Source organism: Bradyrhizobium sp. WD16, from assembly GCF_024181725.1.
In the GTDB taxonomy this organism is placed as follows: Bacteria; Pseudomonadota; Alphaproteobacteria; order Rhizobiales; family Xanthobacteraceae; genus Bradyrhizobium_A.
Map to the genome: position 1 here is coordinate 2,225,391 of NZ_CP028908.1, position 56,090 is coordinate 2,281,480.

The 56,090-nt window shown below is 65.2% G+C and carries 53 protein-coding genes and 1 other RNA gene (1 of these 54 only partly in view); 46 read left to right on the forward strand and 8 right to left on the reverse strand.

Annotation, left to right across the window (positions count from 1 at the left end):
* Window positions 1–15 precede the first annotated feature (15 nt).
* The 5 genes from DB459_RS10295 (at window position 16) to DB459_RS10315 (ending at window position 2,789) form a co-directional block, all read left to right on the forward strand.
* Window positions 16–345, forward strand: a complete 330-nt coding sequence (locus DB459_RS10295; protein ID WP_253712753.1) for a DUF4164 domain-containing protein — start codon at window positions 16–18, stop codon at window positions 343–345.
* On the forward strand, window positions 342–725 hold the full coding sequence (locus tag DB459_RS10300) for a cell division protein ZapA (RefSeq protein WP_253712754.1): 384 nt from the start codon (window positions 342–344) through the stop codon (window positions 723–725). Before DB459_RS10295 ends, DB459_RS10300 begins: the two co-directional genes overlap by 4 nt.
* 207 nt (window positions 726–932) lie before the next feature.
* Window positions 933–1,093: non-coding RNA, 6S RNA (gene ssrS / locus DB459_RS10305), on the forward strand.
* A 291-nt stretch (window positions 1,094–1,384) separates the two neighbouring features.
* Window positions 1,385–1,990: a 5-formyltetrahydrofolate cyclo-ligase gene (locus tag DB459_RS10310; RefSeq protein WP_253712755.1), complete on the forward strand. Its 606-nt coding sequence runs from the start codon at window positions 1,385–1,387 to the stop codon at window positions 1,988–1,990.
* Window positions 1,968–2,789 (forward strand): TIGR00282 family metallophosphoesterase, encoded by an 822-nt coding sequence (locus DB459_RS10315; protein WP_253712756.1) that lies wholly within the window; start codon window positions 1,968–1,970, stop codon window positions 2,787–2,789. Before DB459_RS10310 ends, DB459_RS10315 begins: the two co-directional genes overlap by 23 nt.
* Window positions 2,790–3,063: 274 nt before the next feature.
* Here the strand turns inward: DB459_RS10315 and DB459_RS10320 are convergent, their stop codons facing one another.
* Window positions 3,064–4,764, reverse strand: a complete 1,701-nt coding sequence (locus DB459_RS10320; RefSeq protein ID WP_253713509.1) for a methyl-accepting chemotaxis protein — start codon at window positions 4,762–4,764, stop codon at window positions 3,064–3,066.
* Between the two features lie 300 nt (window positions 4,765–5,064).
* Between DB459_RS10320 and DB459_RS10325 the strand changes: the two genes are divergently transcribed.
* From DB459_RS10325 to DB459_RS10370, 10 genes are all read left to right on the forward strand, one after another.
* Window positions 5,065–5,811 (forward strand): YebC/PmpR family DNA-binding transcriptional regulator, encoded by a 747-nt coding sequence (locus DB459_RS10325; protein ID WP_253712757.1) that lies wholly within the window; start codon window positions 5,065–5,067, stop codon window positions 5,809–5,811.
* A gap of 420 nt (window positions 5,812–6,231) precedes the next feature.
* Window positions 6,232–7,605 (forward strand): magnesium transporter, encoded by a 1,374-nt coding sequence (gene mgtE / locus DB459_RS10330; RefSeq protein ID WP_253712758.1) that lies wholly within the window; start codon window positions 6,232–6,234, stop codon window positions 7,603–7,605.
* Between the two features lie 37 nt (window positions 7,606–7,642).
* Complete coding sequence (ruvC, locus tag DB459_RS10335) at window positions 7,643–8,152, forward strand: crossover junction endodeoxyribonuclease RuvC (RefSeq protein WP_253712759.1); 510 nt, start codon at window positions 7,643–7,645, stop codon at window positions 8,150–8,152.
* Complete coding sequence (gene ruvA, locus DB459_RS10340) at window positions 8,149–8,766, forward strand: Holliday junction branch migration protein RuvA (protein WP_253712760.1); 618 nt, start codon at window positions 8,149–8,151, stop codon at window positions 8,764–8,766. The genes ruvC and ruvA overlap by 4 nt, the downstream gene beginning before the upstream one ends.
* A 36-nt stretch (window positions 8,767–8,802) precedes the next feature.
* Window positions 8,803–9,222 carry a cytidine deaminase gene (locus tag DB459_RS10345; protein ID WP_253712761.1) on the forward strand — a complete coding sequence of 140 codons (420 nt, stop codon included), beginning with the start codon at window positions 8,803–8,805 and terminating at the stop codon, window positions 9,220–9,222.
* Complete coding sequence (ruvB, locus tag DB459_RS10350) at window positions 9,219–10,262, forward strand: Holliday junction branch migration DNA helicase RuvB (protein ID WP_253712762.1); 1,044 nt, start codon at window positions 9,219–9,221, stop codon at window positions 10,260–10,262. Before DB459_RS10345 ends, ruvB begins: the two co-directional genes overlap by 4 nt.
* Entirely contained in the window at window positions 10,259–10,675 is a 417-nt protein-coding gene (locus DB459_RS10355; RefSeq protein WP_253712763.1) for an NUDIX domain-containing protein, read from the forward strand. The genes ruvB and DB459_RS10355 overlap by 4 nt, the downstream gene beginning before the upstream one ends.
* Window positions 10,668–11,144 carry a tol-pal system-associated acyl-CoA thioesterase gene (gene ybgC / locus DB459_RS10360; RefSeq protein WP_253712764.1) on the forward strand — a complete coding sequence of 159 codons (477 nt, stop codon included), beginning with the start codon at window positions 10,668–10,670 and terminating at the stop codon, window positions 11,142–11,144. The genes DB459_RS10355 and ybgC overlap by 8 nt, the downstream gene beginning before the upstream one ends.
* A gap of 249 nt (window positions 11,145–11,393) precedes the next feature.
* Window positions 11,394–11,861 carry a nuclear transport factor 2 family protein gene (locus tag DB459_RS10365; protein ID WP_253712765.1) on the forward strand — a complete coding sequence of 156 codons (468 nt, stop codon included), beginning with the start codon at window positions 11,394–11,396 and terminating at the stop codon, window positions 11,859–11,861.
* Window positions 11,858–12,412, forward strand: coding sequence for a TetR/AcrR family transcriptional regulator (locus DB459_RS10370; RefSeq protein ID WP_253712766.1), 555 nt, complete (start codon window positions 11,858–11,860; stop codon window positions 12,410–12,412). The genes DB459_RS10365 and DB459_RS10370 overlap by 4 nt, the downstream gene beginning before the upstream one ends.
* Before the next feature lie 56 nt (window positions 12,413–12,468).
* Here the strand turns inward: DB459_RS10370 and DB459_RS10375 are convergent, their stop codons facing one another.
* Entirely contained in the window at window positions 12,469–13,110 is a 642-nt protein-coding gene (locus DB459_RS10375; protein WP_253712767.1) for a glutathione binding-like protein, read from the reverse strand.
* A 98-nt stretch (window positions 13,111–13,208) separates the two neighbouring features.
* On the opposite strand from DB459_RS10375, the gene DB459_RS10380 reads away from it, so the two are divergent.
* From DB459_RS10380 to ftsH, 16 genes are all read left to right on the forward strand, one after another.
* Window positions 13,209–13,889 (forward strand): TetR/AcrR family transcriptional regulator, encoded by a 681-nt coding sequence (locus tag DB459_RS10380; protein WP_253712768.1) that lies wholly within the window; start codon window positions 13,209–13,211, stop codon window positions 13,887–13,889.
* A 33-nt stretch (window positions 13,890–13,922) separates the two neighbouring features.
* The gene (locus tag DB459_RS10385) at window positions 13,923–14,585 is read left to right on the forward strand and encodes a TetR/AcrR family transcriptional regulator (RefSeq protein WP_253712769.1); all 663 of its coding nucleotides are present in this window, start codon (window positions 13,923–13,925) and stop codon (window positions 14,583–14,585) included.
* 146 nt (window positions 14,586–14,731) lie between these two features.
* Window positions 14,732–15,226 carry a DUF2852 domain-containing protein gene (locus tag DB459_RS10390; RefSeq protein ID WP_253712770.1) on the forward strand — a complete coding sequence of 165 codons (495 nt, stop codon included), beginning with the start codon at window positions 14,732–14,734 and terminating at the stop codon, window positions 15,224–15,226.
* A gap of 181 nt (window positions 15,227–15,407) precedes the next feature.
* Window positions 15,408–16,670 (forward strand): alpha/beta fold hydrolase, encoded by a 1,263-nt coding sequence (locus tag DB459_RS10395; protein ID WP_371926913.1) that lies wholly within the window; start codon window positions 15,408–15,410, stop codon window positions 16,668–16,670.
* A 118-nt stretch (window positions 16,671–16,788) separates the two neighbouring features.
* Complete coding sequence (locus DB459_RS10400) at window positions 16,789–17,805, forward strand: Na+-dependent transporter (protein WP_253712772.1); 1,017 nt, start codon at window positions 16,789–16,791, stop codon at window positions 17,803–17,805.
* Window positions 17,806–17,994: 189 nt separating this feature from the next.
* Entirely contained in the window at window positions 17,995–18,708 is a 714-nt protein-coding gene (gene tolQ / locus DB459_RS10405; protein WP_253712773.1) for a protein TolQ, read from the forward strand.
* A 46-nt stretch (window positions 18,709–18,754) separates the two neighbouring features.
* Window positions 18,755–19,228, forward strand: coding sequence for a biopolymer transporter ExbD (locus tag DB459_RS10410; RefSeq protein ID WP_371926914.1), 474 nt, complete (start codon window positions 18,755–18,757; stop codon window positions 19,226–19,228).
* A gap of 42 nt (window positions 19,229–19,270) precedes the next feature.
* Window positions 19,271–20,272: a protein TolA gene (locus DB459_RS10415; RefSeq protein WP_253713510.1), complete on the forward strand. Its 1,002-nt coding sequence runs from the start codon at window positions 19,271–19,273 to the stop codon at window positions 20,270–20,272.
* A 39-nt stretch (window positions 20,273–20,311) separates the two neighbouring features.
* On the forward strand, window positions 20,312–21,670 hold the full coding sequence (gene tolB, locus DB459_RS10420) for a Tol-Pal system beta propeller repeat protein TolB (RefSeq protein WP_371926915.1): 1,359 nt from the start codon (window positions 20,312–20,314) through the stop codon (window positions 21,668–21,670).
* A 176-nt stretch (window positions 21,671–21,846) separates the two neighbouring features.
* The gene (locus tag DB459_RS10425) at window positions 21,847–24,189 is read left to right on the forward strand and encodes a bifunctional diguanylate cyclase/phosphodiesterase (protein WP_253712775.1); all 2,343 of its coding nucleotides are present in this window, start codon (window positions 21,847–21,849) and stop codon (window positions 24,187–24,189) included.
* Window positions 24,190–24,375: 186 nt separating this feature from the next.
* Entirely contained in the window at window positions 24,376–25,071 is a 696-nt protein-coding gene (locus DB459_RS10430) for a hypothetical protein (RefSeq protein WP_371926916.1), read from the forward strand.
* Window positions 25,072–25,170: 99 nt separating this feature from the next.
* Entirely contained in the window at window positions 25,171–26,496 is a 1,326-nt protein-coding gene (locus DB459_RS10435) for a dicarboxylate/amino acid:cation symporter (protein WP_253712776.1), read from the forward strand.
* A gap of 234 nt (window positions 26,497–26,730) precedes the next feature.
* Complete coding sequence (pal, locus tag DB459_RS10440; protein ID WP_253712777.1) at window positions 26,731–27,225, forward strand: peptidoglycan-associated lipoprotein Pal; 495 nt, start codon at window positions 26,731–26,733, stop codon at window positions 27,223–27,225.
* Between the two features lie 201 nt (window positions 27,226–27,426).
* Entirely contained in the window at window positions 27,427–28,371 is a 945-nt protein-coding gene (gene ybgF, locus DB459_RS10445) for a tol-pal system protein YbgF (RefSeq protein WP_253712778.1), read from the forward strand.
* Window positions 28,372–28,554: 183 nt separating this feature from the next.
* Window positions 28,555–29,631: a tRNA lysidine(34) synthetase TilS gene (gene tilS, locus DB459_RS10450; protein ID WP_253712779.1), complete on the forward strand. Its 1,077-nt coding sequence runs from the start codon at window positions 28,555–28,557 to the stop codon at window positions 29,629–29,631.
* Between the two features lie 424 nt (window positions 29,632–30,055).
* Window positions 30,056–31,978, forward strand: a complete 1,923-nt coding sequence (ftsH, locus tag DB459_RS10455) for an ATP-dependent zinc metalloprotease FtsH (protein ID WP_253712780.1) — start codon at window positions 30,056–30,058, stop codon at window positions 31,976–31,978.
* A gap of 90 nt (window positions 31,979–32,068) precedes the next feature.
* On the opposite strand, the gene DB459_RS10460 is transcribed toward ftsH, so the two are convergent.
* Window positions 32,069–32,755: a GntR family transcriptional regulator gene (locus tag DB459_RS10460; protein ID WP_253712781.1), complete on the reverse strand. Its 687-nt coding sequence runs from the start codon at window positions 32,753–32,755 to the stop codon at window positions 32,069–32,071.
* Window positions 32,756–32,910: 155 nt separating this feature from the next.
* On the opposite strand from DB459_RS10460, the gene DB459_RS10465 reads away from it, so the two are divergent.
* On the forward strand, window positions 32,911–34,110 hold the full coding sequence (locus tag DB459_RS10465; RefSeq protein WP_253712782.1) for an ABC transporter substrate-binding protein: 1,200 nt from the start codon (window positions 32,911–32,913) through the stop codon (window positions 34,108–34,110).
* Window positions 34,111–34,383: 273 nt separating this feature from the next.
* On the opposite strand, the gene DB459_RS10470 is transcribed toward DB459_RS10465, so the two are convergent.
* Both DB459_RS10470 and DB459_RS10475 read right to left on the reverse strand, forming a co-directional pair.
* Window positions 34,384–35,799 carry a hypothetical protein gene (locus DB459_RS10470; protein ID WP_253712783.1) on the reverse strand — a complete coding sequence of 472 codons (1,416 nt, stop codon included), beginning with the start codon at window positions 35,797–35,799 and terminating at the stop codon, window positions 34,384–34,386.
* Window positions 35,796–36,791: an NAD-dependent epimerase/dehydratase family protein gene (locus DB459_RS10475; protein ID WP_371926917.1), complete on the reverse strand. Its 996-nt coding sequence runs from the start codon at window positions 36,789–36,791 to the stop codon at window positions 35,796–35,798. The genes DB459_RS10470 and DB459_RS10475 overlap by 4 nt, the downstream gene beginning before the upstream one ends.
* Window positions 36,792–37,007: 216 nt before the next feature.
* On the opposite strand from DB459_RS10475, the gene DB459_RS10480 reads away from it, so the two are divergent.
* From DB459_RS10480 to DB459_RS10505, 6 genes are all read left to right on the forward strand, one after another.
* Window positions 37,008–38,225, forward strand: coding sequence for a glycosyltransferase family 87 protein (locus DB459_RS10480; RefSeq protein WP_253712785.1), 1,218 nt, complete (start codon window positions 37,008–37,010; stop codon window positions 38,223–38,225).
* Between the two features lie 2 nt (window positions 38,226–38,227).
* Window positions 38,228–39,442 carry a glycosyltransferase family 87 protein gene (locus DB459_RS10485; protein WP_253712786.1) on the forward strand — a complete coding sequence of 405 codons (1,215 nt, stop codon included), beginning with the start codon at window positions 38,228–38,230 and terminating at the stop codon, window positions 39,440–39,442.
* A gap of 100 nt (window positions 39,443–39,542) precedes the next feature.
* Window positions 39,543–40,271 (forward strand): AzlC family ABC transporter permease, encoded by a 729-nt coding sequence (locus DB459_RS10490; RefSeq protein WP_253712787.1) that lies wholly within the window; start codon window positions 39,543–39,545, stop codon window positions 40,269–40,271.
* The gene (locus DB459_RS10495; protein WP_253712788.1) at window positions 40,264–40,581 is read left to right on the forward strand and encodes an AzlD family protein; all 318 of its coding nucleotides are present in this window, start codon (window positions 40,264–40,266) and stop codon (window positions 40,579–40,581) included. The genes DB459_RS10490 and DB459_RS10495 overlap by 8 nt, the downstream gene beginning before the upstream one ends.
* 90 nt (window positions 40,582–40,671) lie before the next feature.
* Window positions 40,672–41,370 carry a TetR/AcrR family transcriptional regulator gene (locus DB459_RS10500; protein ID WP_253712789.1) on the forward strand — a complete coding sequence of 233 codons (699 nt, stop codon included), beginning with the start codon at window positions 40,672–40,674 and terminating at the stop codon, window positions 41,368–41,370.
* A gap of 63 nt (window positions 41,371–41,433) precedes the next feature.
* Window positions 41,434–41,745: a hypothetical protein gene (locus tag DB459_RS10505; RefSeq protein WP_253712790.1), complete on the forward strand. Its 312-nt coding sequence runs from the start codon at window positions 41,434–41,436 to the stop codon at window positions 41,743–41,745.
* On the opposite strand, the gene DB459_RS10510 is transcribed toward DB459_RS10505, so the two are convergent.
* Window positions 41,746–42,135, reverse strand: coding sequence for a cytochrome c family protein (locus DB459_RS10510; RefSeq protein WP_253712791.1), 390 nt, complete (start codon window positions 42,133–42,135; stop codon window positions 41,746–41,748). It abuts the gene before it with no gap.
* Window positions 42,136–42,326: 191 nt separating this feature from the next.
* Between DB459_RS10510 and DB459_RS10515 the strand changes: the two genes are divergently transcribed.
* The 6 genes from DB459_RS10515 (at window position 42,327) to DB459_RS10540 (ending at window position 50,249) form a co-directional block, all read left to right on the forward strand.
* Window positions 42,327–43,820, forward strand: coding sequence for an FAD-linked oxidase C-terminal domain-containing protein (locus DB459_RS10515; protein WP_253712792.1), 1,494 nt, complete (start codon window positions 42,327–42,329; stop codon window positions 43,818–43,820).
* Between the two features lie 11 nt (window positions 43,821–43,831).
* Window positions 43,832–45,076 carry an FAD-binding protein gene (locus DB459_RS10520; RefSeq protein WP_253712793.1) on the forward strand — a complete coding sequence of 415 codons (1,245 nt, stop codon included), beginning with the start codon at window positions 43,832–43,834 and terminating at the stop codon, window positions 45,074–45,076.
* Window positions 45,073–46,455 carry a glycolate oxidase subunit GlcF gene (glcF, locus tag DB459_RS10525; protein ID WP_253712794.1) on the forward strand — a complete coding sequence of 461 codons (1,383 nt, stop codon included), beginning with the start codon at window positions 45,073–45,075 and terminating at the stop codon, window positions 46,453–46,455. The genes DB459_RS10520 and glcF overlap by 4 nt, the downstream gene beginning before the upstream one ends.
* A gap of 406 nt (window positions 46,456–46,861) precedes the next feature.
* The gene (locus DB459_RS10530) at window positions 46,862–47,239 is read left to right on the forward strand and encodes a histone (RefSeq protein ID WP_253712795.1); all 378 of its coding nucleotides are present in this window, start codon (window positions 46,862–46,864) and stop codon (window positions 47,237–47,239) included.
* A 512-nt stretch (window positions 47,240–47,751) separates the two neighbouring features.
* Window positions 47,752–48,732 carry a TorF family putative porin gene (locus DB459_RS10535; RefSeq protein WP_253712796.1) on the forward strand — a complete coding sequence of 327 codons (981 nt, stop codon included), beginning with the start codon at window positions 47,752–47,754 and terminating at the stop codon, window positions 48,730–48,732.
* A 188-nt stretch (window positions 48,733–48,920) separates the two neighbouring features.
* A complete protein-coding gene (locus DB459_RS10540; protein ID WP_253712797.1) occupies window positions 48,921–50,249 on the forward strand; it encodes a chloride channel protein in 1,329 nt (442 codons plus the stop codon).
* Window positions 50,250–50,277: 28 nt separating this feature from the next.
* On the opposite strand, the gene DB459_RS10545 is transcribed toward DB459_RS10540, so the two are convergent.
* Complete coding sequence (locus DB459_RS10545) at window positions 50,278–52,017, reverse strand: ABC transporter ATP-binding protein/permease (protein ID WP_253712798.1); 1,740 nt, start codon at window positions 52,015–52,017, stop codon at window positions 50,278–50,280.
* 289 nt (window positions 52,018–52,306) lie between these two features.
* Between DB459_RS10545 and DB459_RS10550 the strand changes: the two genes are divergently transcribed.
* Window positions 52,307–53,971: an L-lactate permease gene (locus DB459_RS10550; RefSeq protein WP_253712799.1), complete on the forward strand. Its 1,665-nt coding sequence runs from the start codon at window positions 52,307–52,309 to the stop codon at window positions 53,969–53,971.
* Between the two features lie 151 nt (window positions 53,972–54,122).
* Complete coding sequence (locus DB459_RS10555; RefSeq protein ID WP_253712800.1) at window positions 54,123–54,500, forward strand: META domain-containing protein; 378 nt, start codon at window positions 54,123–54,125, stop codon at window positions 54,498–54,500.
* Between the two features lie 245 nt (window positions 54,501–54,745).
* Here DB459_RS10555 and DB459_RS10560 read toward each other — a convergent pair whose 3' ends face one another.
* Window positions 54,746–56,090, reverse strand: the 3' portion of a protein-coding gene (locus DB459_RS10560; protein ID WP_253712801.1) for a hypothetical protein. Its footprint extends 56 nt past the window's final position; 1,345 of the gene's 1,401 nt are visible here — the last part of the coding sequence; its start codon lies off the right edge, out of view — the gene reads right to left on this strand; it ends in the stop codon at window positions 54,746–54,748.

The following is a 56,090-nucleotide window of genomic DNA, read 5'->3' on the forward strand; positions in this document are numbered from 1 at the left end:
GCGCAAAGGCCTTTGATGATCGAACGCTCCTCTCTCGGTGTGATGGCCGGCGAGCCGGTGCATGGCGCGCCAAGTGAAGTCGAGGCGGCGACGCGTCGTCTCGCCGCGGCCCTCGACGCGTTGGACGCGGCGGTGGAGCGCAGGCGTGACGCCGATCGCGACGAGGACGAGCTCGCATCGCGCATCCACGCGCTCGGGACCGACCGCTCGCGGCTTGCCAACGAACTCGACGGCGCTCTGGTGCGGGCCCGCGAACTCGAGCGGATCAATCGTGAGGTGTCGCAGCGGCTCGACGGTGCGATCGAAACCATTCGCGCCGTGCTCGACAGCGGAGAGGCGACATGAGCCATGTCAATGTCACCATCAATGGCCGTCAATACCGTATGGCCTGCGAAGAGGGGCAGGAGCGGCAGCTGCTGCAGCTCGCCGAGAGCCTGGAAAGCCGGATCACCGCGCTGCGCGGCAAGTTCGGCGAGATCGGCGACGCCCGCCTGACCGTGATGTCAGCGCTGATGATCGCCGATGAGCTGCTCGACGCCAATCAGCGAATCGTGCGGCTTGAAGAGCAACTCACCGCGCTTCAGGACGCGCGCTATGCTGCGGCCGAACGCGTCAAGGCAACGCAGTCGGCGATCTCGGCGGCACTCAATTCGGCGGCCGAGCGCCTCGAGAAAATGACCCAGACACTCAATCGCACGGTCGGCAACGGCATCGCCATGGGCTGATGTGCCATGGGTTGATGTCGTGAGTGGAGCATCATCGGTGACGTCTGGCGCGAGGCGCACGTTGCTCGTTTGCAGCACGGTAAGGCAAGGGGCGCGTGGCCAGTTTCGGTCTGGCCTGTCGGCGATGATGCGGTCATGCCATGGGCGGGGCGATTTCATCGTTCGGGCGGGCTGGCAAGACGGTCGGTTCGTCGCTACATTGACAAGGCGAAGCTGCGTCTCTCGTCAGGAGCCATATATCCCCGGGGCCTTATCGATCCTTCAGGGAGCTGTCCCTGGCCGGGCCCGTGGGCCCGGTCATATGGCGCCCACCTACTTTCGTAGGGAACTCCGGGATCGAGCGCTTCAACGGTTACCGCGGCTTCGCACTTCTTTCTGACGGCTTGTTCGTCGCTCCCAAGACTTCACTCCCAAGTCTCGTCTCCCAAGTCTCGTCTCCCAAGTCTCGTCTCCCAAGTCTCGTCTCCCAAGTCTCGTCTCCCAAGTCTCGTCTCCCAAGTCTCGTCTCCCAAGTCTCGGCTTCTAAGTCTCGTCTCGCAGGTCTCGTCTCCGACGCCCTGATGGCGCCTTGTCCCCTGCGGCGTGATCGGCCAGCGCGCCTTGCGTCTCCAGGCGCCCGGGCCTCGATGTTTCTCCCCTGTATGCGATAAGCTTCCCCGATGACCGTTGCCGACGCCAAGTCATTTCTCCGCAAGGTCGCGCTGGCGCGTCGTGACAGCCTGAGTGCGGCCGAGCGCGCGGCTGCGGCGCAGGCGATCGCTGCGCGCGGCCTGCCCGTTGCGCTCGACGTCGGAACGATCGTCGCCGGCTACGCCGCGATCCGCAGCGAAATCGATCCGGCGCCGCTCATGCAGCTGCTGGCCGCGCGCGGCGCGTGCCTCGCCTTGCCCGCGGTTGTTGCGTCCGACGCATCGCTTGTCTTTCGCGCCTGGTCGGTGGGAGCGCCGAGCTTCCTCGGCCGGTTCGGGATCGCCGAGCCCGCCGCCGATGCGCCTCTCCTCGTGCCTCAGATCATCCTCCTTCCGCTCGCCGCGTTCGATCGCGGCGGCCACCGGATCGGCTACGGCGCCGGATATTACGATCGCACGCTCGCGGGCCTGCACACGCAGGGGCTGAGGCCGATCACTATCGGCATCGCCGCCGCGGTCCAGGAAATCGGCCGGGTTCCTGCATTGCCGCACGATGCGTCGCTCGACTATATTGCGACCGAACGTGAATTGATCGAAACCAGGAGCACACAAGTTGCGGATTCTCTTTATCGGTGACGTGGTCGGCAAGGCTGGACGCACCGCAGTCACCGAACGTCTCCCGGGGCTGATCCGCGACTGGAGTCTCGACCTTGTCGTCCTCAACGGCGAAAATGCCGCCGGCGGTTTCGGCATCACCGAGGCGATCTACAACGACTTCATCGATGCCGGCGTCGATGCGGTGACGCTCGGCAATCACGCCTGGAATCAGAAAGAGGCGCTGGTCTTCATCGAGCGGGCGCCGCGCCTTGTCCGGCCGCTGAATTTCCCGCGCAGCACACCGGGCCGCGGTGCGGCCCTCGTGGAGACCCGCGGCGGCGCGCGGGTTCTCGTCATCAACGCCATGGGCCGCGTTTTCATGGAGCCCCTCAACGATCCTTTCGCCGCCATCGACCGCGAACTCGAGGCCTGCCCGCTTGGCGAGATGGCGGATGCCGTGGTGGTCGATTTCCACGCCGAGGCCTCCAGCGAGAAGCAGGCCGCTGGCCATTTCTGCGATGGGCGCGCCAGCCTTGTCGTCGGCACCCACACCCATGTGCCGACCGGCGATCACCGCATTCTCCCCGGCGGCACCGCCTATATGACCGACGCCGGCATGACCGGCGATTATGATTCCGTCATCGGCATGCAGAAGGAGGAGCCGCTGCAGCGCTTTCTCACCGGCATTCCGACCTCGCGCTTCGAGCCGGCGAACGGCGAGGCGACGCTGAGCGGCGTCGCCGTGGAGACCGACAATGCCACGGGCCTCGCGCAGCGCGTCGCCCCGGTGCGGCTCGGCGGTCGTCTCGAGCCGGCGCTGCCGGGGTTCTGGGGCTAGTGTCCTGTTTCCAACGTTCGTATCCCATTGCAGCAGGCGCTCATACGAACGTTGGAAACAAGGGGACACTAGCATCATTATGATTCTCGTGTGGTTTTGGATCTGACGCTCGTTCGAAGAACTCGCTGCAATACTGAAACGAGCGTCAGATCCACCACACTAGCAATGATCATGATTCTAGTGCGGTTTTGGATCGGACGCTCGGGCCGGTCTTCGGCACCGCTTCGGCCCCCTGGCCGCCAGCGCCGGTGCTGCTCCTCGCGACGTGGTCGCCTTACAGCTTGTAGGCCGTGCGGAAGGCGCCCCAGTGCTTGCCGCGAACCCTGATCGGCACGTCGATCTCGCGCATCCTGATCCGGACGCCATCGCCCATGTCGCGGGGATAGCCCTGCACCAGATAGGCGCGGGTGTTGTGCGCGGCGGCGAGGCCGGCGGGGTCACTGAAGATGCGCCTGTTGCGGCAATTGGCGGTGTTCCAGGCCGCGTCGTCCGGTCGCTGCGGATGGGAGTAGATCGCGTTGTGTACCGGCAGATAGCCGTTGCGATCCACCGCGGCGCAGAAGGTCATCGACGGATCCATCTTCAACACCGGCTCCTGGATCGCGGGCAGGGCGCGATCGAGCCAGTCGAGATAGCGGGTGCGGAACTGCGGCGGGTTGGAGCCGGCGATCGGCACGTAGTCAGCGTCAAACAGGTCGTCGACCGTGAGCCTGCCGGCGGCGAGTGCGTCTTCGAGAAGCCGCGCGATCTTCTTGCCGGCCTCCATCGCCCGCGCGATGCATTCGGTATTTGCATCGTGCAGCAGGAACAGTTTGTCTTCGATGCGCTCCTTGACGGCGGCGTCGGCGGCGACGAGGCGCATCTCGCTGCCAAGGTCGCCATGGCTGATCGCTGCGAGACGGCAGGCGCCAATGCCGTCCATCGTCGCCTGTAGCGGTTCTGACAGCGGCAGGGCGGCTACGCCCGTGCCCGACACCAGCACCGTCTCGCGCGACAATTCATAGACGTTGGCGGTGAGCTCGCCGCGGTGGCCCCGGATAGTCACGGCGAGGTTGCAAGGCAGGCGCTCGTCCTTGCGAGCCGTGCGTTCCTCGTTCTGCAGCAGCACCGCACAGCGCGCCTTGAGCTTGTCCACCAGTGCGGTGACGCCGGCGCCGGCCGCCGCCATGTCGCGGCCATGCAGTTCGGCCTCCTTGGTGGCGGCATCGATGTCGTTGGCGCCATCCCCGACCGAGGCGATGAATTGCGAGGTGGCGGTGGCGCTCCGGGCGAGGTCACCCGTGGTCGCGCCCTGGGTCGCAACCGCGCTGTTGACGTTCTCGAACACGGGGCGAATGGCGCCGATCGCCGCGGAGATGCGATGCACCGCGTCGATCGAGGCGGCCGCATCGCTCTGCAAGGCGTCGATCTTCTGCTTGATTTCCTCGGTGGCGTCACGGGTCGCGACGGAGAGCGCCTTGACCTCCGAAGCGACCACGGCGAAGCCGCGGCCGGCCTCGCCGGCACGGGCGGCTTCGATGGTCGAGTTGAGGGCGAGCAGCGTCGTCTGGCGCGCGATGCTGGCGATCATGTCGACGACGTTGCCGATCGCCGCTGACGACTGGCGCAGTCGCTCGACGCTGGCGCTGGCCTCCTCGGCTGCGGCGCCGGCTTGATCGGCGAGTTTGCCGGCGTCGGCGACATGGGCGCCGATACCGTTCGTCGACTGGCTGAAATGTGCGGTGGCTGTGGCGAAGGTCTCGGCGGTGGTGCCGGCATCACGGCTGCGGGCGGTCAGGGCGTCGGCCCGGCCGCGGATTTCACTCAAGGTCTTCGAGGTGGCGTGGGCGCCACCGGCGACCGATGTCGCCGCGCGCTCGAGCTGGCGCACCAGGGCCTGCAACTCGACATCAAGCAGGTCGAGGATCTGGGCGGCAGCGTCCGCTTGTGGGGCGTCGGCGAGAAGGGTCGCAGCAGCCGGCGCGTCGCCGCGCATCGGACACGGCGCAGCTTCGGCTGCAGCTGGTCCGCCCGCTTCGGCCGGCCTCTTCCAGATGGCCGTCAGTGCCGCCCGCAGACCCATGGCTCCTCCGCCCCGTGATTTGCCGCGGATTATTCCATCGCGGCGTAACCCCGACGTTAATTTCCGCGAGACGGAGATGATGACGCACTCGCGGACGTAATATAATACCATCAACCGGAGCAACCCTTTGATCCGGCGGCTTTCGAGATTATAACCCGCGCCGCGAATCCACCGCCGAATCCCCCGTAGATCAGTTTCCCGAAGAGAACCCGCATGGCCGGACATTCCCAATTCAAGAACATCATGCACCGCAAGGGCCGGCAGGACGCGCAGAAGTCCAAGCTGTTCGGCAAGCTGGCCCGCGAAATCACCGTGGCGGCGAAGCTCGGCACTCCCGATCCGGCGATGAACCCGCGCCTGCGTGCTGCGGTGCTGGCGGCCCGCGCCGAGAATATGCCCAAGGACAATATCGAGCGCGCCATCAAGAAGGCGACCGGCGGCGATGCCGAGAACTATGACGAGATCCGCTACGAGGGCTATGGTCCGGGCGGCGTCGCCGTCATCGTCGAAGCCCTGACCGACAACCGCAATCGCGCAGCCTCCGACATCCGCTCCTTCTTCACCAAATCGGGCGGCAACCTCGCCGAAACCGGCGCCGTGTCCTTCATGTTCGATCGCGTCGGCATCGTTGAATACGACGCGTCCGTTGCCTCCGCCGATGCAGTGCTCGAAGCGGCGATCGACGCCGGCGCCGACGATGTCGTGTCGAGCGAGAGCGGTCATGAAATTTATGCCGCGCCGGACAGCTTTCAGCAGGTCGCCAAGGCGCTCGAGGCCAAGTTCGGCGAACCGCACAAGGCGGCGCTGACCTGGAAGCCGCAGAACACCGTGGCTGTCGATGACGAAGCCGGCGAGAAGCTCCTCAGACTGATCGACGCGCTGAACGAGCACGATGACGTCCAGAACGTCTATTCCAATTTCGAAGTGTCCGACGCGCTCATGGCCAAGATGGCGGGCTAGTGAGGCTTACGTCTCGCAATTGCCTACAGGGCTCGCCGCAAAGGGCATAGGCAATTGCGATACGCCGCACTAGTGAAGCGCGCCCGATCTCCTCTTTGGGGTTGACGGGCGCAGGCCGAGGGATCATGTCAACAACTGGCGACCGGCTTCGGCCGGCCCGCCGCCCCGCGCGGATCTCCGCCATCGACGATCGGGCATCGCCTGCGCCAAGCGGGAGATGGGCCATCGGGCGGCGCTCAGCGCATCATGCAGCCACTACGCCCGCGCGAGCCGGGAGACACCGGGTCGGGCGGCGTGAATGGAAACCTCCAACCATGCCCAGCGACAGTCCAAGTCGTTTGCCGACAGCGGTCAGAGGGATCTGAGCAGCAATTGCCGCTCGCCGCCCCTGCCGCTGCCGGCAGACCCGGAAGGTGAGCGATGACCGACACTCAAGACCTTGCCGAAGCCGGCTTCGATGCTGCCGCGCTGGCGGAGCGGCTGGCCCACAACGACGTCGCCGATAGTGTCGACGTCCTCAACAAGCTGGCGCCCGAGGACGCCGCGGCCGTGCTGGGGCGGCTGCCCGCCGAAACCGCCGTCGAAATCCTCGACAAGCCCGAACTCGATTTCGGCGCCCAGATCATCGAGGCGCTGTCGCGTCCGACCGCGGCGGCCCTGCTGACGGGCATGTCCGCCGACATGGCGGCGGACATCGTCGAACTGCTCGACGAGGACGTGCGTGCTGAGCTGATGGCTCGCCTCGACGAGCTGACGCGCGCTACGATCGCCTCGCTGCTCCAATACCCGGAGAATACCGCGGGCGCGATGATGACGACGGAGTTCGTCAGCGTGCCGGCGAGTTGGACGGTCGGTCAGACGCTGACCCACATCCGCCAGGTCGAGCGTACACGTGAGACGGTCTATGCCATCTATGTGCTCGACCCGGTGACCCGGCGCCTCGTCGGCGCGGTGACGCTGCGCCGGCTGATCTCCGGCGAACCGTCGGCGAACATCCTGTCCCTGGCGCCGAGCCGCGCCCCGATCACCACCTCGCCGCTGACCGATCGCGAAGAGGTGGCGCGGCTGATCACCAAATACGACCTGTTGGCAGTGCCCGTGGTGGACAAGGCCGGGCATCTGCGCGGCATCGTCACGGTCGACGACATCATCGACGCGATCATCGAGGAAAACACCGAAGACGTGCAGAAATTCGGCGGCATGGCGGCGATCGAGGAGCCGTACCTGCAGATCCGCCTGCCCGACATGATCCGCAAGCGCGGCGTCTGGCTCTGTTTGCTGTTCTTGAGCGAGATGCTGACGGCGAGTGCCATGCAGTATTTCGAGGGAGAGTTGCAGAAGGCCCTGGTGCTCACTCTCTTTATCCCGCTGATCATGAGCTCGGGCGGCAACTCCGGCTCGCAGGCGACCTCGCTGCTGATTCGCTCGCTGGCCTTGCAGGACGTCCGCCTGTCCGACTGGTGGCGCGTTGCCTTGCGCGAACTGCCCACCGGGGTGATTCTCGGCGGCGGGCTCGGCGTCATCGGCATGGTCCGCATCATTCTCTGGCAGAAGCTCGGCTTCTACGACTACGGCGAGCATTGGGGCCTGGTGGCGCTCACGGTGGCGGCGGCGCTGGTCGGCATCGTTACTTTCGGCTCAGTGGCCGGCTCGATGCTGCCGTTCGCCCTGCAGCGGCTCGGGCTCGACCCCGCCAGCGCCTCCGCCCCCTTCGTCGCCACATTGGTCGACGTCACCGGTCTGATGATCTATTTCAGCGTCGCGCTCCTGATCCTGCGCGGCACGCTGCTGTGAGCGCCCGTTGCGGCCGGTTTTAGGCTAACATGGCGCCATGACATCGCGTGCGATTCGGATTCTCGGCATCGACCCCGGCCTGCGCCGCACCGGCTGGGGCGTGATCGACAGCGACGGCAACCGCCTGATCTATGTCGGCTGCGGCTCGATCGAGGCGAAGGAGACGCTGCCGCTCTCCGACCGGCTCTGTGTCATTCACGACGGCCTTGCCAAGGTGCTCGACGAATTTGCGCCGGTCGAAGCGGCCGTCGAGCAAACCTTCGTCAACAAGGACGGCGCGGCGACCCTGAAGCTCGGCCAGGCGAGGGGCGTTGCCATGCTGGTACCGGCGCGCTTCGGCCTGACGGTGGCCGAATATGCGCCCAATCAAGTGAAGAAGACCGTGGTCGGCGCCGGCCACGCCGACAAGAACCAGATCCGCGTCATGCTCGGAATTCTCCTGCCGAAGGCCGCGCCCAAAAGCGCCGATGCCGCCGATGCGCTCGCCATCGCGATCACCCATGCCCACCATCGCCAGAGCGTGGTGCTGAGGATCGCGGCGTCATGATCGGCAAGCTGCGCGGCGTGATCGATTCCTATGGCGAGGACTACGTGATCCTCGATGTCGGTGGCGTCGGCTATCAGGTGCATTGCGCCGCGCGCACCCTGCAGGCGCTGCCCACGCCGGGCGAGGCCGCAGTGCTGTCGATCGAGACCCACGTGCGGGAGGATCAGATCCGGCTGTTCGGTTTCCGCTCCGATACCGAGCGGGAGTGGTTCCGCCTGCTGCAGACCGTGCAGGGGGTTGGCGCCAAGGTGGCCTTGGCGGTCCTGAGCACGCTGCCGCCGGCCGATCTTGCCAACGCCATTGCCTTGCGGGATCGCGCGGCGGTGGCTCGCACACCCGGGGTGGGCCCCAAGGTCGCCGAACGGATCGTGACGGAACTCAAGGACAAGGCACCGGCTTTTGCCGCCGTCGATCCCGCGGTGATCCAGCTCTCCGGCGCCATCGAGGAGCGGCGGGCACCGCAGCCGGTCAGCGATGCCATTTCCGCGCTGGTCAATCTCGGCTATGGGCAGCCCCAGGCGGCCGCCGCGGTCGCCAGTGCGGTGCGCGGCGCCGGCGAGGGTGCTGAAACCGCCCAGCTGATCAGGCTGGGGTTGAAGGAACTGTCGAAGTAAGTTCGAGGCTTAGTCGTTGAGGACCAGTCACCCGCCATGCTGACCGACCAGGAGAAGGAGCTGATCACCGCCGCCACCGAGGTGATCAGCCGGCGCTACCGCAACGACTGGCAGGAGGTCGGCGCCGCCCTGCGCACCCGTGATGGGCGCATCGTTACCGGGGTCAATATCGACGCCTATATCGGCCGCATCGCGGTCTGCGCCGAGGCCATCGCCATCGGCCGGGCCATTACCGAGACTGGCGATCACGGCATCGACACCATCGTCGCGGTGCGCCATCCCAAGCCCGACGAGCCCGGCCGCATCGCCGTGGTATCGCCCTGTGGCATTTGTCGTGAATTGATCCACGACTATGATGCCAAGGCGCGGGTGATCGTGCCCGATCAGGGCCGCGAGCCCAAGGTCGTCACGATCGGCGAATTGCTGCCGAACAAGTACAAGCGGGGCAGCGAGTGAGCGGCGAGAGACGCCTCGTCACACCGGAACGGCGCGCCGATGACATCGGCGACACTTCGCTGCGGCCGCAGTCGCTGACCGATTTCGTTGGCCAGCAGCAGGCCCGGGCCAATCTGCAGATCTTCATCGATGCCGCCCGCAAGCGCGGTGAGGCGCTCGATCACGTGCTGTTCGTCGGCCCGCCGGGACTCGGCAAGACGACGCTCGCCCAGATCGTCGCCCGCGAGCTTGGCGTCGGTTTCCGCGCCACCTCGGGCCCGGTGATCGCCAAGGCCGGCGATCTTGCCGCTCTGCTCACCAATCTCGAGGAGCGTGACGTTCTGTTCATTGACGAGATCCATCGCCTCAATCCGGCGGTGGAGGAGGTGCTCTATCCGGCGATGGAGGACTTTCAGCTCGATCTGATCATCGGCGAGGGGCCCGCGGCCCGCTCGGTCAAGATTGATCTGGCGAAATTCACGCTGGTTGGCGCCACCACCCGGGCCGGTCTTCTGACCAATCCGTTGCGCGACCGGTTCGGCATTCCGGTGCGGCTGAATTTCTACACCGAGGAAGAACTCGAGAAGATCGTCAGCCGCGGCGCGCGGGTGCTCGGCATCGGCATGACCGAGGACGGCGCCAACGAGATCGCGCGGCGCGCCCGCGGCACGCCGCGCATCGCCGGCCGCCTGTTGCGGCGGGTGCGTGATTTCGCTTCCGTCGCCAGCGCCGCCGCCATCGACCGTGCCCTCGCCGACAAGGCGCTGCGGGCGCTCGAAGTCGATGCCGCCGGGCTCGATGCCATGGACCGCCGTTATCTCTCGACCATCGCGCTCAATTACGGCGGTGGCCCGGTCGGGGTCGAGACCCTCGCCGCGGCGCTGTCGGAGCCGCGCGATGCCATCGAGGACATCATCGAGCCGTTTCTCCTGCAATGCGGTCTGATCCAGCGCACGCCGCGCGGCCGCCTGCTTACCTCGCACGCCTTCCGCCATCTCGGCCTTGCCGAACCCAACCGCGATCCGGCCCAGTTCGGGCTGTTCGGGGGCGCCGACGAATGACCGCCCCGCAGACGATTTCCATCGTCGCGGCGATGATCCGCGACGAGACGAAGCGGGTGCTGCTGGTGCGCAAGCGCGGCACCACGGCCTTCATGCAGCCGGGCGGCAAGCTTGACGCCGGCGAGAGCGATCTCGTCGCGCTGCGGCGGGAGCTGCGCGAGGAACTCGGTTGCACGCTCGTCGACGGCTCGCAGCGGCCGCTCGGGCGATTCTCGGCAGTCGCTGCCAACGAGCCCGGCTGGGTGGTCGACGCCGCGGTGTATGCGGTGGCGGTCCAGGGCCCGATCGAGCCGCAGGCGGAGATCGCCGAAGCGATCTGGGTCGATCCGGCGCGGCCCGGTGCGATCGAGCTCGCGCCGCTCACGCGCGATCATCTGTTGCCGCTCGCCGCATTGGAGCAGAGCGATGTCTGAGCCGGCGCCGAAGAATATGGCCGTGCTTGACGGCGTTATCGATGCTGGCCGTCACCGCCTGGCGGTTCGGATCTATTACGAGGATACCGATTTCACCGGCATCGTCTATCACGCCAACTATCTGCGCTTCATGGAGCGCGGCCGTACCAATTACCTGCGCCTGCTCGGCGCCGATCAGCATGCGTTGTTCGCAGCTGCGGAGGCCGAAGCCCCTGGCTTCGCTTTCGTGGTTCGGTCGATGCAGATCGACTACCTCAAGCCGGCGCGCATGGATGATCTGCTCGAGGTGATCACGCTGCCCGAGGAGGTGAAGGGCGCCTCGATCACCTTGGCGCAGGAGGTGCGCCGTGGCGCCGATCTCCTGGTCACGGCGAAAGTGCGTGTAGCCTTCGTCTCGGCCGGCCGGGCGCGGCCCATTCCGAAGCCGCTCCGTGTCGCCATGTCGACCGACCGGGGCGCGTCGGAGTAATTGGCGCCGGCTGCGCTCGTTCCTCCGGGCAGGAGTTGTGTTGGGCATCATGGCCGGGGGCGTGTGTTCCGGCCGCCGCGTCTTTCTTGCTGAGCGGCCGCAACACGCGGATGCCCGCGACAGCCGACGACAGCCGCGGGCATGACGAGCGGAAAGAGAGCGGAAGGCGTCCTCGACGATGTGGCGCTTGACTCGCTGTACCGGTCGGTCCAAATTTGTACCAATCGGTCCAGCCTTTGGAGTTTCCCGATGTCCCGTCCGCCGTTGCCCCCGTTCACCCGCGAGACCGCTGCGCAGAAGGTGCGGATGGCGGAAGACGCCTGGAATTCGCGCGATCCGCAGCGGATTTCGCTCGCCTATACCGAGGACAGCAGCTGGCGTAACCGCTCGGAATTCATCCAGGGGCGCGACGCCATCGTCGCCTTTCTCGCCCGCAAATGGCAGACGGAGCGCGACTATCGCCTGATCAAGGATCTGTGGGCGTTCGACGGCAACCGCATCGCGGTGCGTTTCCAGTACGAATGGCACGATGACGCCGGCCGTTGGTTTCGCTCCTATGGCAACGAACAGTGGGAATTCGACGAGGCTGGCCTGATGCGGCGGCGAGAAGCCAGCATCAACGATGTCGCCATCACCGAAGCGGAGCGGCGCTTCCACTGGGCCGCCCCGGGACCGCGTCCTGCCGATGTCCCTGGCCTTGGACCGGAGCCGCGATGACGCGGCAGCGCCAGCGTGCCGAGCTTCTGCCGCAGTTGGCGGAAGTATTTCGCGCCCATGGCTATGAAGGCGCGACTCTGGCTCTGATGATCGAAGCGACCGGCCTCGGCAAGGGCAGCCTCTACAACTGCTTTCCCGGCGGCAAGGAGGAGATGGCGCGCGAGGTGCTCGCCCATCTCGACGCCTGGTTCACGGCCGAGATCTTTGCGCCGCTGCGCGACGCCGAGGATCCGGTGCGCGGCATTCGGGCCATGTTCGCCGCCGTCGACGGTTATTTCCGCTCCGGGGAGCGAGTTTGCCTCGTCGGGGTGGTTGCGCTCGGCGCCGCGCGCGATCTCTTTGCAGATGCGGTGAGGAGCTATTTCGCGGCCTGGATCGAGGCGCTTGCCGCCTCCCTGCGCCGGCGCGGTGACGGCAAGGCCCTGGCGCGGCGCAAGGCCGAAGCGGCGGTGCTGGAGATCCAGGGCGCGCTGGTGCTGACGCGGGCGCTCGACGACTCAGGGGTGTTCGCCCGCGCGCTTGCCGCTGCCGAGCAGAGACTGCTGGGTTGATGGCCGCGGACGGCCGCCCGAAGACGGCCGTCGTCCCATCCCGGTTTCCCTGACGATCACGCCGCCTTGTGGCGGGCGATCTCCGCCTTGTAGAGCGCCGTTTCCTCCGTCAGCGCCCGGGCGACGCTCGGGCGCTGACGCATGCGGGCGAGATAGGCCTGCACCGCCGGGTAGAGGTCGAAGTCGATCATCGGCGTGGCTGTGCTCCAGTTCAGCACCGTGGCGAGGTAAGCGTCGGCAACGGTGAAGCGGTCGAGCAGGAATTCGCGGCCCTCGAGGTAGCGATCGAGATAGGCCAGCCGCGGCAGGTTCTTTTCCAGCACATATGCCTTCATCCCCTCGGGCGCTTGACGGTCCAGCAGCGGCACGAACAGCCCCTTGTGCAGTTCGGTGCCGATGAAGCACAGCCATTGCTGCAGGCGGCTGCGCGCGAGCCCCGAGGCCGGCGCGAGTTCGACTTCGGGCAGATGGTCGGCGACGTATTGCAGGATGGCCGCATTCTCGGTCAGCAATTCGCCGTCGTCGCCGCGCAACGCCGGCACGAGACCAACCGGGTTGATCGCGAAATAGTCGGCACCATCGGCCAGGAGCCGCTTGGTCTTGGGGTCGACTTCGAGGAAATTGGCCTCGACGCTGGCTTCGTAGAGAGCAATCCTGGTGGCCATCGAGCAGGCAAGCGGTGAGAAATAGAGATCCATGGGACGCTTCCTTCTCCTCAGTCTCATCGATCCCGCGGCGGGATTGATTTATGTACCTTTTCGCATAAATTAATGCCGGTCAAGGATTTTATTGCGAGATGGTACAAAAAAGAATCGGCAGGCCGCCTGAGGTCGCGCCACAGCCTGCCGGTGAAGCGCCGGCGGCCAGGAAGCGCGGCAGGCCGCGAGCCTTCGCCGCGGAGGTGGCGCTTGGCCGCGCGCTCGACACCTTCCGCGACAGCGGGTTTGCCGCCACCACGCTCGACGATCTCAGCGCTGCCATGGGCATCAACCGCCCGAGCCTCTATGGTGCCTTTGGCGACAAGCGCGAACTTTTCCTCAAGGCCTATGCCCGTTATCGCGAGGAGGCCGAAGCGCGTTTCGCGCCGGTGTTCGAGCCGCAGCGATCGCTGCGCGAGGCATTGGAGCTGTTGTTCGCCACGGCGCTCGATTTCTATCTCGAGGGCGACAACGGTCCGCGCGGATGCTTCACGGTGATGACTGCGGGCTCCGAGGCCATGACCGACGCGGAGATCCGCGCGACCGTGCAGCGGGCCATCAGCGGTACGGACAAGGCCCTGACCGGCCTGTTCAGCGCCGCCGTTGCACGCGGCGAATTGACGGCCGATAGCGACGTGCCGGCTCTGGTTCAACTCGTCGGCTCGACTATCCATACCATCGCGCTGCGGGCCCGGGCCCGCTTCCCGCGCGCCGAACTCGAAGCGATCACCCGCCGCACGGTTGATCTTGCCTGTGCCGGAGCGTTGCGCGACGCGTGACGCGCCGCCGCGAACCATGTTAAAGCCCTTTACATGAGCTGGCGAAAGGACCGTCGCCGCGCCGAGCGCGGCTATCATCACGGCAATCTCAAGGAAGCGCTGCTGCAGGCTGCCCTCGGCCTGATTGCGGAGAAAGGTCCGGGCGGCTTCACGTTTGCCGAAGCCGCGCGGTCTGCCGGTGTCAGTCCTGCGGCGCCTTATCGTCATTTCCGCGACCGCGACGAACTCCTGGCGAATGTTGCCCAGCGCGGTTTTGAGGAGTTCGAAAAGGCATTGGCCGAAGCTTGGGACGACGGCCGTCCCGATACCATCTCCGCGTTCGAGCGTCTTGGCCGCGCTTATCTGACCTTCGCGCGTGAGGAGCCGGCGTTTTATTCGGCGATGTTCGAATCGGGCCTGCCGATCGACTCCAATCCGGCGCTGCGAGCCGCGAGCGAGCGCGCCTTCGCTGTGATCCGTATGACTGCCGAGCGCATCGCGGCGCTGACCCCGCCGGGGGTAATGCGGCCACCGGCCACGATGATGGCACTGCACATCTGGTCGCTCGCCCATGGCATTGCTTCGCTGTTCAACCGTGGCGACGGCGCCCGCCGCAAGCTGCCGATGGCGGCCGAAGAGCTTCTGGAGGCCGGCGTGCTGATCTATCTGCGCGGCTTGGGTTTCCCTACGGAACGTGGCGCCGCCGCCAAGGCCTGATCGCCAGCGAACCGGCGGCGGGAACCGGCGCGCCAGCGATTTGTCGCAGAGCACGAGACCGCGACTTGACAAAGCTACTGGCTGGATTATCTATGTAAATGTTATTTACATTCACGCCGGCAAATCTGCCATTATGGGAGAAGCCTATGTCCGACACCGCTCAAGGCAGCCGCTGGGGTCGCGCCGAATGGGACGACCGCCGCCCGCGGTTTCTCGAATCGCCCTGGCACCCGGCGTGGATCGCGCTGACGGTGCTCGGCTTCATCTTCTGGTGGCCGATCGGTCTTGCACTTCTCTTCTTCACCCTCTGGAGCAGAAAAATGGGTTGCTGGAGCTATCACGGTCACAACCGCTGGCAGAGCAAGATGGAGCGCATGCAGTGGAATCTCGATCGCATGCGGGCGCGCATGGAAGGGCGTGACTTCGATCGCGGTCCCTACGCCGGGCCCTCGAGCGGTAATCGCGCCTTCGACGAATATCGCCAGGAGACCTTGCGACGGCTTGAGGACGAGCAGACCGAATTCAAGAGTTTCCTCGAGCGTCTGCGCCAGGCGAAGGACAAGGCCGAGTTCGATCAATTCATGGCCGAGCACCGCTCACGCCCGCAGGCGCCGCCCGAGACGGATCAGACGCAGCGCTGATTTCGCCTCAACCTGCTTTACCGACGCCCGGCTGATCCCCCGCAGCTGGGCGTTTGCTTTCGTCGAACGCGATCCCTGAGACAAGAGAACCGCGGTTCCGTTGCGGTGCTGGCCATCAATGGCTGGCCGGAAGGGCGTGGCCCCGGCATGATGGGGCGGTCATTCGGAGACGGCACACCAGGTGGCCATCATGACCGAACTCTTCGCATTCGCTGGCGGCGACGGCCAGCAACTCGCCGGGCAGATCGACTTGCCGCAGGGCTCGCCCCGTGCCTATGCCCTGTTCGCCCATTGCTTCAGCTGCAGCCGGACCTCGCTCGCAGCGACCCGGATCACGCGCGCACTTGCGGGCTGCGGCATCGCGGTCCTGCGCTTCGATTTCGCCGGGATCGGCGACAGCGAGGGCGAGTTCGCTGGGCGCGGCTTCAGTGGCGATGTCGACGACATCGTCGCCGCGGCGCAGGCCATGGTGGCTTCCGGCCGAGAGCCGAGTCTGCTGATTGGCCATAGCCTCGGCGGCACCGCGGCACTTGCGGCAGCGGCGCGACTTCCGGCGGTCGCGGCGGTGGCGACCATCGGTGCGCCCTATGATGCCGCGCATGTGACGAAGTTGTTCGGCGACAAACTCGACTCCATCGCGCAAGCAGGCGAGGCGGAGATCGACCTTGGCGGTCGTTCGTTCACCATTCGCCGCTCGTTTCTTGACGACCTGCGCACCCATGATCCGGCCAGAGTTCTAGCAGCGCTGCACCGCCCGCTGATGGTCTTGCATTCGCCGATCGACAGTGTGGTGGGCATCGACAACGCGTCGGCGACTTTCCTCGCGGCGCGGCATCCCAAGAGCTTCGTATCGCTCGACCAGGCCGACCATCTTCTCTCCGATCCGCGCGACGCCTCGTTCGTCGCCCAGGTGATCGCGGCCTGGGCGTTCCGCTATCTGGCGCTACAGCGCGCGGTGGCGCCCGCGGCCGGCGACGATAGCGTGACAGTGACCGAGACCGGCGCCGGCAAATTTCAGGTCGAGGTGGAGGCCGCGGGTGTGCGCTTTTCGGCGGACGAGCCGGTCGCCGTCGGTGGGCTCGGTTCGGGCCCGTCCCCTTATCAATTGTTGGGCGCCGCGCTCGGTGCCTGCACTGCGATGACGTTGCGGCTCTATGCCGAGCAGAAGCGCTGGCCTCTGAAGCGCGCCGCGGTGGAGGTAGCTCACGCCAAGACAGGACAGGAGCGCCGCGATACCTTCAGCCGGGCCATCGCCCTGCATGGCGAACTCGATGAGGCGCAGCGGCTGCGGCTGCAGGAGATCGCCGACAAGTGTCCGGTCCACCGCACGCTGGAGCGCGGCGCGATCATCGAGACCGCTATTGTGCCTGCGACCGGCGGACCGGTCGAAGGCAAGGAGCAGCATTTCGCCGATATGGCTGCGTGCTGCAAGGAACAGGGTTGAGGCAGGCCGGTGCCGCATGCGGTGCTGGCGTTCTGTTCAGCGAATGGCGGCCATGCCGGGCCGGCGATTGCCGTCGCCGGGACGGGATGGCAGGAGCAGGCCTCACGCGGAATTGGTGATGTCCTCCTTCATTGCCCGCATATGTTCGCCGTTGCTGGCGCTGCTGTCCGCCATCGGCCGCCAGGGAACGCGGGCGCTCGTGGCATTGGTGGTCATCGGCATCGCCTGCCCACCGCTCGGCGCGGTGCTCAAACCCCATGTCACGCCGGCGATCTTCATCCTCCTCTGCCTGTCCTTCATGAGGCTCGATGTCGCCGCGCTACGCAGTCATTTGCGCCGGCCTGGTCTTGTGGTCGCCGCGACGCTGTGGACCGTGCTTGTGGTTCCCCTGGCTGTGGGGCTGTCGTCCTCGGCCGTTGGCCTGCCGGCTTTTGCGCCCGGGCTGCATCTCGGCTTGATGCTGCAGAGCGTGGCCTCACCGATGATGGCGGCGCCAGCGCTCGCGGCGCTGATGGGCTTGGATGCGACGCTGGTGCTGATCACGCTGGTCACCAGCACCGCGCTGGTGCCCTTCACGGCGCCGCTTTTCGCGGCGGTCTTCTTCGGCGGCATGCTGGATTTGTCGCCGCAGGCCCTCGGGCTCAAGCTCGGCGCCATTCTCGTCGGCGCCATCCTCGTCGCCATGGTGCTGCGCCGGCTGATCGGCGCAACGCGGATCGCTCGCCACAAGGCGCCGATCGACGGCATCAACATCGTCGTGCTGCTGGTTTTCGTCTCCGGCGTGATGGAGAATGTCGGCGTGGCGACCTTGCACGATCCGCTCGGGGTATCGGCAATGACGCTCCTGGCGTTCGCCGTGTTCGCACTGATGCTCGCCGCCACCATCATCGTCTTCCGCGGAATGGGCGCGGCCGTTGCGCTGGCCTTGGCGCTGATGGTCTGCCAGCGCAATATGGGATTGATGTTGGCGGCGACTGACGGCGTCCTGCCGTCGTCGACCTGGCTCTATTTCGCCCTTAGCCAGCTACCCATTTACCTCTCGCCCCTGTTGCTTCGGCCACTCGCCCGGCGCCTGGCGGCCGCGCCTGCGGCCGAATGCGCCCCCGCCGCGGCGGTCGAGGTAACCCGATCTTAACCATGCTTAGCGTTTGGTCAGGGTGGCCGGCACGTGCCGGCAGCCCTTGTTTTGACATCTACGGGGGACAAAAGGGGCCGCCCAGGGACGGGCTTTCCTCCGCAAATGAAGGACTTGTCGGGCGGCAGCGCCGCGGCGCGGCCCGATCTGGCTGTTAAATTCTGTCGCAAATCTGAGGGAACCAAGCCGATGAATCCTGCCGACGTCGCACAGTCGGCGCTACCGACGGTCTCGGCCGACGTGTCGCTGATCACCCTGTTCTGGCAGGCTCACTGGATCGTGAAGGGCGTGATGCTGGGGCTGCTGGGCTGCTCGGTCTGGGTCTGGGCCATCGCCATCGACAAGGTCTTCCTGTTCGCCCGCACCCGCCGGGCGATGGACCGTTTCGAGCAGGCGTTCTGGTCTGGCCAGTCGATCGAGGAGCTCTATCGCGGGCTCTCGGCCAAGCCGACCCATTCCATGGCCGCCCTGTTCGTCGCCGCCATGCGCGAATGGAAACGCTCGTTCGAGAGTCAGGCGCGGTCCTTTGCCGGCCTGCAGATGCGCATCGAGAAGGTGATGGATGTCTCGATCGCCCGCGAGGTGGAGCGGCTGGAACGTCGGCTCCTGGTCCTTGCCACCGTCGGTTCGGCCGGCCCCTTCGTCGGGCTGTTCGGCACGGTCTGGGGCATCATGTCGAGCTTTCAGTCGATCGCCGCCTCGAAGAACACCTCGCTGGCGGTGGTGGCGCCGGGCATCGCCGAGGCATTGTTCGCCACCGCGATCGGCCTGATCGCCGCAATTCCGGCGACAATTTTCTACAACAAGTTCTCGTCGGAGGTGAACCGCCAGGCCCAACGCCTGGAGGGCTTCGCAGACGAGTTTTCGGCCATCCTGTCGCGCCAGATCGACGAGCGGACGTGACCGGCGGCGGGCGGGAACGGGTTTTGACGGAGATCGCCAAGTGGGAATGAGCGCAGCGGGGGCCTCGGGAGGCGGGCGGCGACGGGGCCGAGGCGGCCGTCGCGCCGGCGTCATGGCCGAGATCAACGTCACCCCGATGGTCGATGTCATGCTGGTGCTGCTGATCATCTTTATGGTGTCGGCGCCGCTGATGACCACCAGCATCGACATTGATCTGCCGGTGGCGCGGGGCGGATCGTCGACGCCCTCAAACGCGCCGCCTCTGACGGTCTCGGTCAAGCGGACGGGCGGGACCTGCAATTCCAAAGTCGATCTCTATCTGGGCGACACCCAGATCCAGGAATCTGAGCTGGAGGCCAAGGTGAAAGCAATCGGTGAGGCAAGGTCAGAGGCTGAACGCGTGGTGTTTCTGCGCGGCGATCGCGACGTCTGCTACACCGACATGATGAAGCTGCTCGGCTATGTCCGGAACGCCGGCTTCAAGGCCAATATCGTGATCGTGCCCGAGCAGGGCAGTTGAGACGCCGGGGCGGGTTTGCAGGCTGAATTGGCACACGGCGGTATGGAGGCGGGACGGCTCAGGGAGATCTGGGCCAGGCTCGACAAGACGCTCGTGGCGTCGGTCGCGCTGCACGTTGTCGCGCTCGGCTGGTGCATCTTCTCGTTTGCGCCGCCGCGCCTGGAAGCGACCCCGCCGGACACCATCGCGGTCGACGTGATTTCGGCCGATCAGCTCGCCAAGCTCAGTGCCGGCACGAAGTCCGGCGAGAAGGACAAGCCAAAGCCGCTGGTGGAGAAGGTCGCCGACGCCAATCCGGCCGACGATCCGATCGGCAAGGTCACCGACAAGAAGGAGATCGTGACCTCGGCCGCGCCCGAGCCGCCGCCGAAGCCGGTCGAGAAGCCGGTCGAGAAGAAGCCCGATCCTCCAAAGCCGGTGGAAAAGCAGGCCGAGAAGAAACCCGATCCGCCGAAGCCCGCGGAGAAGAAGGAAGAGCAGAAGCCTGCGGAGAAGCCCGCAGAGAAGACGCCTGAGCAGAAGCCTGATCCGATCGCCGAGGCGCTGAAGAAAGAGCCGAGCAAGAAGCCGCCGCCGAAACCCGAAGCCAAGGCGGCGCCGCCGCAGCCGGCCAAGCCGAAGCAGGAGCGCATCTTTGACCAGAGCAAGATCGCGGCCCTGCTCGACAAGCGTGACCCGACCCGCCAGGCGATCACCGGCGCGACGCTGAACAGCACCTCCGCGCTGGGCGCGGCGCGTGGACGGGACGCCGACAATTCCGCGACCTGGGGCGCCATGTTCAAATCCCAGGTCGAGCGTTGCTGGAAGAAGCCATATGGCGGCATCGAGAAGCCGAACCTTGCCGTCGATTTCGAGATCCGGCTGCGCCGTGACGGTACGCTGGAAGCGCCGCCCATCGCCAAGCCAGGTGACGGCTCGCCCTATTTCCGCGTCTATCAGGAGAGCGCCTTGCGGGCGATCATCGAATGCCAGCCCTACAAGCTCCCGGCGCAGTTCTTCGACGAGTGGAAGTGGTTCATGCCCACCTTCGAGGACCGTTCGTGACCCTCCCCTTCATCGATCGCAAACGAGTATATTGATATCATGACGATTTTCTCCAGCAGGGTTCCCGTGAAGCGCCTGGCGACGCGACGGCAGGTGCTTGCCGCCGGGGCGGCGCTCCTCGCCACGCCGATGCTCGCCCGTCGTGCCCTGGCGCAGGCGCGGGTGCAGATCACCGAAGGCACCTTTCAGCCGATCCCGATCGCCATTCCCAATTTCGTCGCCGGCTCGCCATCCGATGGCGAGGTCGGCAACGGCGTCGCCCAGGTCATCACCAACAATCTCAAGCGCAGCGGCCTGTTCGCGCCGGTCGATCCCGCCGCCTTCGTCGAGAAGGTCACCAATATCGATTCAGCGCCGCAGTTCGCGAGCTGGCGCGCGGTCAACGCCCAGGCGCTGGTCACCGGTCGCATGACGCGTCAGTCGGATGGCCGCCTCAAGGCCGAATTCCGACTGTGGGACGTGGTTTCGGGCCAGCAGCTCACCGGTCAGCAATACTTCACCTCGCCGGAATACTGGCGCCGGATCGCCCACATCATCTCCGATCAGATCTATGAGCGCCTGACCGGCGAGAAAGGCTATTTCGACAGCCGCATCGTCTTCGTCGACGAGAGCGGACCGGCGCAGCGCCGCATCAAGCGGCTCGCGCTGATGGACCAGGACGGCGCCAATGTGCGCTATCTGACCCGTGGCAGCGATCTCGTGTTGACCCCGCGCTTCTCGCCGACCACCCAGGAAATCACCTATATGGAATTCGGCCAGGGCGACCCGAAGGTCTACCTGTTCAATGTCGAGACCGGGCAGCGCGAGATCGTCGGCAACTTCCCCGGAATGTCCTTCTCGCCGCGGTTCTCGCCGGACGGCCAGCGCATCATCATGAGCCTGCAGCAGGGCGGAAATTCCAACCTGTTCGTGATGGACCTGCGGTCGAAGTCGACCACGCGCCTGACGGACTCGCCGGCCATCGACACCTCGCCGTCCTATTCGCCCGACGGCAGCCGGATCTGCTTCGAGTCCGACCGTGGCGGCAAGCCGCAGATTTACGTGATGCCGGCCAATGGCGGTCCGGCGCAGCGGATCTCGTTCGGCGACGGCGGGAGCTACTCGACACCGGTCTGGTCGCCGCGGGGCGACTACATTGCATTCACCCGGCAGGGTGGGGGCCAGTTCGCCATCGGCATCATCAAGCCGGATGGCTCCGGGGAGCGGATTCTGACATCGGGCTTTCATAACGAGGGGCCGACTTTCGCGCCGAACGGTCGTGTCCTGATGTTCTTCCGTGATCCCGGCGGCAATTCGGGGCCATCGCTGTTCACCATCGACGTCTCCGGGCGCAACGAACAACGTCTGCCGACGCCGGGGTTCGCATCCGATCCATCGTGGTCGCCATTGCTGTCCTGACACGGGACAAAGCCGTGTAAGTTCCCGGAAGAGTCGGCATATCTTGCCTAGCCTGCTGACTTAGTGAGCAAATTTCGCCAGCCGGAAGGCGCATTCATATCCCGGTAACCCTGTTGACTTAGGAATATTTCATGAGCTGCGGCTAAGAAAGCGCGTCGCTTTCGAGACATGTGTTCATGCAGCTGGCGGATCCCAAGCAGGTACCGAACGAACAAGATCTGCCGCCGTCAATCTCGACGGCGCTCGTCGATTCGCTGTTCCAGAACTTCCCTGCGACGTTCGCGGGCTTCGCATCGGCGGCTGTTGCCGCGGTGATGACCGCCATCAAGACCGGAAATCCATGGCTGTGGCCCTGTGCAGGGCTGATCGTCGTCGTTGGCGCGGCGCGATCGGTTCAGATGCGAGGCTACGAGCGGGAGCGCCACGAATCGCCATTGACGCCGGAGCGGGCGAAATGGTGGGAGCCGCGCTACACCATCGGAGCTGATCTTTATGCCGCGGCTCTGGGTCTGTGGTGCTTCGTCGTCCTGATGGGCAGCGACGACAGTGTCGCGCACATGCTGGCTACAGGGGTGACCATCGGTTACACGGCCGCCAGCGTCGGTCGCAATTACGGCCGCCCCTCGATCATCCAGCGACACATCTTGCTGACCTCGGCACCGATGTCGTTGGGGCTAGCGCTGAACGGGGACATCTACTATGCGGGTCTTGCCTTCCTGCTGGTGCTGTTCTTCATCGGACTGAAATATATCAATCTGAACCTGCACAGGATCTTCGTGAAGGCGCTGACCGCCACCGAGAGGGAGGCGGCCATTGCAGCGCAGTTCGATACCGCGCTCAACAATATGCCGAACGGGCTCTGTATGTTCGGGGCCGATGGCCGGCTCGCCGTCATGAATAATTGCTTCGCGACGATGCTGAAGGTGTCGAGCGATCTGGTCGAGCGCGGCGCGAATGTTGGCGAGGTTGCATCAGCCTGCGTGACCGCTGGCACGCTGTCACCGACAAGCGCCGAGGGCATCGTCAGCGAGATCGAAGCCCATCACCTGGCCGATCTCACCACGACGGACCCTGGTCTTGAATCGGAACGCGCGCTGGAATGGGTATTCCAGCCGATGCCCGGCGGCGGCACCGTCGTGCTGGTCGAGGATATCACCGAGCGGCGTAACGCCCAGGCTCGGATCAATCACATGGCGCGGTTCGACGAGCTCACCGGGCTGCCGAACCGGCTGTATTTCCGCGACGAGATCGATCGCCTGCTCGCCACGGGTCACGGCCGCCGCGAGTTCTCGGCCGTGCTGTTCATCGACCTCGACCAGTTCAAGCAGGTCAACGACACGCTCGGCCATCCCTGCGGCGACCGCCTGCTGCGCGCCGTCGCCCGGCGGTTGCGGGACATGCTGCGGCCGGAAGATTTCGTCGCCCGATTCGGCGGTGACGAATTCGTCGTCTTCCAGCACAAGATCAGGACGATCGACGACGCCGCGGCGCTGGCGAGCCGGATCGTCCACCAGCTCAGCGAGCGCTACGAGGTCGATCATCACCTCGTCGAAATCGGCGCCAGCATCGGGATCGCCACCACTTCGTCGAGCGGCGCCAATGTCGATGTGCTGCTCAAGAATTCGGACATGGCCCTCTATCGCGCCAAGAGCGAAGGCCGCGGCACCTTTTGCTTCTTCCGCGAGGAAATGGCCCAGGTGGTCGAGACGCGCCGCACCCTCGAGCTCGAATTGCGGCGGGCTCTCGCCAACGACGAATTCGAGATCTTCTATCAGCCGCTGGTCAATCTGAAGACCGGGCGCATCTCGACCTGCGAGGCGCTGCTGCGCTGGTACCACCCCGAGCGCGGCTATGTGCCGCCTTCGGAAATCATTCCGGTCGCCGAGGACATGGGGCTGATCGTCGATCTCGGTCGCTGGATCCTGCGCAAGGCCTGCATGGAATGCATGGAATGGCCGGCAGGGGTCAGCGTTGCCGTCAATTTCTCGTCCCAGCAATTCCACCGCCGCGACGTCCTGACCGATATTCGCGAGGCGCTGGAGGTTTCCGGTCTGCTTGCCGACCGGCTGGAAGTGGAGATCACCGAATCGTCGCTGCTGCGCAACTCGCAGTGGACCCTCGACGTACTCGGCCAGTTGCGCAGCTCAGGCGTGCGGATTTCCCTCGACGATTTCGGCACCGGCTATTCGAGCCTCAGTTATCTCAACAATTTTCCGCTGCAGAAGGTCAAGATCGATCGCTCATTCCTCGAAGGCATCGATCAGGAGCGGCCGCGAACCCTGCTGCGCGGGGTGGCGAGGCTCAGCGTCGATCTCGGCATGAGCGTGGTGGTGGAGGGGGTTGAAACCAACCAGCAGCTCGAGTTGATCAGTGCCGACGGCACTATCATCGAGGCGCAGGGCTATCTTTTCAGCCCGCCGGTCCCTTCGGCGCAAATCCGCCAACTGTTGAACGCGTCCCATGGCCGTCGCGTCAAAGACGAACGCCGTAACCAGCCGCCGGTACGGTCGCTGCTCTGACCGCCGGCGCATCATTTCTGCGCAAAACTCGACGGTTAACCCTAATGAAATGACTGCTTTGCAGTTGCGTTAATGTCAGATTAACTTGAATCAATATGTGACTGATTGGTCGAAGTTACGTTCGTGGGGAATTCTGTGAGTTCTGTGGTGCAGGTTCATCAACACCCCCGTTCGAGCAGACAAGAAGTGCCGTCCGCCTTCAGTTACAGACTGATGCAGACAGATACTGAAAAGGAGCAGATCTACCACCTGAGATACCGCGCCTACCTGCACGAGGGCGCAATCACGCCACGGGCGGACCAGCGTCTCGCCGATCGCTTTGACGATCTGCCGAATTCCTGGATCTTTGGCATCTATCATGACGGCGTATTGGCGAGTTCGGTCAGGATCAGCGTCGCGACGGCGGCTATGCCCGACACGCCTGCGGTCGACGCCTTTCCGGATGTGTTGGAGCCGGTGCTCGCCGCTGGAAAGGTCATCGTCGATCCAAATCGATTTGTGGCTGATCCCTTGCGCGAGCGGAAGCTGTCGGAACTGCCGTACATCACGCTGCGACTCGCTTATGTGGCCTGCGAACATTTCGCTGCCGACGTCGGAACAGCGACGGTCCGGCTGGAGCATCAGGCCTTCTACCGGCGTGTTTTTCTTCACCGAGAGCTTTGCCAGCCGCGTCCCTATCCGACTCTGACTAAGCCACTGTCCCTGATGGCCGTCGATTTCCATCAAAACCGCGAGAAGGTGTTCGGGCGTTATCCGATTTTCCGCTCGACTCCGGCGGAGCGGCGGCAGCTCTTTACCCGCCGGGCGGGACGTCCCCATCCTTCGTTGATGGAGCTCGGCGAGCCCGATACCGGTGAGGCCACGATCGCGCCGCTCGGCTGATACGATCGCTGGCCGGCACATTATCATGGCATGCGCCTTGCTTTGAATTTCTGCTCGATATCTGGGATATTCCGGCAAAAGCGAGCAGGAGCAGACGAAATGACGACTGGCGATATGGTTTTACCGGCGGCGGCCAAGGCCTCGACCCCGCTCTATAAATCGCTTTTCGTCCAGGTGCTGGCCGGCCTCGCGCTCGGGGTCATTCTCGGCGTCGCGGCGCCGGACTTTGCCGTCGGCTTGAAATTCTTCAGCGATGTCTTTCTCAAGCTGATCTCGATGATCGTGGCGCCGGTGGTGTTCTGCGTCGTCGTCCACGGAATCGCCGGCGCGGGCGACCTCACCAAAGTGGGCCGGGTCGGCGTCAAGGCGCTGGTCTATTTCGAGGTGATGACGACCATTGCCTTGGCGCTCGGGATCGTGCTCGCGTTCGTCTTCGGTCCCGGTCATGGCATGAATGTCAATCCGGCAAGTCTCGACCCGAAGGCCCTCGGCAGCTACGCCGAATCGGCCCACCGGCTTCAGGGTAGCGGGCTGGGTGGCTTCATTCTCAATGTCATCCCCTCCACCGCCTTCGACGCTCTGGCACGCAACGACGTGCTCCAGGTGCTGTTCTTCGCGGTGATCTTCGGCGTCAGTCTGGCGCTGGTGGGGGACCGCGGTGCGCCGGTGACCGCGATGATCAGTGCTGTCTCGACCGTGCTCTTCAAGGCGATGGCGCTCGTCGTGCGGCTGGCGCCTCTCGGCGTGCTCGGCGCGGTCGCCTACACGGTCGGCCGCTACGGCGTCGGCTCGCTCAAGCAACTCGTCTCCCTGGTGCTGCTGTTCTATGGCGCCGTGATCTTGTTCGTGCTGGTCGTGCTCGGGACGGTGATGCGGTTGGTCGGGTTCAGTCTGTTGAAGTTCCTGCGCTACCTCCGCGAGGAATTGACCATCGTGCTGGCTACCGCATCGTCGGACGCCGTGCTGCCGCAGGTCATGCGCAAGCTCGAGCGACTGGGCATCAAGGACTCGGTGGTCGGGCTCGTGGTGCCGACCGGCTATTCCTTCAACCTCGACGCCTTTTCGATCTATCTGACGCTGGCTACCGTGTTCATCGCCCAGGCCACCAACACGCCGCTGTCGCTGACCGACCTCCTGGTGGTGCTCGGCATTTCTCTCGTCACCTCCAAAGGCGCCCATGGTGTGCCCGGCTCAGCCATCGTCATCCTGGCCGCGACGCTCAGCGCGGTGCCGGCCATTCCCGCCATCGGCCTCGTTCTGGTGCTGTCGGTTGACTGGTTCGTTGGCATGGCGCGGGCGGTCGGCAATCTGATCGGCAATTGCGTGGCGACGGTGGTGATCGCCGCTTGGGAGCGCGACCTCGATCGCGACACCGCCCGCAAGGTGCTCGACGGCGAGCTCGAGGTTGATCTCAGCGAGGCCTGATCTGGCCGCTAAGTCCTTGGCCGAAAGTCGGAACTGAATCTTCCGGAGCATTCGCGGTCGGCCTTCACCATCGCGCCACATTTACGACGCATTAACCATCGCGCCGGCTTTCATGCGAATTCCGGCATTTGAACGAGTCCGGCAAGGTCTCATCAAGGTTGACGGAACGTTCGTTTAACCATCGCCCTGTAGACCCGTTCAAGTCGGAATAAACGTGAGCGTGGAGGCTCCGGAATGAGCAGTCGAGTGCGTATCCTCCAGGGGTTCAAGCTGGCCGCGGTGCTGGCTGTGGCGCTGTCGATGGGTGCTTGCGCCAACAAGAACGGTCTGGGCGCGGATGGCGCGATGGCGAACGCCGCGACCCCGGGCAGCCAGCAGGATTTCGTCGTCAACGTCGGTGACCGCGTGTTCTTCGAGAGCGACCAGACCGATCTGTCGCCGCAGGCGATGGCGACGCTCGACAAGCAGGCGCAGTGGCTGCAGAGCTACAGCCGCTATTCCTTCACCATTGAAGGCCACGCCGACGAGCGCGGGACCCGCGAATACAATATTGCGCTCGGCGCCCGTCGCGCCCAGTCGGTCAAGGCTTATCTCTCCTCGCGCGGCATCGATCCGGGTCGCATGCGCACGATCTCTTACGGTAAGGAGCGTCCAGTTGCGGTCTGCAACGACATCTCGTGCTGGTCGCAGAATCGACGCGCGGTCACGGTGCTGAACGCCAGCTCGTAAGCCTCCACCGGCCGCCGCCTCGGGCGGAAGCGTCTTCAGCCGGCGCCCGGGAGGGCGCCGGTATTGTTTTGCGCGGCACTTTGTCAAAGCCACATTTTCGGCGTACTGCATCCCTCATTAAGCGGCCGCCACGCGCTACGCGGCGCAGTCGATGCGACGTCTAGCTTGCAGCTCGCGATCTCGAATTCCGGACCTGAGGCCATGTCATCCAGACTTCATCTTTCGGCCTGCGCGGCGCTGGCGCTCGCGGCGGTCGCCGTGTTGCCCGTACGGGCCTTCGCGCAGATGGACGATGCGGACGATCCGCAGCGGATCGAGCGGCTCGAAAGCCAGATCCGGCAGCTCACGGGACAGAACGAGGAGCTTCAGCACCGCAATCGTGTGCTCGAGGATCAGATCAGGCAGTTCCAGGCCGGACAGCCGGCTGCCGGCGCGGGGCGCGCCGCAGCGCCGGGCCCGGTCGCGACCAATCCGCCATCCGAGCCGGCCTATCAGCAACCGGGCCCGGCCCCGGTCTATCAGCAGCAGTCTTCCGCGCAGGCGGCGGCGCCGGTCGTGGCCGATCAGCCGGCTGCCGCCGGGCGCCGTCGCGGCGATGCCTTTGATCCGGCGCTCAATCCCAATGCGCCGGGAGCACCGCGCGCGCTGGGCGGCGGGCCGGCAGTGGGCGCTCCCGGTGGGCGGGGAGCCGGAGAGCCACTCGATCTCGCCAACACTGCCGCGCCCTCATCCGGCGGCGGCTTGACGACCCTGCCGCCCGCCGCGACGCCGCGCGACGAGTTCGACCTCGGTATCGGCTATGTTCAGCGCAAGGATTACGCTCTGGCCGAGGAAACGATGCGTAATTTCATGCAGAAATACCCTTCGGATCATCTGGTGGCCGATGCGCAATACTGGCTCGGCGAGAGTCTCTTTCAGCGCCAGCGCTACCGTGATGCGGCAGAGGCATTCCTTGGCGTCACCACCAAATTCGAGACGTCCGTCAAGGCGCCTGACGCGCTGTTGCGGCTCGGTCAGTCGCTCGCGGCCCTCAAGGAGAAGGAAGCCGCCTGTGCCGCGCTTGGCGAGGTCGCGCGCAAATATCCCAAGGCCTCGGCCGGCGTGCGCCAGGGCGTCGATCGCGAACAGAAGCGGATCAAGTGCTGAGCGTTCGGTTGCCGAGCATCGGCGACTGGTGAGCCTGAACGCATCCGGAAGTCCTTGAACCTCCTGTCGCGTCGCGATTTGCACCTCGGCACCGAGCATCAGCTTGGCGGTAGGCAGTTCGAATCGGCGGCGTTACTGTCGCCGCGCCGGTCAGACGGCGTGCCGTGACGATGGGGCGATCGGATGAGGAGGCAGTCAGGGGAGGGACAGTCCCGAGCCGGGGACGAGGACGCGCCGGTCTCGCCGGCCGAGGCGGACCTCCTGTTCGGCGGCTTTCGCGATTTGCCCGCACTGGTTCTGGCCGTCTCCGGCGGCCCTGATTCGGTCGCCCTGCTCTGGCTCGCGGCGCGTTGGCGCGCGGCGCGCGAGCGCGGGCCCCGCCTGATCGCAGTGACGGTCGATCATGGTCTGCGGCCGGAGGCAGTTGCCGAGGCTCGCGCCGTCAGACGACTGGCCAAGTCGCTCGGGGTCGAACACCACGTCCTGCGCTGGCGCGGCGCCAAGCCCGCGCAAGGCATCCCGGCAGCAGCGCGCTCGGCCCGTTATGCGCTGCTTGCGCGGCTGGCGCGCCAGTTCGGCAGTGTCCATGTCGTTACCGCCCATACCCGCGACGATCAGGCCGAGACCGTCCTGATGCGTCTGCTGCGGGGCAGCGGCATCGCCGGACTCTCGGCGATGGCGCCACATAGCATCCGTGACGGCTTCGTGCTGGCGCGACCATTCCTCGATGTGCCGAAATCACGTCTGCTGGCGACGCTCGACGTCGCCGGCATCGGCTACGCCGTCGACCCGACGAATTTTGATCTGACATTCACCCGGGCGCGGCTGCGCGCGCTATTGCCGGTCCTCGCCCGTGAGGGCGGAGACGCGCGCAATCTGGCGCGGCTTGCCGGCCGGCTGTCGCGAGCTCATCTGGCGCTGGAGCAGGTGACCGATGCGGCCGAGCGGGCCTGCGTGGCGGTCGACGATGCGGCGCGCCGCTCGTTCATCGATGTTGCCACCTTCTTTGCCGCGCCCGGCGAGATCCGGTTACGGCTGTTGATCCGGGCCATCAATCGGGCCGGCGATGAGGGACCCGCCGAACTGGCCAAGGCCGAACAGCTGCTGGCAGCCCTGGAGCAGGCCTGGGCTCGGCCGCCTGCCCGGGTCAAGCAGACCCTGGCGGGAGCCGTCGTCAGTCTGGGGACAAAAGGTGTCTCGGTGGCGCCGGCACCGCCGCGACGCGCGCCGCGGTCGGCGGTACCAGAGAACGAACTTTAACCAAGCGACCGACGGGTGGGGGCAAGGCCCCGATTTGTCGCGGAGCAGCGGCAAAATGCGCTAAATAGTCTCAAGGGGTTCCCTTGGCAGTGGCCGAGGGGACACCTAGATTGTAGGGCTGTAGCCGTCGCCGTGTCCGAGCCGAAAGCTCGTGTTCAAATCGGTGATCCGCCGAAGGGAGGATACGATTTGGCCGGAAGCTTGGTTCAGAGGCTTGGTTCAAATTTAGCCTTGGTTGGAAAGCATACTTCTCTCCAGCTCACTTGGCTCACTTGGCCCGAAATCGGCCGGCAGCACGAGTGCGTATGACGACCGGTCCCGACCATCTGCCATTTCGACGCCCCTCGGGGGGTTCAGGCGGCAATGGAGAGGCTGGGGTGATGAGAAAATCGGCCGTGCTGATGCCGGCCACGAAGGAATCCGAATGAACGCCAATCTGCGCAATTTTGCCCTCTGGGTCATCATCGTCTTGCTGCTGTTGGCGTTGTTCACGCTGTTCCAGAATCCGGCTCAGCGCGCCTCATCGCAGGATATTTCCTTCTCGCAGCTGTTGTCCGAGGTCGACCAGGCTCACGTCCGCGACGTGGTGATCCAGGGCCAGGAGATCCATGGCACCTTCACCAATGGTGGCAGCTTCCAGACCTACGCGCCCAACGATCCGACCCTGGTGAAACGCCTCTATGACGGTAAGGTGTCGATCACCGCGCGTCCGCCGGGCGACAATGTCCCGTGGTTCGTGTCGCTGTTGGTGTCGTGGCTGCCCTTCATCGCCCTGATCGGCGTCTGGATCTTCCTGAGTCGCCAGATGCAGGGCGGTGCCGGCAAGGCTATGGGCTTCGGCAAGTCGCGCGCCAAGATGCTGACCGAAGCGCACGGCCGCGTCACGTTCGAGGACGTCGCCGGCGTCGACGAGGCCAAGCAGGACCTCCAGGAGATCGTCGAATTCCTGCGTGACCCGGGCAAGTTCCAGCGTCTCGGCGGCCGCATCCCGCGCGGTCTGCTGCTGGTTGGTCCTCCGGGCACCGGCAAGACCCTCATCGCCCGCGCCGTGGCCGGCGAGGCCAACGTGCCTTTCTTCACCATTTCCGGCTCGGACTTCGTCGAAATGTTCGTCGGCGTCGGCGCCTCGCGCGTCCGCGACATGTTCGAACAGGCCAAGAAGAACGCGCCGTGCATCATCTTCATTGACGAAATCGACGCCGTGGGCCGCCATCGCGGTGCCGGCCTCGGTGGTGGCAATGACGAGCGCGAGCAGACGTTGAACCAGCTGCTGGTCGAGATGGACGGCTTCGAGGCCAATGAAGGCGTCATCCTGATCGCTGCGACCAACCGGCCCGACGTTCTCGACCCGGCGCTGCTGCGCCCGGGCCGTTTCGACCGCCAGGTGATCGTGCCCAATCCCGACGTGGTCGGCCGCGAGCAGATCCTCAAGGTTCACGTCCGCAAGGTGCCGCTGGCGCCGGACATCAATCTCAAGACGATCGCGCGCGGCACCCCGGGCTTCTCGGGCGCCGACCTGATGAACCTCGTCAACGAAGCCGCCTTAATGGCCGCCCGGCGCAACAAGCGCATGGTCACCCAGAACGAATTCGAGGACGCCAAGGACAAGGTGATGATGGGGGCCGAGCGCAAGTCGCTCGTCATGACCGAAGAGGAAAAGCTCCTCACTGCGTATCACGAGGGCGGTCACGCCATCGTCGCGCTCAACGTCAAAGCTACCGACCCGGTGCACAAGGCCACCATCATCCCGCGTGGTCGCGCGTTGGGCATGGTGATGCAGCTGCCGGAGCGCGACAAGCTGTCGATGTCCCTGGAGCAGATGACCTCGCGTCTCGCCATCATGATGGGCGGCCGCGTTGCCGAGGAGCTGATCTTCGGCAAGGAGAAGGTGACCTCCGGTGCCGCCTCTGACATCGAGCAGGCGACGCGTCTCGCGCGCATGATGGTGACGCGCTGGGGTCTGTCGGACGAGCTCGGCACGGTGTCCTACGGCGAGAACCAGGACGAGGTGTTCCTCGGCATGTCGGTGTCGCGCACGCAGAACGTCTCCGAAGCCACGGCGCAGAAGATCGATGTGGAAATCCGCCGTCTGGTCGAGGAGGGCTATCAGGAGGCGACCCATATCCTGACCACCAAGCGCGACCAGCTCGAGACTCTCGCCAAGGGCCTTCTCGAATTCGAGACGCTGTCTGGCGACGAGATCAACGATCTGCTCAACGGCAAGAAGCCGAATCGGGAATCGGTGCTGGAGCCGACGACGCCGCGAACTTCCGCGGTCCCGCCGGCCGGCCGGCCGCGGCCACGGCCGGAGCCGGACATCGGCACTGAGCCCCAGCCTCAGGCTTGATGCCTCTCGTTGCTCTCTCGAAGTGAACTCTCGAACCGCCGGATGCGCCCGCATCCGGCGGTTTTCATTGGTGCAGCCTTGATCGCCCGATCAGGCGCGGTCGTTGGCTGGCGGCCGTGCGAGGCCATGCTCGATCGAGGCCGCGGTTCGGGTGATGTGTTTGGTCATCAGCTGTGCTGCCCGCTCGGCGTCGCGCGCCAGGGCTGCTTCCATCAGCTCCCGATGTTCCGGGCCAATGTCGCGGTCGCCCTTGTCCGCCGCCAGCGCGAGGTCGAGGTAGCGTTCGTTGTGGACGAACAGCATCTGGCGCAGCTTCATCAGCCACGGGCTGCCGCAGGCAGAGGCAAGGATGCGATGAAACTCGGTATGGGCGGCGCTCCAGCCCTGATCGAAGCCGCCCGTCTCGCTCATCATCGGTGTGCCGGCAAGCCGGTGATGGCTCGCCAGCACCGCTGCCTCCCAGGCGACGTCGCCATTGGCGATGGAGCGGCGCAGACAAGAGATTTCCAGATCGATCCGTACCGCACAGAGGTCGCGCAGGTCGGCGACCGAGACCGGAGCGACTCGGAAGCCGCGTTGCGGCTCGGCGGTGACGAGGCCCTCCGAGGTAAGGCGGGACAGCGCCTCCCGCACGGCGCCGATACTGACGTTCAGGTTGGCGCCGATCTCGCTGATCTTGAGGCGCTGCTCGGGGCGGTGCTGGCCACTGAGCACTTCGGCGCGTAGCCGCTCATAGACGGACTGGGTGGTGCTGGAGGGTATTGGACGGCCTGACATGATGGTGAGCCTAGGTCGGGCACGGACGAAAATCTACTTCATAGAAAAAATAGATTTTTTCGTTGCGTCGCCTCGGCCGGCCCCTATGATCGGCGCCGGACCGGCAGCGACAACGAGAACGACAGGCCGGCGATTGCTCTGAGGAGGAAAGCCCCATGAGATCCCGCATCGCCGCCGCAGCCTTTGCGCTCATGGCCGCCGTCGTTGAGCCGGCCGCGGCGCAGAACCAGCCCGGCGTGACATCTGCCGAAATCCGCATCGGTCAGACTATGCCCTACAGCGGTCCGGTCTCCGCTTTCGGCATTCTGGGAAAGGGCGAGGTCGCATATTTCAAGATGGTCAACGACCGCGGCGGCATCAACGGCCGCAAGGTCAATCTGATTTCGCTGGATGATGGCTACGTGCCGCCCAAGACGGTGGAGCAGACTCGCCGTCTGGTCGAAAGCGACGAGGTCTCTTTCATCTTCTCCTCAATGGGCACAGCCCACAACACCGCGATCTCCAAATATCTCCAGAGCAAGAAGGTGCCGCAGCTCTTCGTCGCCTCCGGGGCATCGAAGTTCGGTGATCCCGCCCAGTTTCCGTTGGCGATCATGGGAGTGATGGCCCCCTTCCGCAACGAGGCGCGGATGTATGCCCGCTACGCCCTGGAGCAGAAGCCTGACGCGACGTTCGCGGTGCTTGCCCAAAATGACGACTTCGGCCGAGACTACCTCGCCGGCCTCAAGGATGTGCTCGGCGAACGATTCGATCATGCCGTCACCGTTGCTACCTATGAAGCGACCGACCCGACAATCGATTCCCAGATCGTCAGGCTGAAAGCCTCCGGCGCCAATGTCCTGGTGATCGCGGCGACGCCGAAATTCGCCGCACAGGCCATCCGCAAGACCTCCGAGATCAGCTGGACGCCGATGAGATTCCTGACCAATGTTTCGGTCTGGATCTCATCGGTGATGGAGCCCGCCGGCCTCGATGCCGGTGTGGGCATCATTTCGACCGCCTATGTCAAGGATCCGCTCGATCCGGCCTGGAAGGACGATCCGGGCGTCAAAGGCTGGCGCGACTACATGGCGAAATACGTGCCCGACGGCGATATCCGCGACTCCAATTTCGTCAATGGCTACAACAATGGCATGGTCCTCGAGCACGTCCTCAAGGCCGCCGGCGACGATCTCAGCCGCGACAACATCATGGAGCAGGCGTTGTCGATCAAGGATCTCGAATTGCCGATGCTGCTGCCCGGCATCAAGGTGAATACTGGCCCAGGCGATCACTTGCCCGTCGAGCAGGTCCAATTCATGCGCTTCACCGGCAAGCAGTGGGAACGTTTCGGCGACGTGCGCTCGACCAAATAGCGTGGCAAGGCCGAGGTTCGACTGGCCCTGCACGGCGAATTCGACGTGTCGAAGCAGGCGTGCCTTGCCGGCCGTTCACGGCTATCCGGGCGCGGCGTGAAGCCGCCGAGAGCCTGCTCGACGAGCGCTGCGAACGCGAGTGGCGTCCGGTCCTCGTAATGGGGGGAGGCGTTCGATCCGTGCGATCGCTTGCTCGCACAATTCACGCGCGGAGATGTTCCGGCTGCGGCAGCGCTGCCGCCTGTTCCGGCGCGGTCGCATAGGTCAGCTCGCTCATCCTGTCCTCCCGGCTGTCCGGTCGGGGGGCCGTTTAGTTTGTTCGGGCTCGGAGCGAAGGATGTCAGCGCCCCCATCGCAAAGCCTTGCGGCAAGGCGTCTCGCCTTGGCCATGGCGGTCAAGGTGGGCGGGCAGCAGCCGACCGCATCGAGCACGGCGCCATCGACGCAGATCACGCCAGGCCCGGTCCGGTCTTCGAGGAAATCAGCGATGCCGCGCCACGCACCGCCGCGGGGCCTGACCTGCAGGTCGTGGTAATGGAAGCCAAGGCCGGGCGCGGTGAGGCTCGTCCGCAGCACCCGTCCGCCGACGGCGCGCAGCAGCGCCGTCATGTCGGCCAGGGCTGGATCCCTGCCGGAGCGCATGGCCCCGCCGGACCGCGCGACGATGCCGGTGCCCATCGAGGCGATCTCGATTCGCACGATGCTCCGCCGGGTCCAGAGCTGAATGGGGGTGACGAGCGACGCGGCCCGCGGCGCGACGCGGCCCCGTAGCACGGAGAAACATCGGCCAACGATGGCGGCAGACAGCAGGTTCAAATCGGCCAGCGACATATCGTAGAGCGAGGCGAAGGAGGTGCATGTCGCCCCGTCATGCTGCTCGATAGTGAGCGCGTTGAAATGGTTTGGCGCGAAGTCCGGACGCGAACGTAAGAGCGGCCTCAGACCGGATGCGTAGAGCATCCACGGCGCGTGATCGGCGAAAGATGCCGCTTCGAGATCGGTGAAGGACCGCAGGAGGAGTTGCGCATTACCAATGACGCCGGCGGCGAGCAGCACGCGTTTCGCCGCAATGGCGCCGCCGCTTATCAGCCTCACCATCCAACCGTCTCGGTCGGGCGCGATGGAGTGAGCGCGGCCGGCGACGATGTCGCTGGAAAATTTGCCAGCGGCCGTCGCGAAAACCTCGCGCATGGCAGAAAGGCCAGCGGCTGGCACGTCGGTCGAGCCCGTCAGCAGCCTCGGCAGGGCGAGGCGATAGCCCGGGCGTGGCAGGATGCCGTCGAGCGCCTCGCCGCCCCCCACTCTGAACAGGCTTTCGATCGCGTCGACCTCGGTCAGGTAATCGGCGTGGCTGCGGAAGGTGTCGGCCGGCCAGGCATCGCCGGCGTCGACGGCGACGAACTGTTGCCCCCAATAATTGGCGAGCCCGCCGATCGCTGCCGTGGCCCACAGCGACTTCGATCCTTGCTTGCCACCGCCGAGCAGATCGGCGACGCCGGCGTGTTCGCCGCGTTCGGCGGCCACTGCACGAACCTTCGGGTGCAGCCAGGTGCGACGGTCCGCCGGCAAGGTCTCCCCGGTGACGATGGCAATGCGCAGAGGACCGGACATTCCGTCGAGGGCAGCGATCGCCGCGGGCCCCGATCCAATGATGACAAGGTCGTAGCGCACGGCGGCGGCTCCCGTCACGGTGCTGCTCCCGGTGCGGCAGGACGGGTGCCGAGCGGGGCCAGCGTCCTGCCGAGCGATGCGAGCGAAGGTGCGGTGTCGAGCGGCTGCAGGCCGATCAGGCCATCGAGCCGTTCGGTGAGCCTGCTGCGGAAGAGGCCGTCGATGAAGTTCGTCAGCAGGCGGAGCGGCGCGCTTGGCAGCGGGATCATCAGCGGCGGTCGCCGGCCGGCGCGTAGCGCCGTCAGGCTCAGAACTTCGGCGAAGCTGAGCGGTTCGACGGCGCCGAGCTGCACCAGTTTCGGGGGCTGCTCCATAGTCGCGATCTGGGAGAGACAGTCGCAGAGCTCACCCGCCTCTATCGGCTGGATGCTTCGCCGTGCGCCGACGATCGGTACCGCGGGCAGCCGGGCCAGGCGAGCGAAACTGGCAAAGACGCTGGCTGGCGGATCGCCGTAGACCAGCCCGGGCCGAACAATGATCTCGTCGGGTTCAGTCAGCAGGCGCTCGATCGTCCATTTGCTCCGGCCATAGACGTTGCGGGCATCCGGTCGGGCGGACTGGCTCGACACGAAAATGAAGCGGCAACGGTGTCCGTCACGGCGCCAACGGCGGAGCTGAGCGACGAGCTTCCGGGATCCTTCGATGTCCAGCTCGGCCGCGCGCTGCACCGAGGCGCTGCCGGTCAGCGCGGCACTGGCCAGATGAATGACAATATCGGCAGTGCTGCAGTCGGCCGGCAACTCGTCGCCGAGATGCCAGGTGCGGATCGTCCCGTTCGCTGTCGGCGTGCGACCGAGCGCGATGACCTCGTGGCTCTGGCCGCGCAGCACGGCCGTCAGCCGCTGGCCGATGAAGCCCCGCGCCCCGGTGATCGCGATACGGCTCATCGGAGAGGCGATCGGCGCTGGCGGCGCGGCGTCGTGGACTTGGGGGCGTGGCCGTTGGACATGAGAGTGAAGGGCGCCATCATCGGGATCGCATTCGTCGCTCGCGGCGAGAGGGCCATGCATAGAGCGAGAACGTTTCGGGACAGCTAAGGCGATGTCGTTTACCCGTCGGCCAAAAGCTTAAGGCTTTCTCAATGCGCCCTCCTTAGCCTGCCAACCACGCATGGTCGGGCAGCCGTCGGCCCGCCCGCGACACGCGCCAGTTCGATCCGCCTTTTCCATTCGCCGCTTGCGGCCACCCGCGGATGCTGTCGCGGGTTGCTCAAGCTGAGTTGATCCATGAGCGTGTCCGAGCCCCTGCCGCCCCTCAGTCCGGTCGATCCGTTGCCGCCCTGGCCGGTCAAGATGTGCGTCGTGCTGTGCATCGCGCATGCGCTGTTCTTCCCGTTGGCTTATGGCCATCTGTGGATCATCGACGGCAAGGGGCTCGGGATCCCCGCCGATTTCGTCCACGTCTGGGCGTCGGGACGCCTGGCGCTCGAAGGGCACCCGTCCTGGGCTTATGACTGGGACTTCAACAAGGCGCTTCAGGTCGCAACCCTCGGCCAAGGCTACGACGGACATTTTGCCTGGCAATACCCGCCGACATATTTGTTCGTTGCGGCGGCGCTGGCGAGTCTTCCTTATGTCGCCGCCTTCATTCTTTGGCCGCTCGTCAGTTTCGTCCCGTTCGGATTGACCATGCGTCTTCTGGTCGGCCGGCCGTTTGGCTGGCTGCTGGCAGGCGCGTTTCCGGCGTTTCTCGTCAATGTCACCATCGGCCAGAACGGTTTTCTCACGGCGGCGCTGATCGGCGCGACGCTCTATCTGCTGCCGAGCCGCAAAGTGGCAGCCGGCATCTGCCTCGGCCTGCTCAGCTACAAGCCGCAATATGGCCTGCTGTTTCCACTTCTTCTGATGGTCGCCGGCGAGTGGCGGGCTTTCTTCGCGGCGGTGGCAGTGACCCTCACCCTGGCCGCGGCGGCATGGTTGGTCTTCGGCACCGAGAGCTGGGTCGCTTTTTTTCACGCGCTACCAAAATTCTCCCAGGCCTTCCTGTCCGACGGCAAGGCCTATTGGGGCAAGATGCAGAGCCTCTATACCACCGTCCGCCTGTTCCAAGGCAGTGAGGCCATGGCCTGGGTTGCGCAACTGGGTCTCGACGCACTGGTGGTGGTCGCGCTCGTCACGCTGTGGCGTGGCTGCGCCGCCTATTGGCTCAAGGCCGCCGCGCTCGCCACCGGTACCCTGCTGGTGACGCCCTACATCTTCATCTACGACCTGATGGCGCTCGCTATCCCGGTGGCGCTGCTGGTGCGGACCGGTCTCGCCGAGGGATTTCTCGGCCACGAACTGCCGGCGCTCGGCGGCGTTTTTTTGCTGCTTGCGATCTATATCGTCACCGGCGTGCCCACCGGGTTTGCGGCGACGGTGCTCGTCGCTGTGCTGCTCGGTCTGCGCTACGCTGCCGCGACCGTGGCGGAGCCGCGCCGGCAAGCCGCCGAAATCGGCGCCTGACCATGGCGAGGTCCGCCGCGCCGCTTCCTCACGCGCTGCTTACCTTCGATCCGCAGCGCTTTGTCGTCGTGATGATGCTGGCACTCGCCGCCATGAATGCGCTGTGGTGGCTACTGGCCGCGCTCACCGGGCAGTGGATCACCGATTCCCGCGGCATCGGCATCCCTACCGACTTCGTCAACGTCTATGCGGCCGGCCGGATGGTGCTTGAGGGCCGGCCGGCAGCGGCCTATGACTGGAACGCTCACAAGCTTGTCGAGGAAGCCGTGCTTGGCGGGCCGTTCGACGGATTCATCGCCTGGCATTATCCGCCGCCCTATCTGCTGGTCGCGAGGGAGCTGGCGCGGCTGCCCTATGTCCTTGCTTTTGTCGTCTGGGTGGCGACGAGCTTTGCGATCTACACGATGGTGATCCGTCGCCTGCTCGGATCGCCGCTCGGCTGGCTGCTCGCATTCGCCTGGCCGCTCACGCTGCATAATGTGCTGATCGGCCAGAACGGTTTTCTCACTGCGGCGCTGCTCGGCGGGGGGCTGCTGGCGTTGCTGAGGCGGCCCTGGATCGCTGGCGCGCTGATCGGCTGTCTGCTCTACAAGCCGCAATTTGGCCTGCTGCTGCCGCTGGCCCTTGTCGCCGGCGGCTTTTGGCGGAGCTTTGCCGCAGCGGCGGTGACGGCGATCGTGCTGGTTGCCATGTCGTTCCTCGCCTTCGGCGCCGACGCCTGGACAGCCTTCATCGACTGGCTCCCGCGCACCTCCAGTAGCTTCCTGGTGGAGGGCCGGGCCGAGTTCGGCCGGATGCAAAGTGTGTTGTCACTGGTGCGTTATCTCGGCGGGTCCGACTTGCTGGCGCGTAGCGCGCAGGTCGTCATGAGTCTCGGCGCCGCGGTTGCAGTCGTCGTGATCTGGCGCCGGCGCGTATCCTTCGAGATGAAGGCGGCAGCACTCGCCACGGCGGTGCCGCTGGCGACCCCTTATCTCTACGCCTACGATCTTGTGGTGCTCGTCATTCCCGTGGCGCTGCTGCTCAGGCTCGCCGCCGGCGAAACCCTGCAGGGAGGCGAGCTGGCGCTTCTCGGGGTTGGTCTCGGCCTGCTGGTGGCATTTCCCTTCGTGGTCGCGCCGGTCGGTCCCTTCGCGGCACTGGCGATCGGAGCCGTGGTGCTGGGTCGGGCATTCGGTGCTGCAACCATCGGTAGGCTCTCCGCCGCTGACGCATGACTCATATGCAGTCGCCTGTGCAGCACCTGTCGGCGCGCCTCCGTGCTTGACCGGGGCGCACGCGTGCCTCAATCGTTATGCTCCGCAGCGGGCGTCATCGATGACCTCTCCCCATCGTCCCGATCAACTTCATGCGTCGGCCTACTGGTCGGGCGAAGCCATCGTGCCCGGCATCTACGCGATCGCGCCGATGCTGCCGGGGACCCTGGCATTCGGCCTCGCCTTCGGTGCACTCTGTGCCCAGAAGAAATTCTCGCTCGCCGAAGTCGAGGTGATGATGGCCATCGTCTATGGCGGGCTGTCGCAATTCGTGGCGGTGCAATCGTGGCCCGACCAGCTCACGATCTCCTCCATAGCGACGCTGGCCCTGCTCATCACGACGGTGAACATCCGCTTCGCGTTGATGAGCGCCAGCCTGCGGCCTTGGTTCGGCACGCTGCCGCCATGGCAGGCCTATCCCTCCATGCTGCTGGTGACCGATGGCGGCTGGCTCGCGGCGATGCGCTATCGCGAGCACGGCGGTGCCAATGCCTGGTTCTTCGTCGGCGGCGGCATCGTGCTCTATGTGGTGTGGCTGTTGTCGTCGATTCCGGGGTTCCTGCTGGCGGAACAACTTTCCGATCCGAAAAAATACGGCGTCGACTTGGTGATGCCGGCCTTCTACGCAGCGATGCTGGTGCCGGCCTGGAAGGGCGTTGGGCGGGCGGTGCCATGGGTGATCGCAGGGGCGGTGGCGCTGCTCGTCTACTACACAGTGCCGGGCTACTGGTTCATCATCCTCGGCGCGGTCGCGGGTAGCGTCAGCGCGGGACTTATGCCCGATGACTGAGATGCTGCGTCCCGAAGTGATGTTCGCCTTTGTCGTGATGATGGCAGTTACCGTTGCATCGCGGCTAGGCGGCTTCTGGCTGATGCGCTACGTCACCATCACCCCGCGGGTGCGACGTATGCTCGAGGCGCTGCCCGGATCGATCATCGTCGCCGCGGCCCTGCCGGTCGCAGTCGATGGCGGCGTCGTGGTGGTCGGTGCCATCGTCGCCGCGATGATCGTGACCGTGGTCCGGCGCAACGACTTCATCGCGGTGTTTACCGGGATGGCGGTTGCGGCCCTGGCGCGAGCTGCCGGATTGGGTGGATGACCAGGTCAGTCGCTGATGCTGCAGTTGCGAAGCGACACCCTTGCCACTCCTTCTGAATTAGTGTTCAGATTTAGAAGGGACATTGGCTCAATGGTTTATCGGCGAACTCATCAGGTCGTGCGCCGCCTCGCGGCGCGACGCCATGCCATTCTCACCGCCGCCCGTGAGGCAGCCTCGGAAGGCGGCATGGCAGCGGTTCAGATCGCGCCTGTGGCGAGCCGCGCTAATGTCGCCGCGGGGACGGTCTATCGCTATTTTCCTTCCAAGGCCGATCTGATCTCCGAACTGATCGCCGACGTCTCTCAGGATGAGCTGACGGCGATTCGCCGTGCCGCTGACGCCGCGCCCGGGCCATCTTCGGCGCTGGCGGCGGCTGTCACCACGATTGCCGTCCACGTCGTGTCACACCGCAAGCTTGCCTGGGGCATTCTGGCCGAGCCGGTGGACGTCGACGTGACCGAATCGCGTCTCGCCAGCCGGCGTGCCATCGCCGCCGAGCTGAAATCGCGCATCGATGCCGCGGTGCGCGCCGGTCATCTGCCGGCGCAGGATACGGAGCTCGCAGCTACGGCCGTGCTCGGTGCTCTGCATGAGGCGCTGGTTGGGCCTCTGGCGCCGAACGATCTCGACGATCGCGGCAAATTGCGCGATGCCGTCCAGACCGTTTCGCTGCTGGCGCTGCGCGCCGTCGGGGTGATGGACGCCCGGGCGCGTGGCCTCGTGGTTCAGGCGGTGCTGCCGGCCCAGGCGGCACTGCCGGCGAAATCGACCACGGTGCTGGCGGGCTGAATGGGGCGGATTGCCGCGTCGCCCGCCGGTTGGCGGGCGCGTGTGAGGGCGGGAGGCTGAGTCATGACCCGATCGCGCCCGACGCGGAGTGGACAACGACCCGATCATTCGAGTCTCGACCCGCTTGTACTCGATCTCGTGGAATGGGTTGAGCGCTTGCCGCGGTCCTATGCCGAAGTCATGGAGGCCTGGCGCACATCCTGCCCGCGGCTGACGGTGTGGGAGGACGCAGTTGATCGCGGTCTTGTGGTCCGCGAGCGCGGCCGCGTGGTTCCAACCGAAGCCGGTCGGGCCTTGCTCAAGCAAATGCGGCCCAAACAAAACGGGCGGCTCCTTCCGGAGACCGCCCGTCTATTGCCGGCTGTGCGCGGCTGATTACTTCTTCTTGCCGTCCGGTCCGAACTGCGAAATGTACGACCAGAGGTCATCGGTCTCTTTTTCGTTCTTGATACCCGCGAAGGCCATCTTGGTGCCCGGGACCTTGGCCTTGGGATCCTTGATGTATTCCTTGAACTGGGCTTCGTTCCAGGTGATGCCGGAGTTCTTGTTGGCATCAGAATAGCTGTAGCCCGCGACGGTGCCGGACTTGCGGCCGTCGAGCCCGTTCAACTCCGGCCCGACCTTGTTCTTGGCGCCTTCACCGATGGCATGGCAGGCGAGGCACTTTTTGAAGGAGTTCTCGCCGGCCGCAACATCGCCGGCGGTGGCAGCGCCGCAGGTCGCAGCGAGGATCAGCATCGAGACGGACAGGCCCAGCAATTTCATTCCATTTCTCCCTAGGGATGGATTTTGGCGTGGCGGACATTGCCTTGCAGTTGCGGTCAGCACAAGTGGAACGGAACCTGGTGTTTTCGTCGGAACTGCCGGGCCGACATCCGCAAAGCCTATCTGCTTGATTTGCAGGCAATGGTGAAGGAGAAGGAAGGTGTCTCCCCGCTCAGTGCCAGAGGATTGAGATGTCGATCAAAATGCCGGAGCCCGATCAGGCGGTCCTCGCCCGTCGTGCTGCCATTGTCGCCGACCTGCGACGGATCGTGGCCGGCGAGGGGGTAATCGACAGCGCCGAGGAAATGCTTCCTTACGAATCCGATGGCGTCACCGCCTATCGCCAGACGCCGATGGTGGTGGTGCTGCCCGACACCACCGGACAAGTTTCGGCGGTGCTCCGTTACTGTCATGCCAATGGCATCAAGGTGGTGCCGCGGGGATCCGGAACCTCGCTGTCCGGCGGCGCGCTGCCGCTGGCGGATGGTGTGCTGCTCGGGCTCGGCAAGTTCAAGCGCATCCGCGAGATCGATTTCGACAACCGCGCCGTGGTCACCGAGCCGGGCGTCACCAACCTCGCCATCAGCCAGGCGGTGGCGCATGCCGGCTTCTATTACGCGCCCGATCCGTCGTCACAGATCGCTTGCAGCATCGGTGGCAACGTCGCGGAGAATTCGGGTGGGGTGCACTGCCTCAAATACGGCATGACCACCAACAACATTCTCGGCTGCGAGATCGTGCTGATGGATGGCGAGGTGCTGCGCATCGGCGGCAAATGCGCCGAGTCCGCCGGCTACGATCTGATGGGCGTGATCACCGGCTCCGAGGGGCTGCTCGGCGTAATCACGGAGGTCACGGTGCGTATCCTGCAGAAGCCGGAGACGGCGCGGGCGCTGATGGTCGGTTTCACCAGCGTCGAAGCGGCGGGTGAATGCGTGGCGCGGATCATCGGCGCCGGCATCATTCCCGGCGGCATGGAGATGATGGACAAGCCGGCGATCCATGCCGCCGAGGCCTTCGTTCATGCCGGCTATCCGCTTGACGTCGAGGCGCTCCTGATCATCGAGCTCGACGGTCCCGGGGTCGAGGTCGACGAACTGATCCTGCGTGTGGAGACCATCGCCAAAGCCTGCGGCCAGGCCACGTTGCAGATTTCGACCTCCGAGCAGGAGCGGCTGCTGTTCTGGGCCGGCCGCAAGGCGGCCTTCCCTGCAGTCGGGCGGATCTCGCCCGACTACCTCTGCATGGATGGCACGATTCCCCGCGGCAAGCTGCCGGAGGCGCTGCGCCGGATCCGAGCCCTTTCGGAAAAATACGGCCTCGGCTGCGCCAACGTGTTTCATGCCGGTGACGGCAACCTGCATCCCCTGATCCTCTACGACGCCAACAAGCCCGGCGAGATGGACAAGGCGGAGGCCTTCGGCGCCGACATTCTGCGCGCCTGTGTCGAACTCGGCGGAGTGTTGACCGGTGAGCACGGCGTCGGGGTTGAAAAGCGCGATCTGATGCCGGAGATGTTCAGCGCGATCGATCTCGCGCAGCAGCAGCGCCTGAAATGCGCCTTCGACTCGCAGGGACTGCTCAATCCCGGAAAGGTGTTTCCGACGCTGCATCGCTGCGCCGAACTGGGCCGCATGCACGTCCATGGCGGTAAGCTCGTCTTTCCCGATATTCCAAGATTCTGAAGGCTGGTGACGTGGACAGTCTGAGACCTCGCGACGTCAAGGACGTCGAACAGTCGGTGCGGGATGCGCTCGCCGCCGATCAAACCCTTGAGATCGTCGGCCAGGGCACCAAGCGGGCCATCGGCCAGCCGGCGGCGGCCAATGCCGTGCTCGAGCTGGCAGCGCTCAATGCCGTGAAGGGCTACGAGCCCAGTGAACTCATCCTCACGGTCGAGTCGGGCGCGCCGCTTGCCGACATCGAATCGCTGATCGACGCCAAGAACCAGGAATTCGCCTTCGAGCCGATGGACCCCGCGGCGCTGCTGGGCACGTCTGGTGGACGAGGCACCGTTGGCGGCATGATCGCCGCGGGTCTCGCCGGGCCGCGGCGGGTCCGTTCCGGCGGCGTGCGCGACCATCTCCTCGGCGCCAAGGCCGTATCCGGCTTCGGCGAGGCTTTCGCCGCCGGGGGCAAGGTGGTGAAGAACGTCACAGGCTACGACCTCTGCAAACTGTTGGCGGGGTCCTGGGGCACCCTGGCGGTGATGACCGAGGTAACCCTGAAGGTGATGCCCAAGGCCGAAACCGTATCGACGCTGGTACTGAGCGGCCTCGACGACATCACCGCCAATCGGGCGATGACCGCGGCGCTCGGCTCGCCGTTCGATGTCTCCGGCGCAGCCCACATCCCGGCCTCGGCGCTGCGGGACGACGGCGTGGGCCTGGACGGAGTCGGCGCCGCAGGGCAGGCGCTGACGCTCATCCGGCTCGAAGGCATCGGCGTATCGGTCGCCGATCGCGCCCGCTCGCTCGCCGCCGCGCTCGCGGGCTTCGGTCGCGCCGAGATCGTTTCTGGCGAGGCCCAGTCGCGCGGCCTCTGGCTCGCGATCCGCGACGTGACCCCCTTTGCCGCAGCCGGGCCGGTCGGCGCCTGGCCGGTGTGGCGCGTCGTCTGCCCGCCGGCGAGCGGCGGCCACTTCGGCGACGCTTTCGCCCGCGAGACCGGCGGCGACCTGATCTACGACTGGGGCGGCGGCCTGATCTGGGCGGCACTGCCGCCCACCGCAGACGGTTGTGCGGTGCGCTTGCGCGATCGGCTCAAGGCCATCGGCGGTCATGCCGTCCTGATCCGCGGCGGTGAGGACTTGCGCGCCGCAATTGACGTTTTTCAGCCGCTCGAGCCGGGGGTCGCTGCGCTCAGCCGCCGGGTCAAGGCCAGCTTTGATCCGAAGGACATCTTCAACCGCAACCGGATGGCGAGAGGCACGGGCGCATGAGGACGGAATTCTCGCTCGCCCGACTGGCCGACCCCGACATCGCCGAGGCCGACAAGATCCTGCGGGCCTGCGTGCATTGCGGTTTTTGCACCGCGACCTGCCCGACCTACGTGTTGCTCGGCGATGAACTCGACAGTCCGCGCGGCCGCATCTACCTGATCAAGCAGATGCTGGAGAAGGACCAGGTGCCGACCCCGCAGGTCGTCAAGCACATCGACCGCTGCCTGTCCTGTCTCGCCTGCATGACGACCTGTCCCTCGGGCGTGAACTACATGCATCTCGTCGACCAGGCGCGGGTACGCATCGAACAGCAGGCGCAGCGCCCTGCGGCGGATCGATTGCTCCGCGCTGTACTTGCAAGGGTGCTGCCGCGTCCCGGCTTGTTTCGCGCAAGCCTGTTGGTGGCGCGGTTGGCGCGGCCCTTCGCCGCGCTGCTGCCCGGCGCGGGGGATGCCGCCAAGCCGGGCTTTTTGCGCCGTCTGCGGGCCATGCTGGCGCTGGCGCCCGGCCGTCTGCCGAAGCCCGGGCCGCGCGGCGGCACCGTGTTTCCGGCTCAAACGCCACGGCGTGGCCGCGTGGCATTGCTGCAGGGATGCGCCCAGCAGGTGCTGTCGCCGACGATCAATGCCGCCGCCATCCGCGTCCTGACCCGGCAGGGAATCGAGGTGGTGCTGGTTGCCGAGGAGCAATGCTGCGGCTCGCTGACCCATCACATGGGCCGCGACGAGGAGGCCCTGGCCAACGCCCGGCACAACATTGATCGCTGGACAGCGGAGGCTGACCGCAACGGCCTCGATGCCGTCCTGGTGACGACTTCGGGCTGCGGCACGACCATCAAGGACTATGGCTACATGCTGCGTACCGATGCTGCTTATGCGCAGAAGGCAGCGCGTATATCGGGTCTGGCGCGCGATATCAGCGAATATCTCGCGTCGATCGACGTCGCGTGGCCGACGGCGCGGGGCGACCTCGTGGTCGCCTATCATGCGGCATGCTCGTTGCAGCACGGGCAGAAAATCACGCAGGCTCCGAAAGAACTACTTTTCAAGAGCGGATTCGTGGTGAAAGATGTACCCGAGAGTCACCTGTGTTGCGGTTCAGCGGGCACCTACAACATTCTGCAGCCCGATCTCGCGGATCGACTCCGCGAGCGCAAGGTCGCCAACATCGCCTCGGTGAAGCCGGACGTCATCGCCGCCGGCAACATCGGGTGCATGGTGCAGATTGCCGGAGGCACTTCGGTTCCCGTGGTGCATACGGTCGAGCTGCTGGACTGGGCGACCGGCGGTCCGCAGCCGGAGGCGCTGCGGGGCCCGGGCTCCGTCGGCAACGCCCGTGGGGCACTAAGCCGCGCGGTGGGAGATGTGCCAGTCGAGTGATGGCGTGAGTGACGCCGGCGAGTGACGAGTGAGGGATGACCTAGGTTGGGCTGGTCGGGGTCATCCGGATCTGATCGCCGGGGCTATCCGGGCTCCGAGCTGGCGAGGTTGGTCGGACGAGTGTGTCTGGCGCGGCGGTGCGGCGCGGCGAGATTGAATTCGGGGGGTGGTCGGTCAGCATGCGCGGGGGCGCTGAGTCCGGTTCGACAGTTTGAGCAAATTCGACGATTCCGACGAAAGGCGTCGCGGCAGCCTTGGTGCTCACCTTGAGCTATCATTTGGGGCGATGACTTCGGCGACGACGTCGGTAATGACATTGGTGGCGACCTTGGTGACCAGTTCGGCTGTCGAGGGTCATCTTTAGCGGTTCATCTTTGACTTCGTTGGCGGCAACAGGAGGACGACAATGGCGAAAGCGAAGAAGGCCAAGAAGAGCAAGAAGGCGAAGAAGCAGACGCGTGTGACCAGGGCGGCGAAGAAGTCCGCTAAGAAGTCGGCCAAGAGAGCCGCAAAGAAATCGGCCAGGAAGGCCGCGCCGAAGAAAGCGGCGAAGAAGTCCGCCAAAAAGGCTGCCAAGAAGACCGCGAAGAAGTCGGCCAAGAAATCAGCCAAGAAGTCAGTGAAGAAATCGGCGAAGAAGGCGACCCCGGCCCGCAAGGTGCGAGCACGACGGGCCGCGGCCGCCCCCGCGCCGTTGGTGGAGCCCGAGGCTTCGCCAGCGCCAATTCAAACGGCTGTCTGGGGTGAACCGGCCGAGCAGGGGACCGGCGAGGCCAACGGCTGAATCCGCTATCCCTGGACCCGTCACTGTAACCAGATCGGCGAGTGGCTTTCCGGTCTCGTGACAATCTGTTCGCCACGAGGCCCGAGACGCGTCCGACGAACCCAACAAAGGCCGCGCGACCGCGCGGCCTTTACCGTTTCCATTTCGATCAGGCGATCTGGATCGGGCGCGCCGCTGTGCCAATGGCAACGAGCGAATCGTTTTCGCCTCTTCAACCTATTCGAGAGCCTGCCGAATCCTTGGGCGACGATGATGCGTCTGGGAGGATTGGGCTGACCGACTACCGTTTTATCCGGCTTAAGTGTTGTGAACTTGCAACACTTATCAGCCAAACCGATCGCACGAGGAGTATTTGCCTAAAAGGGCGGCAGATGCCCGCGTTTTTTGCTTCACGGTTCCGTGCGTCTTCCGCGAAGGTACCTCCGGAATGAATTTCGGACAGTCGATCGGTTGATTGCCGCTGGGTGGCGCTCAGCAATGAGGCTGAACTTCAACCAATGATGGGGATGGACATGAAGAACAAGAAGATTGGTTTGGCAGTCGCAGCCGCTCTGGCGCTGACTTCGGGAGCAGCCTCCGCAGCCGACCTTCCGGCCAAGGTCTACACCAAGGCGCCGCCGGTCGTGGCCGCCGTGCCGGCCTGGGACATCGCGTTCGGCAGCGCGATCATGAGCGACTACATGTTCCGCGGCGTGACCCAATCGAACCACAAGCCGTCGGTCACCGCCTATTTCGAACCGCGCTACAACATCAATCCGAACCTCCAGCTCTATGTAGGCTCGTCCTTCGAGAGCATCTCTTTCGCCAACCGCGCCGCGGCTGAGGTCGACATCTACGGCGGTATCCGCCCGACCTTCGGCCCTCTCGCCCTCGACGTCGGCGTTTGGGGCTATCTCTATCCGGGCGGCCAGTGCATCGACACCGTTCAGGGTGGCGGCAACCTCTGCCCCGTTGGCTCGAGTGCCCTTGCCAACGGCAACATCATGAAGAAGGACGTTTCCTTCTACGAAATCTACGGCAAGGCCAACTATACCTTTAACGACTACTTCCAGCTCGGCGGCACCGCCTACTGGACGCCGTCGTTCCTGAATTCCGGCGCCGACGGCACCTATGCTTCGGTGATCGGCAAGGTCACCGCCCCGACCGCCTGGTTTGGCGCTTCGGGTGTCGGCGCCTATGTGTCGGGAGAGTTTGGTCGCCAGTGGCTCGGCACCACCGACGCCTTCTACGGCAACATCAAGTTCGCCGACTACAACACTTGGAATGTCGGCCTCGGCTTCACGTGGAAGGTCTTCACCCTGGACCTGCGCTACTCCGACACCAACCTGTCGAAGGGTGATTGCAACGCCTTCACCAGCGACTTCCGGACCACTGATACCGGCTTCCCGACGGCTGCCAACAACGTGGCTCCGTTCGCCGGCTCCAACTGGTGCGGTGCGACCTTCATCGCCAAGCTGTCGGCCGATCTCAGCCTGATCAACAACATCAAGTAAATCTTCGTCCTCCCGGACGACGACGACCTGGGCGGCAGAGCAATCTGCCGCCCTTTTGCTGTGTGCCGGATCGTGCCATGGCCGGGCTCGTGCAACGGGTATCCGCGCCGGTGGCGGCATCGGTATGGGTGCCGAATCGGGTATCGAACATCGCATCAGGCCCGACATCGCCATTCGGAAGCTCAGCATTGATTCTCAATCGCTACGCCCGGCATCTCGGCGTCCGCTCGCAAATCGCGCTCAAGCGCTGGCTGCGGCGGCTGCTGTTCGTCGCCGGCGGCGTCGTGGTCGGGCTGGCCGCGATCCTGATGGCGAAACTGGCGGATCAGGCCCAGCTGCTGTTCCGGTGGCTGACCGCTCCGTCGCCATATGTGGCTCTCGGCCTGACGCCGCTCGGCTTCGGCTTCGCCATGCTGCTGGCCGTCAAGGTTTTTCCTAACGCCCAAGGCAGTGGCATCCCCCAGGTGATTGCCGCGCTGCGGCTTCCCGACCAACGCCAGCGGGCGCCGCTCGTCTCTCTCAAGGTCGGTCTCGGCAAGATCGTCGTCATGACCCTCGGTCTCATTTGCGGGGCATCCACTGGCCGCGAAGGGCCAACGGTCCAGGTCGGCGGCGCGATCATGTTTGCCATCGGCAGATGGGCGCCGTTCCGACAGCCCGGATTTCTCCTCGCCGGCGCGACCGCCGGTGTCGCCGCCGCGTTCAACACGCCTCTCGCCGGCATCGTGTTCGGGATCGAGGAGTTGAGCCGGTCGTTCGAAATGCGCACCAGCGGTCTGATCATCGGCGCGATCATCGCCGCCGGCCTGACGTCGCTCGCGATCCTCGGCGATTATCATTATTTCGGCTCGACCTCGGCGGCCCTGCCGCTCGGTCGTGCCTGGCTCGTGGTGCCGGTCTGTGCGGTGACATGCGGGTTTGCCGGTGGACTGTTCAGCCGGGTCGTGTTGCTGTTCGCCGCCGGGCTGCCCGGGGTGGTGGGTGGTTGGATCCGGCGGCACCCGGTGGCCTTCGCGGTGCTGTGCGGTATCGGCGTCGCTCTCGCCGGGTTGGCCAGCGGCAGCCCCATTGCCGGCACCGGTTACGCCGAGGCGCGCGCCATCATCCATTCCAGCGATTGGCCGGCTTATGGCTATGGTCCCTGGAAATTCGTGGCCACGCTGCTGTCGGCGATCAGCGGCATACCCGGCGGCATCTTCGCGCCGTCGCTGGCCATCGGCGCAGGTATCGCGTCGGACCTCAGTCTGGTGCTGACCGATGTGCCGATCGGCGCGCTCGTGCTGATCGGAATGGAGTCCTATCTCACCGGCGTGGTGCAGGCCCCGATCACCTCTTTCGTGATTGTCTCGGAGATGACCAATGACCACGCCATGGTGATTCCACTGATGGCGGCGGCGCTGATCGCCAACCGTGCTTCCAAGGTGATCGTGCCTGAAGGGCTCTATCACGCCCTGGCGAAGCTGTTCCTGCGCGCTTCAGCCCAGCGCCATCCGGACCAGGCACCGATCACGCGCTGAGCCGCGGCCCAGTTCGTGTAGCGCCATCTCACGCCTTCACTGTTTCCCGGCCCTCGCCGAGCGCGAACTCCTTGCCGTTGGGTGCCATCCGCGCCGTGCGGTCGTGGAACGCTTCGAGGGTGGAACGGTGGCCGATGGAAACGATCGTCGCCATCGGCATCCTATCCTGCAGCAGCCGGTAGAGCAGGGCCTCGGACGGTTCGTCGAGCGAAGCTGTGGCCTCATCGAGGAACAGGAAATCGGGCCGCTCGAGCAGAACGCGCGCCATGCCGAGCCGCTGCTGTTCGCCGAGCGAGAGCTGGCGATTCCAGTGCGCCTCCTCGTCGATGCGGTCGCTGAGCGCGGGCAGGCCGACGTCGCCGAGCACCTCGCGCAGCCGCTCGGTGGTGAAGGCCTGCGGTGGAGAGGGATAGGCGATGGCTGCGCGCAGCGCTCCTACCGGAAAGTATGGCCGCTGCGGCAGCACCATCAGCTTCGCGTGCGCCGGAATGCGGATGGTGCCGGAGCCGAACGGCCAGGTGCCGGCGATGGCGCGGAACAGCGTCGACTTGCCCGATCCGGACGGGCCGGTCACCAGCACGCGTTCGCCGGGCTGCACAGCGAAGCCGTTTGCACTGACCAGCGGCTGTCCCTTGGGCAATTGCACCAGCAGGTCGTGCAGCGCAAGTTCGCCTTCGCCTTCGACCATGCGGATGGTGTCGCCTGACACCGTGAGCGCGTGCCCGCTGGCGATGGCCGCCTCGAAGCCGCCAAGACGATCGACCACCGCGCGCCACTCGGCGAGCTGACGATAGATCGAGACGAAGAAGGACAGCGCGCGTTGCACGCTGGAAAAAGCCGAGGCGGTCTGCATCATGCCGCCAAGCTGGATCTTCTCGGCGAAATAGGCCGGCGCTACCAGGATGTAGGGAAATATGACGGCAGCCTGGGAATAGCCGGCCGTGAAGGCGGTCACCTTTTTGGTGCGGCGCATGATGGCGAGCCAATTCTCGACGACATGGCCGAAGCGTTCCGCCAATCTTTCGCGCTCAGCGGCCTCGCCCTTGAGCAATGCGATCTGTTCGGAATTCTCCCGCACCCGCACCAGATTGAAGCGGAAGTCGGCCTCGAAGGCCTGCTGGCGGAAATTCAAACTGGCCAGCGGCCAGCCGATCAGATGTGTCAGCGTGGTGCCGAAGATCGCATAGACCAACGCGCCCCAGACGAGATAGCCGGGAATATTGAACTCGGAGCCGAACAAATGCAGTGGCGCGGCGGCGGATAACCCCCACAGGATGACGATGAAAGATGCCAAGGTTACCACTGACGACAACAGGCCGACGCCGATGGCGAGCGTGTTCTCGACGAACAGCTTGACGTCATCGGTCATGCGCTGGTCCGGGTTATCGGCGGCGTCGCCGAGCAGCTGCATCCGATAATGATTGCCGTCGCCGAGCCAGGCACCGAGATAGTGATTGGTGAGCCAGCGCCGCCAGCGGATCTGCAGCCACTGGTTCAGATAAAGCTGGTAGACCGCGAGCAGAATGAAGATGGCCGCCAGAACACAGAAGTAGGTGATCTCGCTGACGAAGTTCGCCCAGTTGCGCTCCTGCAGCGCATTGTAGAAGCGGTTGTTCCACTGGTTGATGAGGACATCGATGCCGACCAGCGCGAGCTCTATGGCGATCACCGCCCCGAGCAGGCCGCGGCCGGCCCAGCGGTCTTCGGAACGGAAGTAGGGGGCGGATAGGCGCCAGGCGGTCGCGAGCGTCGAACGAAAGCTATTCACAGATGGCTGTCTCCGGAGAGGGGCTGGCAAGTAATTCAAAACACGACAAAAACGCCCCAACTACGACTAAAGTCGCAAGCAGTTTGGTATACAATATCTTGTCGTGCACTTCGACTACACCCTACCATGTTGAGACTGCTGGGGCGCATTACATCAAGAGCACGGGAAACTGCGAGGCCGTCGGGACCGAATCGCCCGCCGCCGTCATCCTCCTGAATTCCCGCCTGTCCCCGGACCGTGTCGGCCCGATCAGCGAATCAGGCCAATCAAGACTTCGTGGGGAGGATCCATGTGGAACCAGGTTTATAATCCGCTCGGCAGCCCAGTGCTGTCGACCATCGCCGCCGCCATCCCGGTGGTCACGCTGCTGGCATTGATCGCCAGCAACAAGGTCAAGGCCCACATCGCCGCGCTGATTGCGCTTGTGGTCGCCAATCTGGTGGCGGTCTTCATCTTCACCATGCCTGCCGGCATGTCGGTGCGCGCCAGCATTCTCGGCGCCGTATCCGGCTTCTTTCCGATCGGCTGGATCGTCCTCAACGTCATCTTCATGTACCGCCTGACGGTGGCGACCGGTCGGTTCGAGCTACTCCAGCGCGCGGTGGGCGGCGTCACGCCGGATCGGCGCCTGCAGTTGCTGCTGATCGCCTTCGCCTTCGGCGCCTTCTTCGAGGGGGCCTCCGGCTTCGGCACGCCTGTGGCGGTGACCGGCGCCATCCTGATCGGCCTCGGCTTCTCGCCGCTCGCCGCGTCGGGCCTGTCGCTGATCGCCAATACCGCACCGGTCGCCTATGGTGCGCTCGGCACGCCGATCCAGGGACTCGCTTCGGTCACCGGCCTCGATCCCTACATCCTCGGCGCCATGGTTGGCCGGCAACTGCCGGTGTTCTCGCTGATCGTGCCGTTCTGGGTGGTGTGGGCCTTCGCTGGCTGGAAGGGCATGAAGGAAGTCTGGCCGGCGATTCTTGTCACGGGCATCACCTTTGCCGTTCCGCAATTCGTGATCTCGAACTACGTCAATCCGTGGATCGTCGACATTGGCGCCTCGCTGATCTCCATGGCCTGTCTGATCGGTTTCCTGAAGGTGTGGTCGCCCAAGCAGCTCTGGCTTTCGCCGGCGCTACGCAGTCGCGACGAGTCTGCCGGTTCGGTGCCGCCGCCGAAGCCGATGGACACAAGGCCGCTGTCCTCTGCTGAATTCTGGTCGGCCCTGACGCCGTGGATCATCGTCTGCGTCGTGCTGCTGATCTGGGGCTCGGGCTGGTTCAAAAACGCCGTCAACCCGATCTTCACCTGGAACTACGCCGTGCCGGACCTGCACCAGATGATCAACAAGGTGCCGCCGGTGGCGGCGAAGCCGACGCCGGAAGGCGCGGTCTTCGCGTTCCAGTACCTGTCCTTCACCGGCTCCGGCATGCTGATCGCGGCGATCATCTCAGGCTTCGTCATGGGGTTCTCGCCGGCCAAGATGGTCGCCGAATACGGCCGCACCATCCGCATCTGCGCCTATTCGCTGATCACCATCTCGGCGATGCTGGCGATCGGTACGCTGACGCGGCTGTCCGGCCTCGATGCCACACTCGGCCTCGCCTTCGCCGCGACCGGCATCCTCTATCCGTTCTTCGGCACCCTGCTCGGCTGGCTCGGCGTCGCCCTGACCGGATCGGATACCGCCTCCAACGTGCTGTTCGGCAACCTGCAACGGATCACGTCGGAGCAGCTCGGCCTGTCGCCGGTCTTGATGGCCGCCGCCAATTCGGCGGGCGGCGTCATGGGCAAGATGATCGATGCCCAGTCGATCGTTGTCGCCTCGACCGCGACCAACTGGTTCGGTCACGAGGGTACCATCCTGCGCTTCGTGTTCTGGCATTCCATCGTGCTGGCCTGCCTGGTCGGCGTGCTGGTGATGTTGCAGGCCTATGTCCATCCGTTCACCGCGATGGTCCTGCATTAACGCGGATCGGCAGCGGTCCCGGTCCATCACCCCGCGGCGCGAGCCGCGGGGTCTTTGCCCTCATGCACTGGCCAATGCCAGTCGCCGCGGCTACAACGGCGCCCGGATTTCGGATGGGAGCGGTTGAAACGTGATGCGCGGCGGACGACGAATGGCAATGGTCATGGTGCTGGCGATTGGTGTCGCCGGACCAGCCGCAGCAGACGAGTTTCCCTTCGGTCTCGAGATGACGCTCGACGCGCTGCCGATGCCCGGGTCGAAGCGCGTTCCATCGCTGGAGATTGACGACAAGGGCGAGGTCCGGCTGGAATTGTGGTGCAAGGGTGGTCGCGGCCAGTTCTCGGTCGCCGGCGACACCGTCGTCTTCATGCCCGGGGCGATGGAGCGGCGCTCCTGCCCAGCCGAGCGGGCCGCAGCTGATGATGCCCTGGTCGCCGCGCTCACCGAGGCCACCAGCTGGAAGCGACAGGGCGAAAGCGTGACCTTCACCGGCCCGAAGCCGCTACGTTTCCATCTGCTCAGCAACTAGTGTCCCGTCTCCGAATTACCGCTACGTTTGCCTCGCACTCGCACGGTAATTCGGAGACATAGGGACACTAGCAAAATCAAAGTGCTAGTGTGGCCTATGTCTCGCAATTGCCTACAGGGGCTTGCCGCAAAGGGCATAGGCAATTGCGAGACGCCACACTAGCGCGGTGGGTCTGACGCTTGTACCTGCGCTACAGCGAGTCTTCGAATGGCCTCGCCGAGGCGAACAAAACCCCGAAAGACGGGCTATTTCCAGGTGGCGTTCTCGGAATCCCAGCGCTGGGCCTTCAGCGCGCGCGCAACTGCGGTGAGTGCATCGCCTTCGTCCGTGGCCAGGCTGTCTTCGCCATTGCTGTCGGAAGCATCGACGACCTTGAGCTTGGCGCCGGAACTCTCGTCAGCGTTGCTGATCGAGGGATAACTCAGCCAAAGCACCAGGCGGTCGCCGCCGGCGGGCTTCTCAGCCGCGACCATTGCGCTGAACTCGAGGGTTTCGGTGAGCGCGAGCCCCTGCAGGGCGGCATTTGGTCGTCGGACGACGAGCCTGAGCTCGCCGCTATCCCCGTTCCAGTGCGCTGACGTGGCAGTCGCCCCGAGCGCCTTGGCGATGGTCGTCGACAAGGTGGCGGCGAGCTTGTCCTTGGCGATACGGCCGCCTTCGCGGAAATCTCCGGCCGCGATGCGAAGCGTGCGCTCCATATCGAGTTTGCCGTTGGTCCAGCCGGTGGCAAGCACTCCCGGGGTGGACTTAAGCTTGGCAACAAATTCGGCGGCGCGTTCCGGATCGACGTTCATCCGCACCACCTGCTCGCCTTTGCGCAATTCGGTGCAGGACGGCAGCAGGCTCGACAGCGAGACCTCGACGTTCTGGCCACGCAGGCTGTTGACGAAGTCGACGACGCTCTCCGGCTTGAGGCGCACCGCGACCGCCTCCGGGGAGGCGGTGGTGTAATCGGCCGGCGCGACGATGATCTCGTCATCCGCTTCCTGGCCGGCTTTGTATTCCTTTTCGCTGATGTCGGTGTTGTCAGCGGACGAAATCGTCGAGACGCTGCCGCCGACGGTCACCTTGCCCTCGAAGCTGACACCGTTCGCCGAGACCTTGCGGGTCAGGGCGACCGTAACCGGCTGCTTGGCTCCGATGCTCTCGGTCGCGCCGGTGAGCTTCTGGCCGTCGATGGTGAGGTTGGCGACAAAGCGGTCCTTGCGGCCGGAAGCCGCGCCGGCTGGATAGCACACGTCAAGGACCGCGGTCGTGACATTGCCGGCCGTACGCGTCTCTTTAAGGACGGTGTCGGCCTGGTCGTCCATGATGCCGCCGATCGAAGTGATATAGCGGACCTCGTCGGCTGGCGGCGCAGCCTTGGTGTCTTTTCTGGTCTGGGCGTAGCTCGGAGTGGCGCCGAGCGCAGTGGCGAGAATGAGGAACGCGGGTAAGCCGGTCGCACGCATGGGCAGCCTCGGGCCGAAAAGCCATTGAGCGGCGCCAGTCGGTGACGGCGTCGCAGGACGGACGGATTGGATTTCGTCGTACGGGCCATGTCGCGGCACCGGTCGCCGGAATCGAGAGGGCACAATCTCAAAACCGCAG

What these genes read in the sequence shown, in the direction of transcription:
- DB459_RS10485 (WP_253712786.1), top strand. Translation starts at nt 38,228, where the DNA reads ATGGCGAGGTCCGCCGCGCCGCTTCCTCACGCGCTGCTTACCTTCGAT.
- tolB (WP_371926915.1), top strand. Translation starts at nt 20,312, where the DNA reads ATGACGATTTTCTCCAGCAGGGTTCCCGTGAAGCGCCTGGCGACGCGA.
- mgtE (WP_253712758.1), top strand. Translation starts at nt 6,232, where the DNA reads ATGACCGACACTCAAGACCTTGCCGAAGCCGGCTTCGATGCTGCCGCG.
- DB459_RS10370 (WP_253712766.1), top strand. Translation starts at nt 11,858, where the DNA reads ATGACGCGGCAGCGCCAGCGTGCCGAGCTTCTGCCGCAGTTGGCGGAA.
- DB459_RS10435 (WP_253712776.1), top strand. Translation starts at nt 25,171, where the DNA reads ATGACGACTGGCGATATGGTTTTACCGGCGGCGGCCAAGGCCTCGACC.
- DB459_RS10480 (WP_253712785.1), top strand. Translation starts at nt 37,008, where the DNA reads ATGAGCGTGTCCGAGCCCCTGCCGCCCCTCAGTCCGGTCGATCCGTTG.
- DB459_RS10550 (WP_253712799.1), top strand. Translation starts at nt 52,307, where the DNA reads ATGTGGAACCAGGTTTATAATCCGCTCGGCAGCCCAGTGCTGTCGACC.
- DB459_RS10475 (WP_371926917.1), bottom strand. Translation starts at nt 36,791, where the DNA reads ATGCATGGCCCTCTCGCCGCGAGCGACGAATGCGATCCCGATGATGGC.
- ftsH (WP_253712780.1), top strand. Translation starts at nt 30,056, where the DNA reads ATGAACGCCAATCTGCGCAATTTTGCCCTCTGGGTCATCATCGTCTTG.
- DB459_RS10415 (WP_253713510.1), top strand. Translation starts at nt 19,271, where the DNA reads ATGGAGGCGGGACGGCTCAGGGAGATCTGGGCCAGGCTCGACAAGACG.
- DB459_RS10515 (WP_253712792.1), top strand. Translation starts at nt 42,327, where the DNA reads ATGTCGATCAAAATGCCGGAGCCCGATCAGGCGGTCCTCGCCCGTCGT.
- DB459_RS10325 (WP_253712757.1), top strand. Translation starts at nt 5,065, where the DNA reads ATGGCCGGACATTCCCAATTCAAGAACATCATGCACCGCAAGGGCCGG.
- ruvA (WP_253712760.1), top strand. Translation starts at nt 8,149, where the DNA reads ATGATCGGCAAGCTGCGCGGCGTGATCGATTCCTATGGCGAGGACTAC.
- DB459_RS10555 (WP_253712800.1), top strand. Translation starts at nt 54,123, where the DNA reads ATGGCAATGGTCATGGTGCTGGCGATTGGTGTCGCCGGACCAGCCGCA.
- DB459_RS10295 (WP_253712753.1), top strand. Translation starts at nt 16, where the DNA reads ATGATCGAACGCTCCTCTCTCGGTGTGATGGCCGGCGAGCCGGTGCAT.
- pal (WP_253712777.1), top strand. Translation starts at nt 26,731, where the DNA reads ATGAGCAGTCGAGTGCGTATCCTCCAGGGGTTCAAGCTGGCCGCGGTG.
- DB459_RS10410 (WP_371926914.1), top strand. Translation starts at nt 18,755, where the DNA reads ATGAGCGCAGCGGGGGCCTCGGGAGGCGGGCGGCGACGGGGCCGAGGC.
- DB459_RS10390 (WP_253712770.1), top strand. Translation starts at nt 14,732, where the DNA reads ATGTCCGACACCGCTCAAGGCAGCCGCTGGGGTCGCGCCGAATGGGAC.
- DB459_RS10320 (WP_253713509.1), bottom strand. Translation starts at nt 4,764, where the DNA reads ATGCGCGGCGACGCGCCGGCTGCTGCGACCCTTCTCGCCGACGCCCCA.
- DB459_RS10495 (WP_253712788.1), top strand. Translation starts at nt 40,264, where the DNA reads ATGACTGAGATGCTGCGTCCCGAAGTGATGTTCGCCTTTGTCGTGATG.
- DB459_RS10375 (WP_253712767.1), bottom strand. Translation starts at nt 13,110, where the DNA reads ATGGATCTCTATTTCTCACCGCTTGCCTGCTCGATGGCCACCAGGATT.
- ybgF (WP_253712778.1), top strand. Translation starts at nt 27,427, where the DNA reads ATGTCATCCAGACTTCATCTTTCGGCCTGCGCGGCGCTGGCGCTCGCG.
- DB459_RS10385 (WP_253712769.1), top strand. Translation starts at nt 13,923, where the DNA reads ATGAGCTGGCGAAAGGACCGTCGCCGCGCCGAGCGCGGCTATCATCAC.
- ybgC (WP_253712764.1), top strand. Translation starts at nt 10,668, where the DNA reads ATGTCTGAGCCGGCGCCGAAGAATATGGCCGTGCTTGACGGCGTTATC.
- tolQ (WP_253712773.1), top strand. Translation starts at nt 17,995, where the DNA reads ATGAATCCTGCCGACGTCGCACAGTCGGCGCTACCGACGGTCTCGGCC.
- DB459_RS10300 (WP_253712754.1), top strand. Translation starts at nt 342, where the DNA reads ATGAGCCATGTCAATGTCACCATCAATGGCCGTCAATACCGTATGGCC.
- DB459_RS10465 (WP_253712782.1), top strand. Translation starts at nt 32,911, where the DNA reads ATGAGATCCCGCATCGCCGCCGCAGCCTTTGCGCTCATGGCCGCCGTC.
- DB459_RS10460 (WP_253712781.1), bottom strand. Translation starts at nt 32,755, where the DNA reads ATGTCAGGCCGTCCAATACCCTCCAGCACCACCCAGTCCGTCTATGAG.
- DB459_RS10380 (WP_253712768.1), top strand. Translation starts at nt 13,209, where the DNA reads ATGGTACAAAAAAGAATCGGCAGGCCGCCTGAGGTCGCGCCACAGCCT.
- DB459_RS10425 (WP_253712775.1), top strand. Translation starts at nt 21,847, where the DNA reads ATGCAGCTGGCGGATCCCAAGCAGGTACCGAACGAACAAGATCTGCCG.
- DB459_RS10310 (WP_253712755.1), top strand. Translation starts at nt 1,385, where the DNA reads ATGACCGTTGCCGACGCCAAGTCATTTCTCCGCAAGGTCGCGCTGGCG.
- ruvC (WP_253712759.1), top strand. Translation starts at nt 7,643, where the DNA reads ATGACATCGCGTGCGATTCGGATTCTCGGCATCGACCCCGGCCTGCGC.
- DB459_RS10535 (WP_253712796.1), top strand. Translation starts at nt 47,752, where the DNA reads ATGAAGAACAAGAAGATTGGTTTGGCAGTCGCAGCCGCTCTGGCGCTG.
- glcF (WP_253712794.1), top strand. Translation starts at nt 45,073, where the DNA reads ATGAGGACGGAATTCTCGCTCGCCCGACTGGCCGACCCCGACATCGCC.
- DB459_RS10490 (WP_253712787.1), top strand. Translation starts at nt 39,543, where the DNA reads ATGACCTCTCCCCATCGTCCCGATCAACTTCATGCGTCGGCCTACTGG.
- DB459_RS10510 (WP_253712791.1), bottom strand. Translation starts at nt 42,135, where the DNA reads ATGAAATTGCTGGGCCTGTCCGTCTCGATGCTGATCCTCGCTGCGACC.
- DB459_RS10355 (WP_253712763.1), top strand. Translation starts at nt 10,259, where the DNA reads ATGACCGCCCCGCAGACGATTTCCATCGTCGCGGCGATGATCCGCGAC.
- DB459_RS10500 (WP_253712789.1), top strand. Translation starts at nt 40,672, where the DNA reads ATGGTTTATCGGCGAACTCATCAGGTCGTGCGCCGCCTCGCGGCGCGA.
- DB459_RS10365 (WP_253712765.1), top strand. Translation starts at nt 11,394, where the DNA reads ATGTCCCGTCCGCCGTTGCCCCCGTTCACCCGCGAGACCGCTGCGCAG.
- DB459_RS10345 (WP_253712761.1), top strand. Translation starts at nt 8,803, where the DNA reads ATGCTGACCGACCAGGAGAAGGAGCTGATCACCGCCGCCACCGAGGTG.
- DB459_RS10400 (WP_253712772.1), top strand. Translation starts at nt 16,789, where the DNA reads ATGTCCTCCTTCATTGCCCGCATATGTTCGCCGTTGCTGGCGCTGCTG.
- tilS (WP_253712779.1), top strand. Translation starts at nt 28,555, where the DNA reads ATGAGGAGGCAGTCAGGGGAGGGACAGTCCCGAGCCGGGGACGAGGAC.
- DB459_RS10530 (WP_253712795.1), top strand. Translation starts at nt 46,862, where the DNA reads ATGGCGAAAGCGAAGAAGGCCAAGAAGAGCAAGAAGGCGAAGAAGCAG.
- DB459_RS10505 (WP_253712790.1), top strand. Translation starts at nt 41,434, where the DNA reads ATGACCCGATCGCGCCCGACGCGGAGTGGACAACGACCCGATCATTCG.